The organism is Paenibacillus sp. ACRSA, from assembly GCF_022346845.1.
Taxonomy (GTDB): Bacteria; Bacillota; Bacilli; order Paenibacillales; family Paenibacillaceae; genus Paenibacillus.
The window spans coordinates 1-57,671 of record NZ_JAKRNP010000023.1; the positions used below are offsets into that span (position 1 = coordinate 1).

55 protein-coding genes, 1 tRNA gene, 2 rRNA genes, 1 other RNA gene and 1 riboswitch (1 of these 60 running past the window's edge) are annotated in these 57,671 nt (G+C 44.2%); of the genes, 47 read left to right on the forward strand and 12 right to left on the reverse strand.

What is annotated here, in order from left to right; translation table 11 throughout:
• The 22 genes from MH215_RS28270 to MH215_RS28375 form a co-directional block, all read left to right on the forward strand.
• A 23S ribosomal RNA gene (locus tag MH215_RS28270) occupies nt 1–96 on the forward strand; the annotation flags it as partial.
• An 82-nt stretch (nt 97–178) separates the two neighbouring features.
• Nucleotides 179–295 (forward strand): 5S ribosomal RNA (gene rrf / locus MH215_RS28275).
• A 345-nt stretch (nt 296–640) separates the two neighbouring features.
• Complete coding sequence (guaB, locus tag MH215_RS28280; protein ID WP_056698062.1) at nt 641–2,098, forward strand: IMP dehydrogenase; 1,458 nt, start codon at nt 641–643, stop codon at nt 2,096–2,098.
• 434 nt (nt 2,099–2,532) lie between these two features.
• A complete protein-coding gene (locus MH215_RS28285; protein WP_239294240.1) occupies nt 2,533–3,906 on the forward strand; it encodes a D-alanyl-D-alanine carboxypeptidase family protein in 1,374 nt (457 codons plus the stop codon).
• A gap of 216 nt (nt 3,907–4,122) precedes the next feature.
• Nucleotides 4,123–5,004: a pyridoxal 5'-phosphate synthase lyase subunit PdxS gene (gene pdxS / locus MH215_RS28290; protein WP_056698065.1), complete on the forward strand. Its 882-nt coding sequence runs from the start codon at nt 4,123–4,125 to the stop codon at nt 5,002–5,004.
• 17 nt (nt 5,005–5,021) lie between these two features.
• Nucleotides 5,022–5,612, forward strand: a complete 591-nt coding sequence (gene pdxT, locus MH215_RS28295) for a pyridoxal 5'-phosphate synthase glutaminase subunit PdxT (RefSeq protein ID WP_239294211.1) — start codon at nt 5,022–5,024, stop codon at nt 5,610–5,612.
• A gap of 260 nt (nt 5,613–5,872) precedes the next feature.
• Complete coding sequence (gene serS, locus MH215_RS28300) at nt 5,873–7,156, forward strand: serine--tRNA ligase (protein ID WP_239294212.1); 1,284 nt, start codon at nt 5,873–5,875, stop codon at nt 7,154–7,156.
• A 246-nt stretch (nt 7,157–7,402) separates the two neighbouring features.
• Nucleotides 7,403–7,491: transfer RNA gene (locus MH215_RS28305), tRNA-Ser, on the forward strand.
• A 133-nt stretch (nt 7,492–7,624) separates the two neighbouring features.
• Nucleotides 7,625–8,677, forward strand: a complete 1,053-nt coding sequence (locus tag MH215_RS28310) for a tyrosine-type recombinase/integrase (protein ID WP_239294213.1) — start codon at nt 7,625–7,627, stop codon at nt 8,675–8,677.
• Nucleotides 8,678–8,908: 231 nt separating this feature from the next.
• Nucleotides 8,909–9,049, forward strand: a complete 141-nt coding sequence (locus MH215_RS28315; RefSeq protein WP_239294214.1) for a hypothetical protein — start codon at nt 8,909–8,911, stop codon at nt 9,047–9,049.
• Between the two features lie 18 nt (nt 9,050–9,067).
• Nucleotides 9,068–9,211 (forward strand): hypothetical protein, encoded by a 144-nt coding sequence (locus MH215_RS28320; RefSeq protein ID WP_239294215.1) that lies wholly within the window; start codon nt 9,068–9,070, stop codon nt 9,209–9,211.
• 43 nt (nt 9,212–9,254) lie between these two features.
• Nucleotides 9,255–9,536, forward strand: coding sequence for a hypothetical protein (locus MH215_RS28325; RefSeq protein ID WP_239294216.1), 282 nt, complete (start codon nt 9,255–9,257; stop codon nt 9,534–9,536).
• 246 nt (nt 9,537–9,782) lie between these two features.
• Entirely contained in the window at nt 9,783–9,974 is a 192-nt protein-coding gene (locus MH215_RS28330; RefSeq protein ID WP_239294217.1) for a helix-turn-helix transcriptional regulator, read from the forward strand.
• Nucleotides 9,971–10,858 carry a hypothetical protein gene (locus MH215_RS28335; RefSeq protein WP_239294218.1) on the forward strand — a complete coding sequence of 296 codons (888 nt, stop codon included), beginning with the start codon at nt 9,971–9,973 and terminating at the stop codon, nt 10,856–10,858. Before MH215_RS28330 ends, MH215_RS28335 begins: the two co-directional genes overlap by 4 nt.
• Before the next feature lie 995 nt (nt 10,859–11,853).
• Nucleotides 11,854–13,089 carry an ABC-three component system protein gene (locus tag MH215_RS28340; protein ID WP_239294219.1) on the forward strand — a complete coding sequence of 412 codons (1,236 nt, stop codon included), beginning with the start codon at nt 11,854–11,856 and terminating at the stop codon, nt 13,087–13,089.
• Nucleotides 13,082–13,585 carry an ABC-three component system middle component 4 gene (locus MH215_RS28345; protein ID WP_239294220.1) on the forward strand — a complete coding sequence of 168 codons (504 nt, stop codon included), beginning with the start codon at nt 13,082–13,084 and terminating at the stop codon, nt 13,583–13,585. Before MH215_RS28340 ends, MH215_RS28345 begins: the two co-directional genes overlap by 8 nt.
• A 4-nt stretch (nt 13,586–13,589) precedes the next feature.
• Nucleotides 13,590–15,569, forward strand: coding sequence for a coiled-coil domain-containing protein (locus MH215_RS28350; RefSeq protein WP_239294221.1), 1,980 nt, complete (start codon nt 13,590–13,592; stop codon nt 15,567–15,569).
• Nucleotides 15,570–16,148: 579 nt separating this feature from the next.
• Nucleotides 16,149–16,490: a hypothetical protein gene (locus MH215_RS28355; protein WP_239294222.1), complete on the forward strand. Its 342-nt coding sequence runs from the start codon at nt 16,149–16,151 to the stop codon at nt 16,488–16,490.
• Between the two features lie 26 nt (nt 16,491–16,516).
• Nucleotides 16,517–16,693, forward strand: coding sequence for a hypothetical protein (locus MH215_RS28360; protein WP_186381086.1), 177 nt, complete (start codon nt 16,517–16,519; stop codon nt 16,691–16,693).
• A 24-nt stretch (nt 16,694–16,717) separates the two neighbouring features.
• Nucleotides 16,718–16,870: a small acid-soluble spore protein P gene (locus MH215_RS28365; RefSeq protein WP_056698079.1), complete on the forward strand. Its 153-nt coding sequence runs from the start codon at nt 16,718–16,720 to the stop codon at nt 16,868–16,870.
• Nucleotides 16,871–17,136: 266 nt separating this feature from the next.
• Nucleotides 17,137–18,231, forward strand: a complete 1,095-nt coding sequence (locus MH215_RS28370; RefSeq protein ID WP_239294223.1) for a hypothetical protein — start codon at nt 17,137–17,139, stop codon at nt 18,229–18,231.
• Nucleotides 18,232–18,359: 128 nt separating this feature from the next.
• Nucleotides 18,360–18,587 (forward strand): hypothetical protein, encoded by a 228-nt coding sequence (locus MH215_RS28375; protein ID WP_239294224.1) that lies wholly within the window; start codon nt 18,360–18,362, stop codon nt 18,585–18,587.
• Between the two features lie 4 nt (nt 18,588–18,591).
• On the opposite strand, the gene MH215_RS28380 is transcribed toward MH215_RS28375, so the two are convergent.
• Both MH215_RS28380 and tadA read right to left on the reverse strand, forming a co-directional pair.
• Entirely contained in the window at nt 18,592–19,164 is a 573-nt protein-coding gene (locus MH215_RS28380; RefSeq protein WP_056698085.1) for a GNAT family N-acetyltransferase, read from the reverse strand.
• Nucleotides 19,165–19,201: 37 nt separating this feature from the next.
• Nucleotides 19,202–19,702 carry a tRNA adenosine(34) deaminase TadA gene (gene tadA / locus MH215_RS28385; protein WP_056698088.1) on the reverse strand — a complete coding sequence of 167 codons (501 nt, stop codon included), beginning with the start codon at nt 19,700–19,702 and terminating at the stop codon, nt 19,202–19,204.
• Nucleotides 19,703–20,036: 334 nt separating this feature from the next.
• Here tadA and MH215_RS28390 point away from each other — a divergent pair, with 334 nt between their 5' ends.
• The gene (locus MH215_RS28390; RefSeq protein ID WP_239294225.1) at nt 20,037–22,376 is read left to right on the forward strand and encodes a PAS domain S-box protein; all 2,340 of its coding nucleotides are present in this window, start codon (nt 20,037–20,039) and stop codon (nt 22,374–22,376) included.
• An 18-nt stretch (nt 22,377–22,394) separates the two neighbouring features.
• Entirely contained in the window at nt 22,395–23,096 is a 702-nt protein-coding gene (gene rluF / locus MH215_RS28395; RefSeq protein WP_239294226.1) for a 23S rRNA pseudouridine(2604) synthase RluF, read from the forward strand.
• A gap of 239 nt (nt 23,097–23,335) precedes the next feature.
• Here rluF and motB read toward each other — a convergent pair whose 3' ends face one another.
• On the reverse strand, nt 23,336–24,154 hold the full coding sequence (motB, locus tag MH215_RS28400; protein WP_056698097.1) for a flagellar motor protein MotB: 819 nt from the start codon (nt 24,152–24,154) through the stop codon (nt 23,336–23,338).
• Nucleotides 24,141–24,941 carry a flagellar motor stator protein MotA gene (gene motA / locus MH215_RS28405; protein ID WP_056698100.1) on the reverse strand — a complete coding sequence of 267 codons (801 nt, stop codon included), beginning with the start codon at nt 24,939–24,941 and terminating at the stop codon, nt 24,141–24,143. Before motA ends, motB begins: the two co-directional genes overlap by 14 nt.
• 234 nt (nt 24,942–25,175) lie before the next feature.
• On the opposite strand from motA, the gene MH215_RS28410 reads away from it, so the two are divergent.
• From MH215_RS28410 to rbsK, 3 genes are all read left to right on the forward strand, one after another.
• A complete protein-coding gene (locus MH215_RS28410; RefSeq protein ID WP_145053396.1) occupies nt 25,176–25,469 on the forward strand; it encodes a hypothetical protein in 294 nt (97 codons plus the stop codon).
• Between the two features lie 259 nt (nt 25,470–25,728).
• The gene (locus MH215_RS28415) at nt 25,729–26,025 is read left to right on the forward strand and encodes a 4a-hydroxytetrahydrobiopterin dehydratase (RefSeq protein WP_056698106.1); all 297 of its coding nucleotides are present in this window, start codon (nt 25,729–25,731) and stop codon (nt 26,023–26,025) included.
• A 40-nt stretch (nt 26,026–26,065) separates the two neighbouring features.
• A complete protein-coding gene (gene rbsK / locus MH215_RS28420; protein WP_239294227.1) occupies nt 26,066–27,049 on the forward strand; it encodes a ribokinase in 984 nt (327 codons plus the stop codon).
• An 80-nt stretch (nt 27,050–27,129) separates the two neighbouring features.
• Here rbsK and MH215_RS28425 read toward each other — a convergent pair whose 3' ends face one another.
• The 5 genes from MH215_RS28425 to MH215_RS28445 all read right to left on the reverse strand — a co-directional run bounded on the left by MH215_RS28425 (nt 27,130) and on the right by MH215_RS28445 (nt 32,177).
• On the reverse strand, nt 27,130–27,486 hold the full coding sequence (locus tag MH215_RS28425) for a c-type cytochrome (protein ID WP_056698111.1): 357 nt from the start codon (nt 27,484–27,486) through the stop codon (nt 27,130–27,132).
• Between the two features lie 154 nt (nt 27,487–27,640).
• Entirely contained in the window at nt 27,641–28,132 is a 492-nt protein-coding gene (locus MH215_RS28430; RefSeq protein ID WP_239294228.1) for a GNAT family N-acetyltransferase, read from the reverse strand.
• Between the two features lie 335 nt (nt 28,133–28,467).
• The gene (locus tag MH215_RS28435) at nt 28,468–28,938 is read right to left on the reverse strand and encodes a C40 family peptidase (protein WP_056698118.1); all 471 of its coding nucleotides are present in this window, start codon (nt 28,936–28,938) and stop codon (nt 28,468–28,470) included.
• Between the two features lie 3 nt (nt 28,939–28,941).
• Nucleotides 28,942–29,079, reverse strand: a riboswitch (cyclic di-AMP (ydaO/yuaA leader).
• Nucleotides 29,080–29,332: 253 nt separating this feature from the next.
• Entirely contained in the window at nt 29,333–30,175 is an 843-nt protein-coding gene (locus tag MH215_RS28440; RefSeq protein ID WP_239294229.1) for a hypothetical protein, read from the reverse strand.
• A gap of 10 nt (nt 30,176–30,185) precedes the next feature.
• Entirely contained in the window at nt 30,186–32,177 is a 1,992-nt protein-coding gene (locus MH215_RS28445) for a M1 family metallopeptidase (RefSeq protein ID WP_239294230.1), read from the reverse strand.
• Nucleotides 32,178–32,278: 101 nt separating this feature from the next.
• Here MH215_RS28445 and MH215_RS28450 point away from each other — a divergent pair, with 101 nt between their 5' ends.
• Nucleotides 32,279–32,782, forward strand: a complete 504-nt coding sequence (locus MH215_RS28450; protein WP_056698127.1) for a YwhD family protein — start codon at nt 32,279–32,281, stop codon at nt 32,780–32,782.
• 299 nt (nt 32,783–33,081) lie between these two features.
• On the opposite strand, the gene MH215_RS28455 is transcribed toward MH215_RS28450, so the two are convergent.
• A complete protein-coding gene (locus MH215_RS28455; RefSeq protein ID WP_239294231.1) occupies nt 33,082–35,160 on the reverse strand; it encodes a transglycosylase domain-containing protein in 2,079 nt (692 codons plus the stop codon).
• Nucleotides 35,161–35,570: 410 nt separating this feature from the next.
• Here MH215_RS28455 and speE point away from each other — a divergent pair, with 410 nt between their 5' ends.
• Nucleotides 35,571–36,398: a polyamine aminopropyltransferase gene (gene speE, locus MH215_RS28460; protein WP_239294232.1), complete on the forward strand. Its 828-nt coding sequence runs from the start codon at nt 35,571–35,573 to the stop codon at nt 36,396–36,398.
• A 15-nt stretch (nt 36,399–36,413) separates the two neighbouring features.
• A complete protein-coding gene (speB, locus tag MH215_RS28465) occupies nt 36,414–37,283 on the forward strand; it encodes an agmatinase (protein WP_145326605.1) in 870 nt (289 codons plus the stop codon).
• Nucleotides 37,284–37,708: 425 nt separating this feature from the next.
• Here speB and MH215_RS29170 read toward each other — a convergent pair whose 3' ends face one another.
• A complete protein-coding gene (locus tag MH215_RS29170; RefSeq protein ID WP_275446375.1) occupies nt 37,709–37,840 on the reverse strand; it encodes a hypothetical protein in 132 nt (43 codons plus the stop codon).
• Nucleotides 37,841–38,463: 623 nt separating this feature from the next.
• Between MH215_RS29170 and MH215_RS28470 the strand changes: the two genes are divergently transcribed.
• The 4 genes from MH215_RS28470 (at nt 38,464) to argS (ending at nt 42,686) form a co-directional block, all read left to right on the forward strand.
• Nucleotides 38,464–39,945, forward strand: a complete 1,482-nt coding sequence (locus MH215_RS28470; protein WP_239294233.1) for an alpha-N-arabinofuranosidase — start codon at nt 38,464–38,466, stop codon at nt 39,943–39,945.
• A 4-nt stretch (nt 39,946–39,949) separates the two neighbouring features.
• Nucleotides 39,950–40,249, forward strand: a complete 300-nt coding sequence (locus MH215_RS28475) for a DUF6171 family protein (RefSeq protein ID WP_239294234.1) — start codon at nt 39,950–39,952, stop codon at nt 40,247–40,249.
• 335 nt (nt 40,250–40,584) lie between these two features.
• On the forward strand, nt 40,585–41,007 hold the full coding sequence (locus tag MH215_RS28480) for a YwiB family protein (protein ID WP_239294235.1): 423 nt from the start codon (nt 40,585–40,587) through the stop codon (nt 41,005–41,007).
• Complete coding sequence (argS, locus tag MH215_RS28485; RefSeq protein WP_239294236.1) at nt 41,007–42,686, forward strand: arginine--tRNA ligase; 1,680 nt, start codon at nt 41,007–41,009, stop codon at nt 42,684–42,686. The genes MH215_RS28480 and argS overlap by 1 nt, the downstream gene beginning before the upstream one ends.
• A gap of 257 nt (nt 42,687–42,943) precedes the next feature.
• Here argS and MH215_RS28490 read toward each other — a convergent pair whose 3' ends face one another.
• The gene (locus MH215_RS28490; RefSeq protein WP_239294237.1) at nt 42,944–44,098 is read right to left on the reverse strand and encodes a S8 family peptidase; all 1,155 of its coding nucleotides are present in this window, start codon (nt 44,096–44,098) and stop codon (nt 42,944–42,946) included.
• A 422-nt stretch (nt 44,099–44,520) separates the two neighbouring features.
• On the opposite strand from MH215_RS28490, the gene rpoE reads away from it, so the two are divergent.
• The 13 genes from rpoE to MH215_RS28555 form a co-directional block, all read left to right on the forward strand.
• Complete coding sequence (gene rpoE, locus MH215_RS28495; RefSeq protein ID WP_056698153.1) at nt 44,521–45,096, forward strand: DNA-directed RNA polymerase subunit delta; 576 nt, start codon at nt 44,521–44,523, stop codon at nt 45,094–45,096.
• A gap of 489 nt (nt 45,097–45,585) precedes the next feature.
• Nucleotides 45,586–47,190: a CTP synthase gene (locus MH215_RS28500; RefSeq protein ID WP_239294238.1), complete on the forward strand. Its 1,605-nt coding sequence runs from the start codon at nt 45,586–45,588 to the stop codon at nt 47,188–47,190.
• A gap of 229 nt (nt 47,191–47,419) precedes the next feature.
• Nucleotides 47,420–47,806 carry a response regulator gene (locus MH215_RS28505; RefSeq protein ID WP_056698157.1) on the forward strand — a complete coding sequence of 129 codons (387 nt, stop codon included), beginning with the start codon at nt 47,420–47,422 and terminating at the stop codon, nt 47,804–47,806.
• 260 nt (nt 47,807–48,066) lie between these two features.
• Nucleotides 48,067–48,921 (forward strand): class II fructose-1,6-bisphosphate aldolase, encoded by an 855-nt coding sequence (fba, locus tag MH215_RS28510; RefSeq protein WP_056698160.1) that lies wholly within the window; start codon nt 48,067–48,069, stop codon nt 48,919–48,921.
• Between the two features lie 147 nt (nt 48,922–49,068).
• Complete coding sequence (locus MH215_RS28515) at nt 49,069–50,322, forward strand: UDP-N-acetylglucosamine 1-carboxyvinyltransferase (protein WP_145053427.1); 1,254 nt, start codon at nt 49,069–49,071, stop codon at nt 50,320–50,322.
• A gap of 470 nt (nt 50,323–50,792) precedes the next feature.
• Complete coding sequence (rho, locus tag MH215_RS28520) at nt 50,793–52,118, forward strand: transcription termination factor Rho (RefSeq protein WP_056698164.1); 1,326 nt, start codon at nt 50,793–50,795, stop codon at nt 52,116–52,118.
• Nucleotides 52,119–52,183: 65 nt separating this feature from the next.
• Nucleotides 52,184–53,458 carry a radical SAM family protein gene (locus tag MH215_RS28525; protein WP_128099820.1) on the forward strand — a complete coding sequence of 425 codons (1,275 nt, stop codon included), beginning with the start codon at nt 52,184–52,186 and terminating at the stop codon, nt 53,456–53,458.
• A 103-nt stretch (nt 53,459–53,561) separates the two neighbouring features.
• A complete protein-coding gene (rpmE, locus tag MH215_RS28530; RefSeq protein ID WP_056698168.1) occupies nt 53,562–53,759 on the forward strand; it encodes a 50S ribosomal protein L31 in 198 nt (65 codons plus the stop codon).
• A 263-nt stretch (nt 53,760–54,022) separates the two neighbouring features.
• An RNA gene (gene ffs, locus MH215_RS28535) (signal recognition particle sRNA large type) lies at nt 54,023–54,290 on the forward strand.
• A 175-nt stretch (nt 54,291–54,465) separates the two neighbouring features.
• Nucleotides 54,466–56,223: a DNA polymerase III subunit gamma/tau gene (gene dnaX / locus MH215_RS28540; protein WP_239294239.1), complete on the forward strand. Its 1,758-nt coding sequence runs from the start codon at nt 54,466–54,468 to the stop codon at nt 56,221–56,223.
• Between the two features lie 49 nt (nt 56,224–56,272).
• On the forward strand, nt 56,273–56,584 hold the full coding sequence (locus MH215_RS28545) for a YbaB/EbfC family nucleoid-associated protein (protein ID WP_024628773.1): 312 nt from the start codon (nt 56,273–56,275) through the stop codon (nt 56,582–56,584).
• A 34-nt stretch (nt 56,585–56,618) separates the two neighbouring features.
• Nucleotides 56,619–57,218: a recombination mediator RecR gene (gene recR, locus MH215_RS28550; protein ID WP_145053433.1), complete on the forward strand. Its 600-nt coding sequence runs from the start codon at nt 56,619–56,621 to the stop codon at nt 57,216–57,218.
• Nucleotides 57,219–57,488: 270 nt separating this feature from the next.
• Nucleotides 57,489–57,671, forward strand: the 5' portion of a protein-coding gene (locus MH215_RS28555; RefSeq protein ID WP_082560442.1) for a DUF2508 family protein. Its footprint extends 96 nt past the window's final position; only the first 183 of its 279 coding nucleotides appear in the window; its start codon is at nt 57,489–57,491; the stop codon falls past the right edge of the window.

The window sequence follows — 57,671 nt, forward strand, 5'->3', positions numbered from 1 at the left end:
TAAGACCCCTTGAAGACGACGAGGTAGATAGGCTGGGGGTGGAAGTGCAGTAATGCATGGAGCTGACCAGTACTAATCGGTCGAGGGCTTATCCAATTGCAAGTTCTACATCGCAGACTTTCGTTTCGAATCTAGTTTTCAGAGAACAAACACTCTGAAATGTAAGCTAAGCTATGCGTTTGGTGGCGATAGCGGAGGGGTTCCACACGTACCCATCCCGAACACGACCGTTAAGCCCTCTAGCGCCGATGGTACTTGGACCGCAGGGTTCTGGGAGAGTAGGACGCCGCCAAGCAAAGAACCACTGCCGATGTTATTCGGTGGTGGTTTTTATTTGTTTACAACCCATTAATAAGCATAATGATGTACTCAGATCACGCCTATATTTTCTATGATATCGCCATTTAAGATTGAATGGTCTTTTTGTCATATCTACACTTTGTCCACACAAGAAATACACTTGTATGCATCAGGCAGTACACCTGATATAACCAGTCACTTTCCCTTGACAGGCTAAATATCGCTTTGCTAAGATGGCAATAATAAATTTTTCAGAAAACGCATTTTCGGCGTAAAATACAGCCTAGGATCTTCGGGTTTTGGACCGTAAAGCTGAGCAAACATAAGGAGGAACACCCGCGTGTGGGAAGATAAATTTGGTAAGGAAGGCTTGACCTTCGACGATGTATTGCTGGTGCCACGGAAATCCGAGACACTACCTAAAGAAGTAGATGTATCTGTACGTTTGAGCGATAGTGTAAAACTGAATATTCCATTGATCAGTGCGGGTATGGATACCGTGACAGAAGCAACATTGGCAATCGCTATTGCTCGTGAAGGCGGCATCGGGATTATTCATAAAAATATGTCTGTCGAGCAACAAGCGGAGGAAGTGGATCGTGTTAAACGCTCGGAAAGCGGCGTTATTACGAACCCATTCTCATTGACAGCAGAACACTTGGTATCTGATGCAGAAGCTGTTATGGCGAAGTACCGTATCTCCGGTGTACCTATCGTTGAGGGTGAACAGAAGCTAGTCGGCATTCTGACTAACCGTGACTTACGCTTCATTCACGACTACGGCATTAAAATCAGCGAAGTAATGACTCGTGAGAACCTGGTAACTGCTCCTGTAGGCACGACGCTGCAAGAAGCGGAAGGTATTCTGCAGAAGCATAAAATCGAGAAGCTTCCATTGGTAGATGAGTCCAACACATTGAAGGGTCTCATTACAATTAAAGATATTGAAAAAGCAATTCAATTCCCGAATGCAGCCAAAGATGCACAAGGTCGTCTCTTGGTAGGTGCGGCAATTGGTATTTCAAAAGACACATTTGAACGTGCTGATGCACTCGTACAAGCAGGCGTTGATCTAATCACTGTAGACTCTGCTCACGGTCATCACATCAACATCATTGATGCAGTCCGTCAACTGCGCGAGCGTTTCCCGAACCTTACGATTGTTGCAGGTAACGTAGCAACTGGTGAAGCAACACGTGATCTCATTGAAGCAGGTGCTTCTGTAGTAAAAGTAGGTATCGGACCTGGTTCTATTTGTACAACTCGTGTTATCGCAGGGATCGGCGTTCCTCAGGTAACAGCTGTATACGATTGTGCGACTGTAGCACGTGAGTATGGAATTCCGATTATTGCCGATGGTGGTATTAAGTACTCCGGTGAAATCACGAAGGCTCTTGCAGCAGGCGCTCATGCCGTTATGCTGGGAAGCTTGTTTGCAGGTACAGAAGAAAGCCCAGGCGAATCTGAGATCTATCAGGGACGTCGCTTCAAGGTATACCGTGGTATGGGTTCAATGAGTGCGATGAAACAAGGAAGTAAGGATCGTTACTTCCAAGATGATGATAAGAAACTTGTTCCGGAAGGAATCGAGGGTCGTGTAGCATACAAAGGTCCTTTGTCTGATACAATTCATCAACTGATTGGTGGTCTGCGTTCTGGTATGGGTTACTGTGGAACAAGCAGCTTGGATCATCTTCGTAATGATACACATTTCATCCGCATTACCGGTGCAGGGTTGCGGGAGAGTCACCCACATGATGTACAGATTACAAAAGAAGCACCTAACTACTCGTTGTAATCGGAAGAGAGTTAACTATTTCCAAGACAGGCTTGGCGATTTTCGCCGGGTCTGTCTTTTTTTGCGGATACCCCTGTGATAGAATAGAACAAGCGGTGACGATTCTTTAATGGATTAGGGCGTTGCGGCGATTTTTTGACGTGAATCTATGGAAATGACACCTGATCCGGTTGGTGAGCATACATAGGTTGACCCGCTAAATAGAAGCGCGGACGACCATCTACATAAACATGAGAGTTCATGCTGATGAAATGACAGTCAATATTGAAATTCAGGGCAATTACATGCTCATTCGATATAGCGCATTAAAACAACGTTACACATGGATTTAACACATGACGGGGACTAAGAAAATATCGCAGCTTAAGCTGCACTGAAGCATAAAACGGAAAGCTTCGGATTTGAAGGGAGTATTCATCTTGAAAGTCAAAACAATGAACAAAAAGAAACGCCAAATGCTTAAAAAAAGCGTTGCCTCGGTGATGCTGATTAATATGCTATGCCTGTCTGCGGTAATGCCTGTCATGGCTGCGGCAAACGATTCAGGACAAGTCCTTACGGCAGCAGCAACGACGACAAAAACCGAAAAAACAGTTAAGATCCCGGGCGTCGATGACCTAGGGCTCGAAGTTAAGAATGCTGTACTAATGGAAGCATCAACGGGTCAGGTTCTTCTCTCTGTAAATGCAGATGAAGCAAAACCTCCTGCAAGTATGACTAAGATGATGACAGAGTATATTGTGGCTGAAGAAGTGAAGCAAGGCAGACTTAGTTGGGATGATGTTGTTACTGTTAAAGAGAACGCAGCGAAAAGCATTGGCTCGCGCATCTTTCTGGCAGAAGGGGATCAGCATACTGTCAAAGAGCTCTATATCGCGATGGCAGTTGGATCGGCCAACGATGCTACCGTTGCTTTGGCTGAACACGTTGCCGGCTCCGAAGAAGCATTTGTCAAAATGATGAATGAAGAAGCAAAACGGATGGGCATGAAAGATACCTTTTTCATTAACTCGTCAGGCCTTGACCGTGCCGATATGCCTGCAAAATTCCGCCCGGATGAAGATAAAGAAACCATGATGTCAGCAATTGATGCGGCGATTCTATGTAGATATATAATTATGGATCATCCGGACTACAAAGAATTCACTACAATACAATCCTATAAATTCCGTCCAAATGATAAAGCACCAATTATCAACTATAACTGGATGTTGGAAGAGAATAAAAATATAACCAATTTCAAAAGCTATGCTTATGAAGGTCTGGATGGAATGAAAACAGGCCACACCACAAACGCAGGAAACAACTTCACGGGTACAGCTGAGCGTGATGGTATGCGTCTGATCAGTGTAGTTATGGGTACAACTTCAGAATCTGCACGTTTCAAGGAAACGAAGAAGGTACTGGATTTCGGATTTAACAACTTCGAAGTTAAACAGGCTGTTGCTGCTAAAACAAAAGTGACCGGTTGGGAATCTGTGCCTCTAAAAAAAGGTGCAGAAACAACGGTTCCTGTTGTTACAGACAATGCTGTAAGTTTTGTTGTTCCTAAAGGAACACAAAACCTGGATGTGACGTTTAAAGCGAACATCACCGAAGCAGACAAGCTAGTTGCTCCAATTAAAGCAGGGACTAAAGTCGGAACGGTAACGTATAGCTACAAAGCGGACGGCATTGAACCTCAGGAGAAAACGGTGAATCTCATTACCGCAGAAGAAGCGGAGAAGGGCGGCTGGTTCCGTCTATTCTTCCGTGCTGTGAAGGATTTCTTCGTTGATCTATTCGATGGAATCAAAAACTTGTTCTAGTTTATGCCTGAACTGAAGGTTATCTTCTTAACCATGACAAATTGCAATTAATTCCGACTGGATGCATTGTATATTTACAATTTTTCCGGTAAAATATCAAGTTAGAATTCTACGTATGAATCAGTAAAAAGTCTAAATGTTCTTCTGCCCTAGTATGGTGAATTCACATTCACCATAGGGGTAAGAGCAGCACATACATTACGGGGGGCTTGGAATATGGAAACAGGAACATCGCGCGTTAAAAGAGGTATGGCTGAAATGCAAAAAGGTGGCGTCATCATGGACGTTATGAATGCAGAGCAAGCTAAAATCGCTGAAGCAGCAGGTGCTACGGCGGTTATGGCTTTAGAACGTGTTCCTTCTGATATTCGTGCGGCTGGTGGAGTGGCTCGTATGGCGGATCCAACAATTGTCGAAGAAGTGATGAAAGTTGTAACTATTCCAGTCATGGCAAAAGCTCGGATTGGACACTATGTTGAAGCCAAAGTTCTAGAATCACTCGGGGTAGACTATCTGGATGAGAGTGAAGTGCTAACTCCTGCGGATGAAGTATTCCATATTGATAAGCATGAGTTCACTGTACCGTTTGTATGTGGAGCTAAAGACCTTGGGGAAGCATTGCGCCGTATTGGTGAAGGAGCTTCCATGATTCGTACGAAAGGTGAACCGGGAACAGGAAATATCGTTGAAGCTGTTCGTCATATGCGTTTCATTAACAGCCAGATTCGCAAAGTTACGAATATGTCCAAGGATGAGTTGTATGCTGAAGCGAAAAACCTGGGTGTTGCCTATGAGCTGCTGCTTGACGTACATGAGAATGGTAAGCTGCCTGTAGTTAACTTTGCAGCGGGTGGTGTAGCTACTCCTGCGGATGCAGCGCTTATGATGCACCTGGGAGCTGATGGCGTATTCGTAGGTTCAGGGATTTTTAAATCGGACAGCCCTGAGAAATTCGCTCGTGCCATCGTAGAAGCAACAACGCACTATACGGATTACAAACTGATTGCTGAAGTTTCCAAAAACCTCGGAGCACCAATGAAAGGTATCGAGATTTCCAAGCTTTCGCCTTCTGAGCGTATGCAGGATCGCGGCTGGTAAGAGAAGGGGAATTGCAGATGAAGATCGGCGTTTTAGCACTTCAGGGCGCAGTAACGGAGCATATCCGTAGTGTTGAGCAAGCTGGGGCAGAGGGAGTTGCCATCAAAAACATCGAGCAACTGGATGAGTTGGATGGGTTGATTCTTCCTGGTGGTGAGAGCACTACAATTGGTAAACTGATGCGTAAATATGGCTTTATGGAAGCTATTCGTGATTTTGCTGCAGCAGGTAAACCGGTTTTTGGTACTTGCGCAGGGTTGATTGTAATGGCTAAGTATATTGCAGGTCAGGAAGAGGCTCATTTGGAACTGATGGATATGACTGTATCCCGTAATGCTTTTGGACGGCAGAGAGAAAGCTTTGAGACAGATTTGCCAGTCAAGGGAATTGAAGAAACGGTGAGGGCTGTATTCATTCGGGCTCCTTTAATTGAAAGTGTAGGAGAACAGGTTGAGGTTCTTTCCACATACAAGGATGAAATTGTAACAGCACGTCAGGGTCATTTGCTGGCTTGTTCTTACCATCCTGAATTGACGGACGACTACCGCTTGCATGCTTACTTTGTAGACATGGCTCGGTCATATAAAGCGTCTGTGCAGAATCTATAGCAACGATGAACAACCTATGATTGCCCGGAAACAGATCGCTCCTACAATCACTCCAGAGAGTGGCTGTAGGGGTTGCATCTAATCGGATGCCTGATGTTGCCCGTATCTGCTTCCAAAGCGGGAATCGCAGCATAGGGTGTCTTCCGAGGTTCATGGGTTGTTTTTAGTGTTAACGAATGATGAAAGATACAGGCTCACAAAGGCATGACTGATCTACATATCAGAATCTACATTTGTGGGGCTATTAGGAGGGGTAATCGATGCTTGATGTGAAGATATTGCGGAATGAGTACGCACGTGTAGAAGAAGCATTAACGAATCGCGGCAAGTCACTGGATCTCATTGCTGGATTTACTGAAATGGATACTAAACGCAGAGAGTTGCTGCAAGAGAATGAAACGTTAAAAGGTCGTCGGAATACAGTATCAGGAGAAGTAGCACGCCTGAAGAAAAATCGGGAGAACGCAGACGATCTCATCGTCGAGATGCGTGAGGTTTCCGATCGAATCAAAGCAATGGATGAAGAAGTTCGTGAGTTGGAAGCGAAGATTAATGAGCTGACAATGGCGATCCCAAACATTCCGAATGAGAGTGTACCTGTTGGAGCTTCCGAAGAGGACAATGTTGAGGTTCGCCGCTACGCAGAGCCGAAATCATTTTCTTTCACACCAAAAGCGCACTGGGAAATTGCTCAGGATCTCGATATCCTTGATTTTGAAGCAGCCGCTAAGGTAACAGGTTCCCGTTTTACGTTTTACAAAGGACTTGGTGCTCGTCTGGAACGAGCTCTGATTAACTTCATGATGGATCTGCACAGTGATCAACATGGTTATGAAGAGATTCTGCCTCCTTATATCGTGAACCGGGATAGTCTGTTTGGTACAGGACAACTGCCTAAGTTTGAAGAAGACTTGTTCAAGCTGAAAGATACAGAGTATTACCTGATTCCAACTGCCGAAGTTCCGGTAACGAACTATCATCGCGAAGAGATTCTGAATATGGAGGATCTGCCGAAACATTTTGTGGCATACAGCTCATGTTTCCGTTCAGAAGCAGGTTCAGCTGGGCGCGATACGCGTGGTCTGATTCGCCAGCATCAGTTCAATAAAGTAGAATTGCTAAAACTCTCTTCTCCAGAAACTTCTTATGAGGAATTGGAGAAAATGACACAAAATGCAGAGCGTGTGCTGCAATTGTTGGAACTTCCATACCGTGTTCTTACGCTATGTACAGCCGATATGGGATTCACATCAGCTAAAACTTATGATATTGAAGTATGGTTGCCGGAAAGTGACACATATCGTGAGATTTCTTCATGTTCTAACTGTGAGGATTTCCAAGCACGTCGGGCTAATATTCGTTTTCGTAGAGAACCAAAAGCGAAGCCGGAATTTGTGCACACACTGAACGGTTCAGGTCTTGCTGTTGGACGTACAGTTGCTGCGATCTTGGAAAACTACCAACAGGAAGATGGCACAGTCGTGATTCCAGAGATTCTTCGTCCTTATATGGGTGGAACCAGTGTCATTACACGTCGTGCATAGAACCTGGAATGTTATATATTCTAAAGCGTGGGATCAGATCGAAATCACGAATAATAATGAACCCGTCATCGAGAGGATGGCGGGTTCTATTTTTAAACGAACGAGAGCCTGGCTCTAATTTGAAGCAGATCAAGGATATAAATTGAATTTAAAATAAATTTTAAAAATATTGTTTAAAAAGCTTGCTATAATGCCTAACATTATGGTATGATATCTCTCGTGGCAAGTTTATAAAATATTTTCCCTGGAGAGGTACCGAAGCGGTCATAACGGGGCGGTCTTGAAAACCGTTAGGGGGCAACTCCACGTGGGTTCGAATCCCACCCTCTCCGCCATAACTTAAAATGACACACCGTATAAGGATTTGCGGTGATTATGATTGAAACGCACTAGACTGTTGAACAGCGGTCTGGTGCGTTTTTTTGTGTTCGTGACCGTTAGAGACAATTCTAACGGGAGGTATTAAATATGAGTTCAAGCAATGGAAAAACACCGCATAAGCGCGGACAAAGGAAGAATAATTTAGACATTCCTCAGCGGTTATTAGACCGCCTTACTCCTTCGGTCTTGGAAACGTCCCGCTCTACACTTCAAGAAGACGAGAAACCTCGCCCTGAGACATTGACACTGGACAAGCTATTTAACCGTTACTACTCCGCACGGCAAGCGGCAGGGGCGGCAGAACGTACCTTAGAAGACTACAGGAAGCATATAAACTGGTTTCGGCGTTTCTTGGCCAATGAGTACAGCGGTCTTGATAACTTTGTACCTAATCGTGATGTCATCCGTGTATGGATTTCATCTATGTTGACGGTACAAAAGCTAAAGCCTTCAACAATAAATATTAGATTACGTACAGTTAAGGCAATGTTCAATTGGGCTATAAGTGAAAGAATCATAAAAGAATCTCCATTTGAAAATGTTGAGTTATTGAAGGTACCTGAAGAAGATTTCCAAGTGATTTCAAAGGCACAGGAAAGAAAGCTCTTCAATTGCTGTGAATTGACTACCTTCTTGGGACTGCGTGATGCATTATTGATGTCTTTTCTTCTTGATACTGGGGTGCGTATTGGGGAGTGCATGAGAATATTTGTAGAGGAAGTTGATTTACAGAATCGTTCTGCTTCCGTACGTGCAGAATCAGCTAAAACTAGAAAAGCACGGACAGTATACTTTGGAGTAAGAACCCAAGAGCTATTGGTTATTTACCTTGCTTGGCATGAGATGAACGGACAAGCTCCAAACTTATTTCTAAATGAATATGGTCAGCCATTAGATAAGAATTGGGCAACAAGATGTATTAGCTACATCGGGAAGAAGGCAAAGATTACGGGGGTTCGTATAAGCCCTCACACATTCCGCCATACATTTGCTACTCGTTATATAAAGGCAACAGGTGACCCTTTTTCATTACGACGATTGCTCGGACATTCATCAATGGAAATGGTCAACCGTTATGTTAATCAGGATGTTGCTGATGTTCGTGAGCAATACGAGAAGTTTATGAACAGAGGGGACTGAGCGGTGCTTACGGACTAAGGTATGGCTGGGAAGATGGTGTGATTACCGCCTGAACTTCTGGGCATTTTCAGAAAAGTATGTAAGCGATGCTGTAGATAAGATGATGAGCACTATGTAGGCTAACATTAGCGTTATTTTTGTGATAAAATATGGGAGGGAATACCACTTGTAATACAACTTATAATATAACTTCACTACCCCCCTTACGAAAAATAAGGGGGGTGTTTCGATATGTTTTCAATCAGTATTCTTAACCATATTGATGCTGATTTAGGGAATGGAATTAAAGAATTTCTAAAAACTTATTGGTTTGTAATCGGAATGCTATTTGGTGCCATCCTGTATCTGATTGAGCAAAAGTTTAAGAAATAACTTTGAGGAGGATTACGATTGAAGCAAGTGAGCAAAATCATTGGAATTGAGGAATACAGAAGGATAAAGACTTTAAGGAAATATTCTAAACCAAAACCTATTAAGAAACTGACGGCAGAACAAATGAAGTCGTCAAATGAGAAGAAAAGACGAGAAGATTGAGAAAGTTTCGGAACAACAAACATGATTAATAGGAGTGAGGGTTATGAGTTCTATAAAGCCGTTAGAGCACATTATCAAAGATGAAAAAGCCTTGAGGTTACTGGAGATGGTTGGTGAGTATTTTCAGTATGCTGAAAAGGCTCGTACAAAATTAGACGATTTGACTATCATACTCAAAGATATAATCTTAGAGCCTTACACATGTGAAGGGCGATTTAATGCTGATTACGAATTAGTTAGCAAATTAGATAGTGTAGCACTAGGAACTGGTACAAAAGAAGGGCTCGTTGAATTTATTAAGAATTGTCAGGACAAGCAGGGCTAATATTTATCTTTCTGGCCGATTAAACTTCAGTATGAAATAGAAAATTATACTTCTCCTTAAAATCTAATATTTGATTGTAGAGACGACTTTTCAATGCGGAGGTCGTCTTTTCTTTGTCCCCGCTTCTCTCTCGACTATGTGGGGATTTTGAGAATGTTTTCTTAAATATATAGATGTGTCCGAATAAGGCATATTAGGTCAGAATCAAGGCACTATTATAGTAGTTTAATAAAAGGAGAAGTGGTAATGGAAAGTTTAGTGAGTTCAAATGTAGTGTGTGACAAGTATAGCATTTCAAAGCGTACGCTATGCAGATGGAAACATGAGGGATTACCTTCTGTCAAATTATCATACAACATGGTCAGGTATCAGCTTGCTGAAGTGGCTAAATGGATTGAATCTAACAAAGTTATGGCGACAGGAGTGGGAAAAGAATGAGTATGGCGCATAGGCTTCTTGAAGAAGCAGACAAAAGATTAAAGAGAAGTAGAGTTAATAGAGTAATAGATGGGAATGGGGAAGAACGAACCGATTGCATAGTAATAACCCCTGAAATGCTGGAAGCGGCTAGAAGGAGGGGGAAGCTGGAGACTTACAGGAACAGGACGGAAAATCCATTTACAATGGTGAATATGGAAGGGGCAAGACAAGTAGCGACAATGGGAAGGTTGAGTACAAAGGAGTTGGGGTATTTCTTGGTGCTTCAATCATATATAGGATATGACAACATGTTAAAAATGTCGTTAGATGCAAGAATACCTATGACGGAGAAGGGACTAGCGGAAGTACTAAGGATAAGAGATAAGAGAACATATTCCAACTTGCTCAGAAAGTTCATGGAACTAGGCTTAATACAAAGTCAAAGGATTTCTTTATTTAAGAAAGAATATGAAGCGCTTTACATCAGTAAAGCCTATTGCCTAAGGGGAACAAGCAAAGAGAACAAGCTAGTCAAGATTTTCATTGAAGCTATGCATGAACTGTACTGTCAGCAGGATATAAAGCCCGCTGATATTGGTTTCTTATATCGCATACTCCCATATATGCACTTTGAAAGTAATCACCTTGTAAGGCATCCCTACGAAAAGGATTTATCCAGTGCAGAAGCATTATCTCTAAGGGATGTAGTAGAAATCACTGGTATGGATGAAAAGAATGTCAAGGAACATCTTAGAATTAAGCTGTCTGGCGAGCATGTTTTTGGCTCGTTTAAGGCTGGGAAGAACAGTGTTTACAAAGTCAATCCATCATTATTCTATCGAGGTATTGCATCAGAACTAGTGAAAGCAGACTTTACTTTGACGGAACAGAGCCGTAATTAATGCGCTGTTCCTGTAACATGTACCGGAAAGTGATATTCACAAATTTTATAAGAGGAAAATGCAATCTCAATCGAGGGGTATTTTTGCAGGGATATTGAACAACCGAGGGGTATTTTTGCAAACTTTAAAGTGGTCTCAGCCTTAGAGCCATAAGGGTTTCAGGGATTTCCCAAAAGTAGTATCTCTCTTATCTTAGAAGATATATATAATTATTAAGGCTATAACTATAGGCAAAGGTGATAGGTTGTTTATTACCCAAAATAATCCGTTTACCGCGAAGCAAAGCAAGCAATCGTCAATCAATCTTATTCAAGATGTCCCTGTTGACGATTCAAATTATAGGCATTAGCAAAGAATATATAGCTGAGATAATGATATAACATATATATGATTGAAGTACCCAGTCATCTTAGTTAAATGGTTAGGTACTTGCCGCCTGAACTGGAATGAAATATATTCCGCATGTTTAAAATCAAATATGCATTGGCAGAGGAGTGAACAATATGACGTATTAAAATCAAAATTATACTCTACTTGCCAATGGATAAAATATATAACTTATGCAAGTCGTCGTCCAAATCTAAGCGCTTACGTAATCATTCCTATAGTGGCGGCGCTAAGATTCAGATAAAGGGATGTTATGGGCTTGTCAGAATATTGCCAACCAAAATGTTGCTTAGCAGAATTTTGTCGTTGGAACCGATGGATACATAATCATGACCTATACTTCATCTAACTAAAGTGCGCTTGGTAAACCGGAGTTTTTGTGTGTGACCCTGCGTAGCCCTAACTTCCTCGTTCTGATTCCGTTCCGGCGAATATCCCCCTCCCCCACTTCAGATAAGGTATATTATCAGTAGTAATCGGCATGTTTCTTTCTGAAGATTGTAAATATTACGACAGGTTATGTGTGTTATAATATGGTATAAATGTATTAGTGGTAGCTTGGTTCATATAAAGCTAACAACAGTCAACAGTTACCTTCGGAGGGGTCTATGTTACCGATTAAATACGTACACCAGAATAATAATAAAAACGTGGTTGTGTTTGTGCATGGTTTTACTGGAGATAGTGACACCTGGAAAACTAACTCTTCATCGTTTCCAGAAATGTTGTTGGCCGACAAGGTTATACAAGAAAATTTTGATTTGATGTACTTTAATTATCATTCAGAGTTGGTCGACTTTTATGCCGCAAGAAGTTCTGCAAAGTCATTATTTAGAATGTTTAGTAAGGGTAAGAGCGCTACTGCTAAGAATATAAGCATAACTCAATTGGGCGACCATTTGAAATCTGTAGTAGAGTTTTACTGCTCCCCCTATCAAAATATTATTATTGTTGCACATAGTATGGGAGGGCTTGTATCAAAATCATTTTTGCTTAGTAATACACATGAATCACGTAAAGTAAAAATGTTTCTTTCATTAGCAGTTCCTCATAATGGAGTAGACTGGGCCACTTTCAGTCAATTATTGTTTAAAGAGCATAAACAGCTGATTGATTTGCAGCCCTTAAGTAGTACGCTAAATAGTATTAATCAACAATGGATTAAAAGTCAGTCTGAGTTACCTAAGACTATTTATTTCTACGGACAATTTGATGAAGTTGTGAAGCAAGAAAGTGCAATTGCATATGAAATTACTGAATCTAACAAAGTTGCCTGTAACGACGACCATTTTTCGATTTCGAAACCAGATTCGACAGACAGTCTGATATTTGTTGCAGTAAAAAGACAATTATTGGATTTTATTTCGAATGCGGAGAAGGAATCAAATATGTTAGTTAAGCCTTTTAAGGATGAGGGACAGCTTGACAATGAATTATTTGTTTTGAAATTAATGGTAGCGGATGTACATAAAACATTAATATACAATGCTAAATCTACATTTTTTAACGCTGAATACATGCGGAAACTTTTAGTACATCAATCAATTGGTCTAGAGGAACTTAGTGCATTGTACTCGCAAATTGAATATTTATATTCAATTGAGTTTGGGAAATTGCTTAGCGGAGATTTAAAGGACAGTAATGAGCTTGTTACCAATATTCATCAAAGTATCCTTGAGAAAGACAGAGAGTTCTTAAAGACTACATTACCGCTAATTAACGCTTATCATAAAACTGGCATGTTACACCAGTTGACAAATGACCTTGACAAAGATTTATGGTGGGCGCAAAACAATTCTATCAAAGATATTAAAGCTTTCAGGGAGGCAAAGGCAGATGAATAAACTCCCATTTATTATACCAGAGAGAGATTTGAACTTACGTGTTGCAGTCGTTGTAATGATTCTTGACCGTTTATCTTATACGAAGAGAAAAAAGTTTATTCTTAATTTGGATAAAATAGCTATTTACGAATTTTTAGTCACACAGCCGTTTGTCCTTCATGAGTTAGTTGAGAAAGATTCAAAGTTACCTCGTTTCCATCTACAAGAGAATGAAAAGGGTTCAGTTAGAACCAAGTATATAAACAAAAAGAGTTTAATAGACTATTCATCTATTAAAGAGTTACTTCAAATATTATTAGTTCATCAATTTGTGAAGATTGAAAGAGACAAGAATGAATTTTTTTATGTAATTACAGAAAAAGGTACAGAGTTCATTAGTGCAGTTGAATCAGATTACTTGTATAGAGTGAGAGAATTATGCGATGTTATAAGCAAACTTACATCCATTCCTTCTTCGAATTTAAAAAGATTAATTAATCCTATTCTAGGAGTGTAGATATATGAATACATACACTGATTCTCCTAAACTCGTTATAAATAAATTAATTTTGAAAGGTCATGAAAAAGATTATGTAGTTACTTTTTCGTTAGGTATCAATATTATTTATGGTGATTCTGATTCTGGTAAATCTAGTATATTAAATTTGATTGATTACTTGCTTGGGGCAAAGAAGATTTATATGTATGAGGAAATAGAAAAACATGGAAGATATGCATTGCTTGAAGTAGAACTAAACGGCAAGACTTACACTATAAAGAGAGACATATTTAAACCAGAGGATTTAATTGAAGTGTTCTCAACAGGCATTGAAAACATTAGCGATTTATTTCCGGCTCTATACAGTCCCAATTATAAGAAAGAGGGGCCAGCGGGATACTTCTCAGATTTTCTTCTTAATGCATTGAACATTCCTTTGGTAAAAATCAAGCAATCGCCCACTAAGGCAGATTCAGATTTAACTCGTTTAAGTTTCAGAGATATATTTAAGTATTGTTACCTTGACCAAGATGATGTCGGCAGTCGAAATATACTCGACAGTAACAGCCCAGTGGTTTTCACTAAAAATAAAGAAGTGTTCAAATTTATTTACAATCTATTAGACAGTCAAATTACTGACTTACAAGGGCAAATAAGTGAAAAAACGTCGGAGAAAAATAAATTAATAGAAAAACATGACGTAATAGCCTCTTTTTTTAGAGACACTCAAATTGATTCACTTGATTTACTGAATGAAGAACTAACTATGGTTAGAGACGAATTGGAATTAATCGAGATGGAACTTGCCTCAATTACTCAGCGTATGCGTTCCGATAGTTCATATTTTGATGATTTAAGAAAACTCATTGTTCATTTAGAAAGTGAAAATACAAAGTATAAGACAAATAAATCACTTAAGCTAGGGCAAATGGAACAACATATCCGCTTAAAAAAGGACTACAAGCAAGATATAGAGAAGTTAAGTTCATCGCTAGCGGTAATAAAAAAATTACCTGATAAGCATGAAGAGGTTGATTGTCCAGTCTGTAATAGTAGAATTGGATATGCTAAATTAGCTTTAAATTTTGAATCTAATCCAGTTGAAACTGTTAAAGCAGAAGTTAATAGCCTAAAAAATAGATTGAAAGAAATTGATACACTGATTGAAGAAGAGCGAAACAATATTATTCACCTTGAAAGCGAGGAACAACGCCTTTTAGAGAATCTTGAAAAAGCGAGAGAAATGCTGGATATTAATACTGAGAATTTTGTTGCTCCATTTATTACTCAAAGGGATGAATTTGTAGCTGAGAAAGCTAGGGTTTTGGAACGGATTAATAAAATAGAGCAACTAATAAAAATGAGAAAGCAGTTAAATGAACTAATATCTAATTCTGAAATATTGCAGAATCAAATTGCTATATTATTAGAGAAGTTGGATGCACTAAAAGCATCCGCGCCTTCTATTGACGATGTTCTAACAAACCTAGCAGATTACTTACGTGATTTCTTAATAAATATACCTATAAAAAATCCACATGGTATATCTATAAACAGTAAATCATTTTTGCCAGTGGTTAGAGAGCGTAATTATGCTGAATTAACTTCTGGTGGTTTAAGGACGCTTGTTTCTGTAGGATATTATTTTAGCCTTCTACAACATAGTCTAAGCAATGCTACAAATTATCCATCATTTATAATGATAGATACTATTGGTAAATATTTAGGCAAAACTAAGCGAGATAATGATTTAGAAGTCAGTAACGCAGATGATGCATTAGAAGGTTTGGATGACCCTACAAAATATATTAACTTGTATAAGCATATAGCCAAGATATCTGAAAGTATGCTTAAGAAACAGAAAAGTCACCAGATTATTATTGTAGATAATGACTTACCAGCAGATGCAAAAGGTGAGCTTATGATTCAGCAATACGTTGTTAAACATTTCAACTCAAGCGGCACAGATGGTGCAAGTATTGGTTTCATTGATAATGCTTAGAAATCAGTATGTAGTATGTCTCTATACTTGAAAAATAATGCATAATTCGTAAAAAGACGAGGAGATATTGATTTATACTATATAAACCAATAAAATCAAGCTATCTGACGGTCACATATTCAAAGAAGCTTTTTAACTCAGACCGCTGTAGCGATTCAACAATAAAGTGCCATAAACTCAATCATGCTAAGGCTTGGTGGCTTATCACAACTAGGGGCGGTCTTGAAAACCGTTAGGGGGCAACTCCACGTGGGTTCGAATCCCACCCTCTCCGCCATACTACATTAATAACAAGGATTTGAGCTGATGCTCAAGTCCTTTTTTGATTTTATTAAAGGGAACTGGCTGTACAGATCCGTTAACGTTAAGCATGTCGTAGCTGGTGCAGAATAGGTCGTGTCACTCTGAGTTTCATCTTGAATATGAACTTGTGGGTTGGCCAAATATGCAGTGGTTATAGGCTGTTATTGCTGGTTGAATAGGTTTGCTATGGATTCATGTGGAAATGTGAAATCAAGCAGGAGCGAGATGCATAAAAACATCTTCATCGCCGCACTTTATAGAAGTGGAGGTGGTAAGATGAACCGCGAGTTAAACATCAATCAATCAGAGCTTGTTGGCGCTTGGCAAGAGCGTTTACCCGAAGTCCTGAATGTTGGCGATCAAGCACAAGTTATGGCAGACGAAGCCGATGAGCAGGCCATTCGTATTCACATTGCGACTGCTGGGCACCAAATGTACTCTTTTGACTTCAAATGTGCTTATGTAGATTCCCGGGAGGTCGACGTGCAATTAGTCGATGTCGAACGGGATGGACAGTCAACGGATGAGCGAACAGAGCCGATTCAGGAGCTTGCTCACGACTACACTCGGCACATTCATGAATGCGCTCAATCGTTACAATCTAGAACCAGACCATAACCCTAAATGGGGAAGGAGTGATTCGAGTGAGCAAAGCCAAAGCGGGAGTGGACAAAAATCTACAAAACGTAGCTGCAGACCTTGAGCAAACGGCTGTCAACAGCCACCATGCGCAGCAAATTCAGCAGGACGTGAATGACCGTCGACATCAAGATTCACTGAATCATGATAAAACGGAAGACATGAATCCATCTCATTCCTAATTATAAAAGGGGGAACAGAACACCATGAGCAAACCTAAAGCTGTCCCTGTACCTGAAGCACAACCGTCTAAACAGCATAGACAACCTTCTAAGGGATCTTCCATGCAAGAGCCATTATCGGGTTCCAAAAAGGTGAAAAACCAAAATCATGTTGATCACTTGAACCCTGAGGGTTAAACATGCTGTAAGTAAAATAGAGTCTGTACTACTTGATAAATGAACAGAATACCAAAAAGTCCGGTGGGTAAAGCCGGATTTTTTTGCGTATTCGTACATATATAGACGTTGTGAACCGTTACCATTGAAATCTGACATAGGTCTTTGTAGCCAATTTGCAGAAGAAAGATCACAAATTTCCCAAATCGTGTTTCCGTTTCAGAATAAATGGTATATCATTGATGTTGAATTATTTTTTTGGGGTTATCACGAGAGGAGAGAAACAAATGAAGAAACGCATGGGGGCACTTCTACTTACAATGTTGTTGACCGTGTCTATGGCATTAACAGCATGTGGTACGAAGCAAGAACCAAAAGAGGCTTTGAAGACGGCTGCGTCCAATGCTTCTAAACTAACTTCGTATGAAATGAGTTCCAACTTTACAATTAATGATCTGAGCTATAAACCTGGAGCAGAGTCACAAGGTGATCCAACCATGACCCAGTTTATGAGTATGCTGAAAGACGCTCAGTTGAACGTGACAGGCGTTTACCAAAGTGAGCCTATGCAAACGGAAATGACGCTTGGCATTGAGCTCAAAGGTGATATGGGCATGACGTTCAATATCCCAATGGTTATGACAGCAGAGAAGCTCTATGTTAAGGTACCAAATGTTCCATTCTTCCCTATTCCAGAAACGATCGTTAACAAATTTGTGGAGATCGACCTGAAGGAACTGGCTGAACAAGAAGGAACTGAGTTCAATCCGCAAGCTATGGATGCTGCAAAAACACAGAAGCTCAGCAACGAAGTGATGGATGCGGTATTGGGCGAATATGATCAAGAGAAATTCTTCAAAAACATTGCTGTGAAAGATGCAGCACTTCCTGAAGAAGTAGATGCTAAACAAGTCGTGCAATTCTCAGTTACGAATGACAATGTAAAAGAAGCTGTTACTGTACTGGTAACGAAAGCATTGCCTAAAGTAATGGACATCGTGTCCAAAGAGGAATACCGCGAAATGCTGCAATTGAGCCAAGAAGATATTGATAGAGCGAAGGAAGATCTGAATATCACTGAGGCTGATCAAGCTGAAATGTCCAAAGATCTGGATAAATTGAAAGAAACGCTCACAATCAATAAATTCAACATTGACTTTGCCTTGGATAAACAAGACTTCCCCGTTTATCAAAAAATGGATGCTGATCTGTTGATCAAACAACCGGACACCAAGGATGAAGTTAAATTGGCTTTCACAGGTTCGAATACGTACACTAAAATCAACGAAAAACCAGCGTTTAAAATCAACATTCCAACTGGTGATAACGTGATTACAATGCAAGAGCTCGAAGAACTGATGAATTCTTCTTACGGTTACTAATACCTACGTAATCTCACAAGACCGCTTATAATCAAACGGAAGAACGTTTTCCGCTTTGAATATAGGCGGTTTTTGCATGAAATGAGTGTAACAGTCTATACAGACTATCTCATTTTAGGAACTTCAATATGGAGGATTCATCTCTACCTGCTGTAGCGGATGAGTGGGAGAAAAGCGAAGTATGGAAAGGGCTAAAAGCTGTGAAGAATGGTCATGTCTACAAAATAAAAGTACAAACGATCTGTGATGTAAAGAAAAACCGCACAACTCCCTTTTTTGGGGGTGATGCGGTTTTTTGTTACACGCCTATTTCTCGGGGTGATGTAGTGTTTGGATGGAAACGGACTATACTGTGAGCGACTAGTCGGATAATTGTTCATGCAGATCATCAACGAGAACAGCGTATATCTGATGGTCTTGATATTGCCCATTAATCTTAAGGTATTTACGTGCAATACCTTCTGCTTGAAAGCCGTTCTTCTCAAGCACACGTTGTGATCCTTGATTGGAAGGCAGAATGGCGGCTTGTACACGATTCAGCTTCAGAGCACGAAATGCGTAGGCTACAGCCAATTTCACAGCAGCAGTCATTCGTCCGCCCCCTTGATAGTCGGGGTGGATGAAGTAACCCATATCTGCATAGTTGGCGACACCGTGGACAACATTGTTTAGGCTAACTTGTCCAATGAGAGTGCTGTCCTGGATTGTATAAATCCCGAACTGATACCCGGTTCCTTCTTCAGAAGCCTTCATTCGATCCTGTATGCGTCTAGTCTGGGCTTCCAGCGTATAGAACTCATCCTCTCGTATAGGCTCTACAGATTGATAGGGGATGCGTGTAATCTGAATCAGATCTAGATAGGCCTGTGTATCTTCTGATGTTAATAAACGAAGACTGATACCGTGAGGTGTGTCGTATAGGGTCAGTGCCATAATTACGTTGCACATCCTTTCAAAGTGGATAAAGCCTTTATTTTTTACGTAAACGTCGGAAAAATTGAGTGAGCATGGTGGAGCATTCAGGCTGGAGTACATCCGGGATGACATCTGTTCGATGATTAAACCTCGGCTCCTGCAACAGGTTCATCAATGTTCCTGCACATCCGGCCTTTGGATCAGCCGTGCCGTAGATTACACGTGGAACGCGTGATTGTACGATCGCACCCGCACACATGGGGCAAGGCTCAAGCGTAACATACAGACTGCAATCCAGCAGTCGCCAAGCTCCAATCGTTTCACTGGCCTGACGAATTGCGACCATTTCTGCATGAGCTGTCGAATCCAGCGTTGTTTCTCGCAGGTTATATCCACGTCCGACGATCCGGTTATTCTGCACGATGACAGCCCCAATAGGAACTTCCCCAAGTGCCTCCGCTTTTTGTGCCTCAGCAATGGCTTCCCGCATCCAGTACTCGTGCCTAGCATCTTCCGGAAGGTGGGAAAGATCAATATGGGAGGAAATATCATTCATTACAGTTAAAAGCCCCTTTCAAAAACGGTTTATTCAGCGAACAAATATTCGGTTTGTTAACATGTTGTGTATAAGTCTGTGGATAACTACCGAGTTGCTCACATAGTTATAAACATACTATCCACAACCCTGTGGATTTGTGTATAGTTTTTGTGACTTATTTAATTGTAGACATGGAAAAAGCGAAAAAACAATAAATTTCGAGCTTTTTAGCTAAACGGTAACTTTTGGACTATGGTCAAATATCCTTTTCAAAACCACATACAACCGTTATGATGGATATAGGTTTTGCCATATATCGCCAAAGGGTACAAGCCGAGAGGTGAACAAAAAGTTGTCTATAAAAACGAAATTATCCATGATTATGTCTTGTTCAGTGCTCGTTATTTTGGTGCTGAATATTGCACTGAGTTATTATACTACAGAGGAAAACCTTAGACAGGACAGCGAAAATAAAATGGTGCTGACTGCTAAACAGATCGCGATTTCTGTCGAACAGAATCAGTATAGTTCAGAATATGTAAAACGCCAGATTGGCAGTAATCTGTGGCTTGCTTCGGTTATGGCTGCAGAAGAACTAGATCCGGATATTAATAATATCACAAATGAAGACCTTGTACGTGTGAGCAAAAAGGTCGGCGTGTCCCACATATCGCTCATGGAACAGACCGAGGATGATATCGTGGTAACCCGTTCTTCCGATCCGCGGGAGATTGGACTTTCCACAAAATCCATGACGTATTGGTATCAGGCCTTCAAGCAATTGTTCGAAAAGCATCAGGTCACCATTCCCCAAGGGCAAGCGCTGGATCATTTCTGGTCAGATGGATTCGAGTATTCGACATCCAGTCCGTCAGATATTGATATTTGGGGCTACTACCATGATGGGAAGAGGAACTACATAATCAATCCCTTCTATAATAATGCCGAAGTTGATGACTATGTGAAGATCTCTGGTCCAGATGAGATTTTGAACAAAATTCGCGAAGTTAATCCTTCTATTCTTGAGATTACAGGTATTAATCCTTTAACCTTTGGTAGTCCAAGTATGAACGATGACGGAAGAGATAGTAACTTTAGCAAGTTAAACAGCAAACCAATCAGGTTCGGAACATATCAATATGGCACAACAGAAGAGGATCACCGTGCGGTGGTGAAAGCTATTCGTACGGGACAGAACGTTTCTTTTGTCAGCGAAACACATGATCAAAAAGTGTTAAAGAGTTTTATTCCTATTTTTACTCCTAATCAATCGTCTTATGTAATCGGAATTGTCATGGACTATAAGCAGATATCTTCCATGGTGTCAGAGCAGTTGGTCAGCCATGCCTCGATCTCCCTTGTATTGCTTGAGATTGTAATCTTCGGCAGTTATCTGCTCGCAGGATATATTACACGTCCAATTCAATTGATATTAGGCAAAGTAAATGATGTCGTTGATGGGCATTTCGATTTCCGTCTGAAAGTGAGAAGGAAGGATGAGCTCGGACAGCTCGCCAACCGAATTAATGCCATGATTCGCAATCTTGGTCATTATACGAATCGCCTCAAGCAGATGTATGAAGAGAACCGCGCAGTCAAAGAGCATCTAGAATCGATTATTAATCAGACTGCGGATGCGATTCATATTACGGATCTCGATGGAAATGTGCTTCGGGTAAACCGTGCTTTTGAGCAGCTATACGGCTGGCGTAGCCGTGAAGTAGAAGGGCGCACCTTGAAGATCATCCCTCCAGAGGCAGAAGAGGAACGGCGTGAGCAGCATGCTCAGTTAATTGAGGGTATGTCAATCACCTCTAATGAAACGACTTGGATGAAGAAGGATGGAACTCGTGTAGAAGTCAGTGTAAGTACTGCTCCTGTTCGAGACGAAGAGGGCGAAATCACAGCACTTATCAGTGTATCGCGAGACATCACAAGTCGCAACCGAATGGAAGAGCTGCTGAGACGTTCTGAGAAGTTAACGACTGTAGGACAATTGGCTGCTGGCGTTGCGCACGAAATTCGGAATCCACTAACCACGTTGCGTGGGTTCCTTCAACTTCAACAGCAGACGAACAAGCTCAATCATCGCCATCTAGACTTAATGCTGTCAGAGCTAGATCGGATCAATCTCATCGTTGGTGAGTTCCTGATCTTGGCGAAGCCACAGGCGGTACATTTCCAAGATCGGGATATCCGTTTTATCCTGGGAGATGTGATCTCACTGCTCGATAGCCAAGCGCATCTGCATGGTGTAGAATTTGTGCTAAGTGCCTCTTCCGATTCTGCTATGGTACACTGTGAAGAGAACCAATTGAAGCAGGTGTTTATTAACCTGCTCAAAAATGGTATGGAGGCGATGCCTAATGGAGGAAGTATTCAAATTCGTCTTCACCATGAGGAAGAGCTGAATCGAGTAAGGATTGAGATCAAGGACGAAGGAATTGGTATTCCTGAAGAGATGATGCCGAAGCTAGGCGAACCGTTCTTTACCAACAAAGAGTCGGGAACGGGGCTTGGTCTGATGGTCAGTCAGCGCATCATTCAATCACATAAGGGCATGATGGATATTAGAAGTGTCATGAACAAGGGGACAACGGTTATTATTGATCTTCCGGCTTCGGATAAGTTGCCAGAGCAGGCAGGAGACGATAACAGCACGGAGCAGCCCCCTACAGACGAAGAGAACTAGATGAGGTGAGATGACCTTTTGCGTATCAATAAATTTATTAGTGAGACAGGTTACTGTTCCCGGCGTGAAGCGGACAAGTTAGTCGAGAGTGGGAAAGTAACGATTAATGGTGTCCAGGCAGAGCTAGGTAGTCAGGCTGAAGAAGGCGATGATGTACGCATTAATGGACAGCCGATCCAGGAGAAAAGAAAACATGTGTACATCGCGCTGAACAAGCCGGTGGGTATCACCAGTACGACGGAGCAACATATCAAGGGGAACATTGTAGATTTTGTAGGCCACACAGAGCGGATCTTCCCGATTGGTCGATTAGATAAAGATTCAGAAGGTTTGATTCTTATGACCAATGATGGGGACATTGTGAACCGGGTTTTAAGAGCAGAGGGTCGCCATGAGAAGGAATATATCGTTACCGTGGATCGACCAGTAACTGCAAGCTTCCTACAGGGTATGAGTACAGGGGTCAAAATTCTTGGCGAAATGACGCTTCCTTGCAAAGTGACTCGTATCTCGGATCGAATGTTCCGTATTATACTGACCGAAGGAAAGAACCGCCAGATTCGCCGGATGTGCAGTGCATTTGGTTATGAGGTTCGGAAGCTGAAAAGGATTCGTATCATGAACATTCATCTGGGGGAACAAGCTACGGGCAAGTGGAGAGAGTTAACTGCGGCAGAGAAAGCAGAACTCGGTAGTCTGCTCGACTATTCATTAGAATAATAAGAGAGCATAGCCAGAGTGTAAATAAAGCCAGCGTTCGGGAGTCCCTAAGGGATTACAGGATGCTGGCTTTCTTCATCTGCCCATAGGAGCAGAGCAAGAACCATTAATAGCAACAAAGTAATAATACCGGGATTCCACAGCAGAGTAGGAGGTAAAACAAAAGTGCCACTCCCCTTGGTAAAAGGAAAGCGGCACGTATCGTTTGTTCGGAATAGCTTATGCTATTTATAGGGCTTCTAGTTAGCCGAATCAACAGCTTTTACAGACGAGTTGTTACTTTGATATTTCCGAATGATGGAAACCTCTACACGTCGATTCTGTGCTCGTCCAACATTCGTATCGTTACTAGCGATTGGATGGTACTCTCCGTAGCCGCTAGGTGTGAACTTGGAAGGATCGAGCGATGTATTAAGCAACAGAATTTTGAGGAAGTTGAGGGCACGATCTGCACTCAAATCCCAGTTATCCTTATATTGGTTGTTGGAAATGGGAATATTATCGGTATGACCGGATACAACCACTTCATATTCTGGGAACTCCTGAAGCATACTTGAGATCGCTTTGGCCAAGGAGCGCGATTCTGGTTTCACATCGGCTCGTCCAGAGGAGAACAAGGCATTATCACTGATCGTGATCTTCAGTTCCGACTGATTTAACTTGGTGTTAAGCTGATCGGAAAGTCCATTTTTTGAAATATACTGATCCAGACGTTCTTTGAGCTTCTCCAGATCCTCTTGCTCTTTCTGAGCCATCTGAGCATCGGTGATCTGATTTGGTGATTTTTTCGTAATCTCCTCAGGCTGTTCTTTCTTCTTACCAAGATCAGCACCCGGAGTTTCAGGATTCATGGAGCTATAATCAAGGACACCTGATCCACCATTCAATGCGCTGCTTAGTGCGGAAGCCATTTGCTCAAACTTACCCGCATCAATGGAACTCATGCCGAACAACACAATAAACAGAGCGAGCAACAAGGTCATCAAGTCAGAATAAGGGAGCAACCAACTCTCGTCTATATGCTCTTCATGTGGTTCATGCTTCTTAGCCTTTTTCACCTGATGAACCCTCCTTCTCTTCCAGTTGTTTACGTTCGGAAGGTGTCAGGAATACAGATAATTTCTGATTGATAGCAATGGTGGAAACACCGGATTGAATCGAGAGCAGGCCCTCAACCATCATGAGCTTGATTTCCATCTCTTGCTTGGACATCCGCTTCAACTTGTTGGACATTGGATGCCACAGTACATAACCTGTAAAGATACCCAAGAGGGTAGCGATGAATGCTGCTGCAATCGCTTGTGAGAGCTTATCCATATCGCTAAGGTCGGCAAGGGCTGCGATCAAACCAACTACGGCTCCAAGAACGCCGAGTGTTGGAGCATACATACCTGCTTGGGAGAAGATCAGTGCACCACTGCGGTGACGTTCCTCTGTAGTGTGAATGTTTTCCATTAAAACATCGCTGACGAAATCTTGATCGTTCCCGTCGATAATCATTCGCATGCCGCTGCGGAGGAAATGATCGTCGATTTCTTCAACTTTTGATTCTAGTGCAAGCAAACCTTCACGACGGGTAGTGGAAGCCCAGTCCATAAATGTGCCGATTAGGGATACGCGATCGATCAATTTTTGCTGTTTGAACAAAATTCCGAAGAGCTTCGGAATTCTCTTGACTTCTGACATAGGGAATGCCATAAAAATACTTGCTGCGGTACCAACAAATATAATCATATAGGCTGCTGGGTTGTTGACCAGATTAATTACGGGAGCATGCTTCAACATCATACCGATTACAAGTGAAGCGAGTCCCAAAACAAGTCCAATAATTGTTGAAATGTTCATCATACACCTCATCCATGAGATAAAATTGAATCCTTTCAAGCGGCTATATTCGGGCTTCCGGACGAACGTAGAGCCGCAATTCGTTTCATGCTCAGCACTCTTTTGGATTGCCAAAACAGTTAAAACGATCATGTATAGTATTTATCGACCAATAGGCCTTTTTTTTTAAGGGTTATTTTCAGTTATAATAAGATGAAATCCGCTCCTTAGGAGCCGAATAGGAGTGAAAAGCCAATGGGCGTAAAGCATGGACGGGATTATGAAGGAATATTGACAGATTTAACACAGGCTCTCAGTCGTATACCGGATCGGTATGTTTTCTTTGAAATGGATTCGGAAGAGTGGAGCAGATTAGGCGAAGCGGAGCAGCTTGAAGTCGATGAGGCACTGGCAGAGGATCTGTTCTATGCGCTAGGTGAGGAATCGGTTATTCCAGTTGGCAGCGGGGTTGTCATCCATGATAAGGATCAGCACCGGATTCATATTTTGATTGGAGAAGAAGAGCTCACCTTTGTACCGCTTATTTAGCTTGCAAAGAAGCGTTAATTCAGGGTCAGATATCATGGGAGATAAACCCCTGAAAGCCTTATGGTTATTGGCTCTACCGTCATCTGTTAGATTGGATTTTGAGGCTTGTCCATGGTAAGATGATAGTCATGAAACGGCGAATCGCACTGCGGTGAACCAACCGTTTGGGGCTAGTGGGTAGTGCCAAAGGTTTCGTTGGTAGCATAGATGGATACGGAAGTATGGTGATGTTTCCATCGTATGGGGAGGAAGATAACGTATGGTTTTTTCGCAAGAGGAAGTCGAAGCTCATCTGGGAAGGCTTGAAGGCTGGGAACTAGAGGAGGGACGATGGATTGTCCGCAAATTTGTGTTTTCTAACTACATGAAAGGGATTGCATTTGTAGATGAGGTCGCTGCGATCTCGGAAGCATTTAATCATCATCCTTTCATTACGATTGATTATACAACAGTCACGCTACGTCTCACGTCATGGGATGACGGAGGCATTACATCTGTAGATATTAAAGAAGCGGAGCAATTCAACGAAACATTTGAGAAAATGAGGGCGGAATAACCACTCGGTTAGGCTCGTCTGCTAGAAATGGGTGAACGGCATGTCAGACAACAATCAGAAACATCCGCTTATCGCTGTCGTTGGTAGCCTCAATATGGATCTTGTCGTCAAAACGGATACGATTCCAGAAGAGGGAGAAACGGTCAGCGGGGAAGAGTTGCACTATCTTGCTGGTGGCAAAGGGGCTAACCAGGCAGTGGCCTCTGCTCGTCTCGGTGGGCAGACAACGATGATTGGAGCTGTAGGGACAGATGTGTTTGGCGAACGCCTGCTTCGTAGCCTGCATGAGAGTGGGGTAGATGCATCGCAGGTTCGTGTCATGGATGAGTCAGCGACGGGTACAGCCTCGATCTGGCTCTCCAATGGAGATAACCGAATTGTTGTTATCCCAGGGGCGAATGGAAAGGTAGTACCGGAGATGCTGGAAGAGGCGGATACGGTGAAAAGCCTGACTGCAGCCGCAGCGGTGCTGCTGCAGCTTGAGATTCCGCTGCCAGCGGTCACCCGCGCCGCTACTCTAGCGGCAGAAGGCAGCGCACTGGTGGTGCTCAACCCGGCTCCGGCAGTGCCGGGTCTGCCCCAGGAGCTCCTGCGGTGCGTTGACGTCGTCACGCCGAACCGCAGTGAGCTCGCCGTGCTTACCGGCCGGGATCAACTCCGGCCGGAAGACCTGGATGCGGCGGTCGCAGAGCTCGCCGCATCCCTCGGGGCCGCCGTCGTCACGACGCTCGGCCCCGAGGGGGCTGTGTACGCGGCAGCGCCAGGCGGCCGCGTACAAGCAGGGCGTGCCGGCGCGTGCCGTGCGCCCGGCTACGCCGTAAGCGCCGTCGATACGACCGGCGCTGGCGACTGCTTCAACGGCGCACTGGCAGTAGCCCTTGCGCGCGGCGAGACGCTTGACGCGGCCGTAAGCTTCGCTATGGGCGCGGCTGCGCTATCTGTGACGAAGCTGGGTGCCCAGTCAGGAATGCCGTCTGCAGATGAAGTAGAGGCATTTCTTGCACAGCAGACATCAAGCAACTGATTCTATCATTGATGTGTCCAAGCACAGAGAAGAGGCTGTTACACCCCGGGTAGGGAGGTAATAGCCTCTTCGGTCATCCGTTACTTTTTCTCGGCGAGCCACATCGCAATGTTGGCAATCTCTTCATCTTGCAGTCGATCCTTGAACGCAGGCATACCGCCTTTACCTTTGACGATCGTGGAGTAGATCTTCTCAACGTCATCCTGACTTCCGATGTTCGCAAGAGCTGGACCTACGCCCCCTTGAAGCTGATCACCGTGACAGGAAATACAATTGGCTTTCACCAGTGCTTCAGCCTGTCCGGCATCCATCGTGACTTCCGGCATAGTTGGTTTAGCTTCCTGGGCAACCTCTTCTTTTCCTGGAAGCGTAAACATTAAAATAATAGCAAACGCGCACGCTGCAAAAAATACCCCGCTCATGATCCATTTGTGCATCCCTTATGTCCCCTCCAGAATGAAAGATCACCTAACTGAATCTGTCCATATCATTATAACGGAACTGTCCATGACATCATAGCATTTTGTGGTAATTTTTTGAAACTTATCAACTAAAAGCGGGAATCGTATTAGCTCATAACAATCTTATAAGTTAACGAGCTCCTGTATACACCATACAATAAAAAGGTTGCAAGCCAGTAGGTGTCTGACGTTCGTATGTATCTTGGGTGATAAAACCAACCTTTTCATAGACCCGGATGGCTCTTGTGTTCCAGGTGAGCACTTCTAAATCAATTTCATTTGAGGGATTCCTGCGAATGGCTTCTTGTACAATCGCAGACACAAATTCAACACCTTGGCCGTGACCACATCGTTCGGGATGCATACCTAGTCCAATTCGGGTGACTCCGACCAGCGGGAAGAACTGTGCAAAACCGCAGATTTCATCATTCTCGCCCCAAATGACAGCATATTGGTCTTTCCTTAGCTGCAAATCTCCAAATTCGACTTCAAGTGCCTTCATCTGTTCCCAAGGAAGCCAGCTATAAATATTATAAGGTGGGTTGTATTGCCAACTGCATATCTGCTGAGCGTGTTCTTCTTCCATAGGTTTAACGTGAAACGTCACAGAAGCTTCGTCCATACTTACTGCACGCTCCTCTCATTTGTAGGATAGGTACCTCTTCAAAACCGAACAAGCTCTTGAATGGGGATGGATCCTACAGATCATGTGTCAATGTATAGATATTCCTAACATTACTCTACAGAACGTGGTGTAGTTTTGGCAAGTCTTCGTAAAATAGAAAAAAATTGAAACAAAAGATCAGTTCATTACGTTTATATTACAATAGGATGGGTAAAAACATCATAAGGGCACGGACGAAGAAGCACAAAAAAACCGCCGGATACATTCCTGCGGAGAATGGATCGGGCGGTTCTGTTATGCTTGGTTACAGTATGATGTTGCTCAGCTTGTCCCTAGTCACGTGCGAGTGTTTCATACGCGTCCGTGCTCATAATACGTTTAGCGCCAACATAGCGGTTAGCCCAGTAGTTTTCGCTCAGTGCGCTAATGGTAACGCCTTTGGAAGAAGAGGAGTGTGCAAACTTACCTTCTCCAACGAAAATTCCTACGTGTGATACTCCACTGCCGGAAGTATTAAAGAATACTAGATCGCCAGGTCTCATTTCTGAACGGGAAACGGAATCACCCATGTCGAATTGGGAGCTTGATTGGCGTGCCAAATCAATCCCAAGCTTGTCGAATACATACCGTGTAAATCCAGAGCAGTCAAAGCCGTTAAGCGTTGTTCCCCCGCTTTTGTATGTAGTTCCCATTGCTGAGTCAATTACTTCATCCATTTTTGAATCTGCGAACGCGCTGCCAGCTCCAAGCGATAATGCGAATGTGAGGCTAAGTACAGCTGCGGTTAGTTTCTTCTTGAACAAGAGATATACCCCTTCCAATGCCTGCGAGGTTAGCTTAAGGATTCGGTTGAAGGTCCCCTATGATCCCTCTGTAGCAAGATCAATTCACCCATAACTGGTTCCCCCGCTTCCCAGGTGCTAGGAATTTGGCTATGCTAGTTGTGCACCTGTAAAATCAAGAAATGACGATTAAATTTTAAGTAGTTACAAATATGAAGGTAAATATTACAAAGTTGTTACTAAAAACTCACTGCGATTATTGTACCAGAGGTACATTGATTTGGCAACGTTTAGCAGTAAAATTAGCAAAAAAAACCTCGACCTTTGACGGGGAAAGGTTGAGGTTTCCTTTTGTGAAGCGTTATCATTGCGTTTATGTGACATAGAGATGGTAACAAATTTTAACCTGTTTGAATCAACTTTTAGTCGACTTGGATTGCCATAAGCGGAAATGGGCACATATCTTCCATAGAGACATAAGACAGCGAGCTAGAGGATACGTTTGCTGTAATATAAGGCCAGCTAGCCCTGTTAAGAACCAGGATGCCGAAGTGAAGGCACCGAAGATGAGCAGATGAAGCCCCCCCAGAAGCAAGGCGATGCCAATCACAGGAACGATATGACGAAGCGCAATCCATAGAGCGTATAATGCACCGCGTGCTCGGCCTTCTCCATCTGGAGCTGATGCACCGAACTGCATGTATAACATCACGTGATGAATAATCCAGCCGTACACGATCCAACCGACAACATACGGAATACCCGGCAGTAACAGTTGTAATGAATGGAACCCATCCATTAGAGTGGCGAATAGTGTGGGCACAAGCCAGTAGGCCGGCAACAACATCAACAACGTTCGGATGAAGTGCAGCAGCAACATGGGTTTCCACAACACTTTGATACCACGGACAAAAGGAGTTCGTTCCTCCGATTGATTAAAGTGTTGTAATGAGTACAACAGCCCTGCTTGGATGAGGGGAGTGATTAACATGCGCAGCAGCAGCATAGCTCCAAGAATCCATAGATACCGATGAACCTCGGGATGAGTAGAGAGGCTGAGTTGACTTTCCATTTTGAACAAAAGGGTACTGAGCTCTCCAGCATCCGTGCCAGGATATCGAAGCAACAGCGGGACAACCGCCGACTGCACTAATCGATAGATAAAGTACCCCCATACTAATTGATAGATAAATAGTAGTGCGGCTATGAATATATGCTGACGGACGAGAAACCAGCCTTCACGTATTTTTGCTTTCACTGTCTCCACCTCACCATGACAGACTTCCGAAAATAGCTTCAATAAGTTTGGTTGCGCTCAAACTCCAGCGGAATTTGGATGATTCGTCCAGATTAGCTTTCAGGAAATTGTCCATATGACGAGTCTCTAATACCACAGTGTACAGAGGGTCGGTCATGGCCCAAGAAACCGGAGAAGTATAGGTAAGCTTATATGTGATCCGCTCCTCGTTTCCATTCCATTGTTTATTCACGATATGCCCATCCTCGAACACAATTCGCACAGGAACCTTCATATAATTGCTTCCTTTTTTCTGAATGGTCACAGAGGATTCGTACACCTCTTGATCGCCCTTCTGAATCGGAGTTACGCTGATCTTCTCCACAGCAAAGTCCGCCATCCCATCACCATATACATATTGATCAAAATACGTAGACCATGAAGTGCGAGTAACTTGCTCCACGACCTTTTGAAAATCTGTTGAAGTAGGATGTTTGAAACGATACTTCTTCACATAAGTAGAGAGGATGCGTTCCATTGTTTTGGAGCCGACTTGTTGTTCGATACCGAGCAAGACAAGCTTACCTCGTGTATACACATTCGCTGCATAATGGTTCTGTGAATCAAACTTCCATGCTTCCTGTGTCAACGGGGCTGGAGACGTGATCAAACCCGCTTGAACGGGTAGGTTAGGGATTAGACCATATTCCTGCTCCATTAATTTATCCTCTGCATAAGAGGTGAATCCTTCGTCTAACCAAGCCTCCTCAAATTCATTGCTGGCGAGCATACCATAGAAATACTGATGACCAATTTCATGGACGACGGTTCGTTCCAGATCATACCCGGGTGTTGTATCGTCCGCCCCGAAGGCAGTCACCAACGTTGGATACTCCATGCCTCCTGCACCATTTCCGGTTTTTGGAGGAACGACAATGGAGAGGGTAGAGTAGGGATAAGTGCCAAACCATTTGCTGTAGTTCGCTAGAGCTGCCTTAGCGGCGTAGAAGTAACGTTCTTTTAGATCCTGGTGCGCAGGGTCAAGATAGAGTTTGATCCTTACTCCAGGAACATTGGGGGCGGAGAAGGGTTCTTCGGCATAAACAAAATGAGGTGAGGCCGCCCATGCAAAATCATGGACATCATCGGCATAGAATTGATAGATCTTTTCGTTATTTTTCACAACTGCCTGTTGCGTTGGAAAACCTGTTGCGGCTACCTTGTATGATTCCGGTACTCGAATGCGTACGCTATAGATACCGAAGTCGGCATAAAATTCGGAATTGCCGTGATATTGGTGCAAATTCCAACCCTCGGCTGTGCGTCCACGTCTACCTGTAGGCTCGTATACGCTAATTTTGGGGAACCATTGCCCTGCCATCACAAAATCGTCTGCAGTCCCCATACGGGCAAAAATTTTGGGCAGTTGTACTTCAAATCGAGTGTGCAGCGTTATGCTCTCGCCGCCCTTCACCGGTTTGGGCAATCGGATTTTGATAAGTGTTTTGTCTTTCATATTTCCGTCGTCTGGCTGTACGTATTGCATGCGGTGTAAAAGTGACAGACCGTCTTCTGTTTTCATCTCTGTAATCTTCATGGACCCATAACCATCTGTGGGCATAACATCCCCACGAAGCTTTCCGCCAGACTCCTTCATAAAAGTAGTGTCTGAAGAGGAGAATGCATTGGGATACAGGTGGAAATAAAGCTCGTTGACTGTTTTTTTGCCTGGATGAGTCCAAGTTAGTGTCTGTGTTCCTTGTAACACATTTCCGTCCACCAATTTCACATCGATGTGATATTCCACCACGCGGTCGCTGAACACTTCAGCAGTCGGGGTCTGCACGCTTTCTGGAGGTGCGGAGGTTTGGGGCTTTCCTGGAGGCTTGCCCACTTCTGGGGCGAGCACAGGCAATTCGGATGTTGTGGAGCGAGTGTTTCCCAGCGTTATCCATGCTCCTGCAACAAGCACACACAGGGCGAGGAACGCGGTGAGCCAACTCTTGGCGCGTCGTGGAATCATCGTTAAATACCTCCCGTTGACAAGCATCTACAGCATGTATATGTTTGCAATGGGACGAATATTAGTTAAAATATTTGTATCAACCCTTGGAGGCTATAAACATGGAACAAAACGAGCAAAACGGCAAAAAACAAATTGCCTTGAATATCGTTAGTGCAAAAAGCAAACACAAAGGTTTCGGTTCGGGTTCTATTGATCTGAATAACTTATCCCCGGTCATTATTGATCAAGGCGAAGCCAAGATTGATATTGGTGCGATGCACGCGAAGAGCAAAGTGGAGCGTGGCATCAAGTTTTCGACCAATCGTGAGGACGTACCTAATGGACGCCAAGTATGGCTTGTTTGGGTCGCTGTAGATCGTACAGAGCAGGGACAGTTATATGGTGGTGCGACGGCTTGTGAGATGTGGATTGATACGGAGGCTAAGCGTGGATGGAAATTGCTTGCGGATCATGTGAACCGCATGGATTATGCGTTGAAACGCCGCTTTATGTTGGATGATCTGGGTCCAGAAGAACGTGCAGCACTGAAGACACTTCTGATCTCACATAATGAAGAATGGTGGAATGCTTCACCGGATGTATTGAAGGATGCTTTGTCCTAGGCGCCCTAATTTGTTTCAGTGCGTTTGATTAAACTAAATCATTAGGCTAAAAAAGCCCCGTGACCTCTAGTGAAGGAATGTCACCTGTTTATAACAGGAATCAGTCCTCACATCAGGTGCGGGGCTTCTTAAATGTTGTCCGAGACCAAGATCAGTTTTCCTTTTGAAGTGTCTTATAATCACGTCCATTGTGAGAACGAGCCGGACAGACTTTCACTCAGCTGGCTATTGATTGCAAAGATAGGGAGTCCATCTGTTGAAAAGTGATGATGACGCAACTACGTTATTACGTATTTGCGTCATTCTACCCACCAACGTTTGAAATCTCTCCACCATGAATGTTTTTCTTCCTGTAGCCCCTGTTGCTGCTGTACCTCATGAGTCATACCATCGCTTCCAGATTCCGAGTCTTCTGAAGCACTGCGACATACTTCCGTTGGCTCGGTTCCATCAATAAATACTTCAAGTCGTTTCTCTGGGCATCCATTACCAGCCAGCTTACCGGATTCAGGATCAATGTAGACACTAACAACGTTGTCTGGTACCGAAAATATTTTGGGTGGAACACTGGCGAGTGCTTGTTCCGTGAACTGGGCGAACATGGGGGCCGCACGGCGACCATCAGCGGTGGAGATTGCTTTCCCTTGATCATATCCAACCCAGACGGCGGTTGAGAGCTCAGGGGTGAAACCGACCAGCCAGGCGTCTGTATTGGTTGTTCCTGTTTTGCCTGCAACGGGTCGCTTGATGGCAGCTGAGACACGGTTCCCTGTTCCGCCATTTTCAAATACACTCTCCATTAACCGAGTCAACACGTAGGCAGCGGCGGGCTCAACGACCGTTTCTGCTTGGGTCTGAGGTGCTTCATACAGAACACGACCTGCAGCGTCAGTCACCTGTAAAATAGCCACAGGAGGAGTACGTTGACCGCCAGCGGCAATGACTGAAAAGGCAGATGCCATCTCCAATGGGCTAACGGGTGAGGTTCCGAGTGCAAGGGAAGGGACAGCACTCATATTGCTTGTGATCCCTAAATTTCTGGCCATATTCACAACCTGCTCTGGCCCAATCTGCATGATCGTATTAACCGCATAGATATTGTCTGATGCGGCTATCGCTTTTCTCAGATCGATCTCACCGAGGTATTTGTCACCAAAGTTCCCTGGTTTGTACGTCTTACGATCATTGTCGTAGTGGAACAAGGTAGGCTCGCTATTAAACATAGATGCACTAGTGAGCTGTTTAGACTCCAGTGCGGCCAAGTACATAATGGGTTTGAATGCTGAACCTGGTTGGCGTGTCGTTGCCAGCACGTGGTTAATCTGATTGGTGCGATAATTTTTACCGCCGACCATTGCTTTGATATAGCCTGTGCGAGGGTCAATGGAGACCAGTGCGGTCTCTAGCTCACCTGTAGCATCCATACCCTTGGATACGGCATCTTCTGCCGCCTTTTGCACACGTAGATCTAGTGTGGTGTAGATGTTTAATCCACCATGATCCAGCATCGCTTCACTGATGCCCAGTTCCTTAATGGCTAGATTCCGGATATAATCTCGGAAATATGGAGCTTTTTCCACCGTTTTCCGTTCACTTTCGGGTCTGAATTGGAGCATTTCCTCGTAGGCCTTATCCGCCTCGGTCTGTGTAATTTCTCCGATATCTGCCATAGCATTTAATACAATCTTCTGCCGATCCTTGGCATTCTTCATATGATTGTATGGAGAATAATAGGTTGGGCCTTTCGGGATGCCCGCTAGCATAGCACTCTCAGCGAGATCCAGTTGTTTAGCGCTTTTGCCAAAATACATGCGTGAAGCAGCCTCAATGCCGTAGGCTCCATGACCATAATAGATTTCATTCAGGTACATCTGTAGAATCTCGTCCTTGCTATATTTCATTTCAAGCTGAGCGGTGTACATAGCTTCTTTGGCTTTACGGGTCCATGTTTTCTCGTGGGACAGGTACAGATTACGTGCGAGTTGTTGTGTGAGGGTACTGGCTCCTTGAGACATCTGCATGTGCTCCAGGTTAACGAGCACAGCTCGTCCCATACCCCGAATGTCGAAGCCGTAATGCTCATAGAACTTGCGATCCTCTACAGCCAGTGTGGCATGAACGAGATCTGGCGAGATATCTTGCAGTTGTACAGGTACTGAGTCTTTGCCGCCAGCAGAGAAGGTTGCGATGATGTCGCCCTGGCTGTCCAATAATCTGGAATTGCGATCGGAGTCAGCTAGGGGCAGGCTAGTGGCATATAGATAGACGAGTCCGGCTGCTGTGGCAATCAGACCAAGTACAACCAGCACAGAGATCCCTTTGACGAATTTCCATATACGGAACCCGCGTTTGCGGGTCTTTTGGCGTGTCTGATTCATGGAACGGGCTCCTTTCTTTTCTTTCCAGTATGGGATTAGAGTGGCAGGTATATTCACCGCGCTACATAACGGTTTAATAAGTATCATATTGTGGGAAAACCGTTTTGCAGTATAAACGTCTATCGCGTATAATGCAAAAGGGTAATGAAAAGAACGAGTTCGGCACAATATACAGAAGACACGGAAGGACGAACCACACCAAATGTCACTGATTCGTTGATCTGTCAGTTGCTTTGCGCGTTCTGGTCCATTTTTAATCTATAAATGAAGTGAAACGCGGATCTCTCCCGCAACCAGCAACCATCATGCTGTGTGGCGCCGAACGCTGGACGTGCTTGGGCGAACGTTTAAGCGTGTAGCGCTTAATCGGGTATGGCTGATCAATACTTTACGGAAAGAAGGTAGAGATTATGGAACTATGGTTTACGGAGAAACAGACCCCTGTATTCGGGATCACCGCGAAGATTAAGCAGACTTATGTTACAGAGCAAACAGACTTTCAAGATTTGGCTATGATAGAGACCGAAGAATTCGGTAATATGTTGATCCTTGACGGTATGGTTATGACGACGGTAAAAGACGAGTTCGTGTATCATGAAATGGCAGCTCACCCTGCACTCCATACCCACCCGAATCCGAAAAAGGTATTGGTTGTTGGCGGTGGCGACGGTGGCGTAATCCGTGAAGTCATTAAGCACAGTACAGTAGAAAAAGCTGTTCTCGTTGAAATCGACGGTAAAGTTATTGAATATTCCAAAAAATATTTGCATGAGATCGCCGGTAAGCTGGACGAGCCCAATGTGGAAGTCCTTGTGAACGACGGCTACATGCATATTATTGAACATAAAAATGAATACGATGTGATCATCGTAGACTCCACCGAGCCTGTAGGGCCAGCTGCTCCATTGTTTGAGCGTGGTTTCTACCAAGGCATTTATGAATCACTCAAAGAAGACGGAATCTTCGTTGCCCAGACGGACAACCCTTGGTTCAAGGCAGATCTAATCCAGAAGGTGAACAAAGACGTCAAAGAAATCTTCCCGATCGTACATGTGTACGGCTGTAATATTCCAACATACCCAAGCGGTCTGTGGACATTCACCATGGGCAGCAAGAAGCATGACCCGCTTACGGTGGATGAGACTCAAATTCCGGAGATGGATACGAAATATTACTCTCCGCGTCTGCACAAAGCGGCATTTGTACTTCCTAAATTCGTGGAAGATTTAACGAAATAAAGGGGAAATCAATTAATGAAACTGGATCAAGCTTATTCAGGAAATGTATTTATTTGCAGCTCTGAGGATTATGAAAATTCCAAAGCGGTTATCTACGGTATGCCGATGGATTACACCGTCAGCTTCCGTCCGGGCTCCCGTTTTGGCCCATCTCATATCCGCCAGGCATCGGTTGGACTCGAAGAGTACAGCCCGTACCTCGATAAAAGTATTGTAGACATGACATACTTTGATGCTGGAGACCTGCTCTTGCCTTTCGGTAATGCTGGACGCAGTCTTGAAGTAATTCATGAATACATCGGTAGCCTGCTGGCTGACGACAAATTCCCGATTGGTCTCGGCGGAGAGCATCTGGTTACTTGGCCGGTCATTCAACAAATGTATAAGAAATACCCGGATCTAATCTTGATTCATATTGATGCACACGCAGACCTTCGTGAAAACTATGAAGGAGAGCCATTGTCCCACTCTACACCAGTACGTAAAGCGGCTGAGTTGATGGGCGGCAAAAATATTTATCAATTCGGTATTCGTTCCGGTTCCCGCGAGGAGTTCCAGTATGGACGCGAGAACATTAACTTCTATCCGTTTGAAGTTGCAGCTCCAATGAAGGAAGCTCTTCCGAAAATGGGCAACCGTCCAGTGTATGTGACCATTGATATCGATGTGCTTGATCCTTCTGCGGCACCAGGAACAGGAACGGCAGAAGCGGGTGGCATTACATCTAAAGAACTGCTGGAAGCAATCCACATGATTGCAGGCTCTGATGTGAACGTAGTTGGATGTGACTTGGTCGAAGTTGCGCCAATCTATGATCCAACACAACAGACTCAGATTGTGGCCGCGAAAATGATTCGTGAAATGCTGCTTGGTTTCGTGAAGTAATAGTTAAAATGATCGCCTCTCTGTCTACGCCAGGTGGAATCCTGCGTAGAAGGGGGGCGTTTTTTTTGTTCTCATGGTCCTTATTTGAGAATTTACAACTACTCCTGAGGGAGTGACGAAAAAGAATGATTAAGCCGAACAATATTCCGTCTCTCAGCGGATAACGATTAAGTTAACTTAATTTAACTTCTATCTGGAGCTGTGGTATACTGACTACATAAGTATTCAGTAATATATGGATTAGTTTATTAGTTGGTATATTACAATCACGGAGTATATGTCACTTGGGTTCGACCATACACTAAGAAGAGCCTTCACCGCTACCAACGGTAAAGACTCTTAGGACCCGAGAGGCTGTGGATTGTCACGGCGCATATGAATTAAATACTGCTATTCAAGCGAAACCCACCGTTAGGCCGTCAACCTTATGAGGTGGGTTTTCGCTTGCTACGAAACTTTTTGCGTAACCAACGGTATAGCTTTCGCCCACTCAGCACAATACTGAGGATCGCAGCAATCCATCGAATTACATCAAGCAACGCCACAAATGTGACCATCGACGTCACCCCCTTTCGGGAAGCTGCGCCGTGATCTGAAAACATCCACCGTTTATTAAAAGTCCATAAGGAATATTATAGCACGTCTGTTCGCATGCCTCTACCGTGGGCTGATATGATTGCACTTCGTAACCTAGCAAATAATTGTGGTTTTTCTAGCTAGGTTTAAGATGAATGTAATTATGCTTCCCGTAGTGTACTCCTTATAAAAAAAGTTCCACATGGAACAATATCGATCTGAATAGCCTATCTTTCGTATGTTAATTTCTCATACTTCTATAACGAATGGTTAGGTGTTGAAGCAGTCGGTGATGTGTCCATAACGAGCCACGAAACAATAAAGGTTGTAAGGTAAGAAAACTAGATGCGCTCACAAAAAAAATATGCCGTCTATATGGCAATAAATAAACAATTCTAATGGAATTGTATAGATGTTATTTCAAAAATAAGAAGGATAAATACGCTCTAACGTTGCTCTCGAACTAAATATAAGAATAAGTAGACTCTCTCCGGCTACTATAAGCTAGAAAGGGTCTATTTGCAGTGTAACATTAATAGTTGAAACGGATTCAAAAAAACGATATTGTAAGCGATAACAACATACTTTTTGGGAGGTTGAATTAATGGTTAACGTTACTTTAAAGGCAGATTCTAATCAAGGATTAATAAATCGCAATATCTATGGTCACTTTTCTGAACATCTAGGTCGTTGTATTTATGAAGGAATATGGGTTGGAGAAGACTCACCTATTCCGAATACTGAGGGTATTCGCAATGATGTACTAACAGCACTGCAAAAGCTAAATATTCCGGTGCTCCGCTGGCCTGGTGGCTGTTTTGCTGATGAATATCACTGGAAGGATGGCGTGGGGCCGCTGAGTGAGCGTGCGCGAATGATCAATACGAACTGGGGCGGCGTGGAAGAGAACAATCATTTTGGAACTCATGAATTTCTGAGACTGTGTGAATTGCTTGGAGCGGAACCTTATATTAGCGGAAATGTAGGAAGTGGTTCAGTTCAAGAGATGCAACAATGGGTGGAATACATGACGTTTGATGGCGAATCACCAATGGCAAATTGGCGGAAGAGCAATGGTCGAGAGAAGCCTTGGAAATTGACGTACTTTGGGGTAGGTAACGAGAACTGGGGATGCGGCGGCAATATGCGAGCAGAATATTATGCTGACGAATACCGCCGATATGCCACGTATGTGCGCAACTATTCCGATAACCAGATTTACAAAATTGCATGTGGGCCAAACGAGGATAACTATCATTGGACAGAAGTATTAATGCGTGAAGCCCATCAGCATATGAGTGGACTCAGCCTACATTATTACACTCTCCCAACGGGCGTATGGCAAGATAAAGGTGAAGCGACTGGTTTTAATGAAAGTGATTGGTTCCAGACATTGAAGCGCACACTTCATATGGAAGAGTTGATTGTGAAACATTCCGAGATTATGGATAAGTACGACCCTGAATGTAAAGTTGGTCTGATTATCGACGAGTGGGGCACATGGTACAACGTGGAGCCGGGAACCAATCCAGGATTCCTCTATCAGCAGAATACGATGAGAGATGCTCTGGTAGCAGGCATTAATCTGAATTTATTCAATAAGTATAACAAGCGGGTGCAAATGGCAAACCTTGCACAGATCGTGAATGTGTTGCAAGCACTTGTTCTGACTGAAGGCGAGAAGATGATCCTTACGCCAACTTATCACGTCTTTGATATGTATCAGGTTCATATGGATGCGGAGCGACTGGAGCTGGATTTTGAGAGCCCTGGATACACTTTTGGTGAAGATACAATCCCACAGCTTAGCTTGTCTGCATCACGTGATCAGGAAGGTGTAATTCATGTGACCGCATGTAATCTCAGTCATACAGATGAGCTGGAAGTGGTGTGCCAATTGCAAGCAACCGATTCTTCCGTTGCCTCAGGACGTATTCTACACCACGGGGAGATCGGTGCGTTTAATACGTTTGAGCAACCAGAGAACGTTACTCCATCGGACTGGAAGGATGTTGCACTGGAAAATGGTCAATTGCGGTTCGTATTGCCACCTGCATCTGTTGGAGTCATTGCAATAAAGGCATAGTGCTATGAACAACCGTTTATCTATGGAGGCAGGTCAGAAGTCTGAGCGTTCACTTTGCAAAGGTTGCGATGATCAATATGATGTACAGATTAGTGAAGCCAAGCTAGCGCGTCTTGTGGAGCTAGCCTCACGTTCACGCCCTGTTGTTGCAGATGCCGAATATGAGCAGAGATTATCCTCCTGTTACAGCTGTCCGGCATTACAGTACGGTAGCACTTGTCGGTATTGTGGTTGTTTGGTACAGGTGCGTGCCAAACTGCTAGATTCGACCTGTCCATTCCCGTATGATTCACGATGGGTCTGATAGGACTCCTATTCTTAATTACTATATTAATGAGATGAATGAGAGCAGCACTGAATGAACTGTCCCCGTCAAGAAGGCAGGTGAACAATCAAACCTGTTACTGTAAGGGGCATATCATAGGGTGCTGCTCTCCTTTTTTTGCTGCCCAAGAACAAAAACTCTGAATTTGGATTTGAATTGAGCGAGTGAACTGGATATAGTTATACAGTAGAGTGTAGGATAGAAGGCTATCCGGTAATATGAGTGCGTATAGCGGTACAACGATACGGGAAGCGCTTGTGTAGATCAGCCTCTCGTTTTTGGCGCCGCCTCGAATATAATGGAGGTTAACATTCATGTCGAACATGCGACCGGTTCAGATCCGGCTGCACAGCCGCTATGAAGGTGAAGATGTGCTGCAGGAAATGCAGGGTGAAGCTGTGCTGAGAGGGTCTGTTCTCTATGTTCGTTATCAGGAACCACAGATTGGCCCTGAAGGTGGTATTACCCGAACAACATTGAAAATGAGCGGACAATCCATCAAGATTATACGTCACGGCGAGGTTGAATCGGAGCAGACGTTTGAATTAAACCGGAAGCTTCCGGGCTTTTATCGTTCCCCTTACATGGCTTTTTCCTTGTCCACATATACACAGGAGCTGGAACTTTCCATTCAGGGATTGAACGCACGCGCAGCGTGGAGCTACGACTTTTACCGCTTTGACGAAGAATCCGGACATTTCGCGATTAGTTTGCATATACAGGAGGAACCAATTTAATGACACGTAATCCACTAGATACAATTAATGAACGGGTAAGCACGGCGATTGGTAATGCTATCGTTGCTGCTGGAATCGTTACGCAAGATGAGTTGCCTGCTATCACGCTTGAAGTACCTCGGGACAAATCCCATGGTGATCTAGCAACCAATGCTGCGATGCAGCTCACCAAGATTGCTAAGCGCAATCCTCGTCAGATTGCGGAAGAGATCATCGCTAACCTGAACTTGGCGGATGCTGGCATTGAGACGGCTGAGATTGCTGGACCAGGCTTCATCAACTTCAAATTGGATAAGAGCTACCTCTATCCAGTGCTGGAGCTTGTACAAGAGCAGGGAGAGAATTACGGAAGAATTAATGTCGGTGAAGGACGCAAGGTCGAAATGGAGTTTGTCAGTGCCAATCCAACAGGCAGCCTGCATCTGGGACATGCCCGTGGAGCAGCTGTAGGTGATGCACTGTGCAATATCCTCGATTATGCTGGTTACGATGTAACTCGTGAATACTACATTAATGATGCGGGTAACCAAGTATTTAATTTGGCTCGCTCCATTGAAGCACGTTATTTGCAAGAGCTAGGCCAAGATGCCGAGATGCCAGAAGACGGCTACCATGGTGAAGATATTAAAGGGTTTGCGAAGGAATTGGTTGCCGAGAAGGGAGACAGCTTGCTGTCCATGCATCCAGGAGATCGTGCTGCTTACTTCCGTGACTATGGTCTGGAGAAGGAACTGGATAAGATCAAACGGGACTTGAATCGCTTCCGCGTTAACTTTGACATCTGGTTCAGCGAGACTTCCCTTTACGATAATGGTGAAGTACTTCGCGTGCTGGATGAATTGCGTGACCGTGACGAGATCTATGAGAAAGATGGCGCAACCTGGCTGAAAACGATGCAATATGGGGACGACAAGGAACGTGTATTGATCAAGAATGATGGTACGTACACTTACCTGACACCAGACATCGCTTACCACCGCGATAAATATTCTCGTGGATACGACACGATGATTAACATCTGGGGAGCCGATCACCATGGATATATTCCACGGATGAAAGCTGCTATGCAAGCACTTGGTAACGATCCGGATAAACTGGTCGTGCTGATTGCACAGATGGTTAGCTTGTTCCAGAATGGTGAGAAAGTGAAAATGTCTAAGCGTACGGGTAAAGCCGTAACAATGGAAGATCTGATGGATGAAGTAGGCATTGACGCCATTCGATACTTCTTCACGATGCGCAGCATGGACTCCCATCTGGACTTTGACATGGATCTTGCTATTTCGACGTCTAATGAGAACCCAGTATTCTATGTGCAATACGCACATGCTCGTGTCTGCAGCGTATACCGCCAAGCAGAAGAGCAAGGCATTGAGCTGTTGCCAATTTCACAGATTAACCTGTCTAAGCTGACAACAGAACATGAATTTGATCTTCTTCGCAAAATGGGTGAGCTGCCAGAAGAGATTGCCACTGCTGCTACGGGATATGCGCCACACCGCTTGATCCGTTACGTATATGAACTGGCATCCCTGTTCCATAGCTACTACCGTGCAGAGCGCGTCATTACAGAAGACGCGGAGCAAACGGGGGCGCGTCTGGCGTTGATCGGTGCTGTGCGTACCGTTATCGCAACAGCGCTTCGTCTGGTTGGCGTATCCGCACCAGACAAAATGTAACCCATGCCGCGGCGGCGCTTTGCCGCCTAGGCACAGCAAAAAGTCCCCATGCACCACGCTTGTAATGCAGCGTGGGCATGGGGACTTTTTGCAGTGCAAGCAGACGGACGCATAGCGTGTCGTGCTTGCACCTGAGCCTGCACCGACCACCACCGCCGCTCCCGCATGTACAAGCCTTGAAACCTCTGTATACCGCGAGCATGCGGTATACGGTGCCTTCAAGGCTTGCTCAGCCAATGGCGGTGGTGGTCGGTGCGTTATGCCTCGCCCTCCTGCATGAGCCGGAGGGCGTCGATCTCGCCGCCGCGCACCTTCGTCTTCGCGGCGGTTGTTTTGCGAGCGCGCAGTGGTACGGTGGCGCGCTTGACCAGCGCTTTAATTTCGCTGGGCGAAAGTCCTGGATGCTTGGCAAGTAATAGCGCGATGGCGCCGCTTACGTGGGAAGTAGCCATGGAGGTGCCACTCATCTCGTGGTGCTTGCCTTGTACCCATGAGGATACAATTTTGTCGCCAGGTGCATAGACATCAACATATGCACCACGGTTGCTGAAGGATGCAATGCGCCGGTTTTTGTCCGTTGCACCCACGGATATCGTTTGCGGATACCTTGCTGGATAATCAATGCTACGGCGTTTGCCGTCGTTTCCTGACGAGGCCACAATGACAATGCCGGCATGATATGCCCGATTCACGACATCGAGAAGAGCCTTGCTTCGAGTCTTCATGCCGAAGCTCATATTGATGATATCTACCCGGTTACGCACACACCAGTCAATGCCGAGTACAATATCGGATACATAAGCTGATCCGTTATGATCAAATGCCTTTACTGGATATATCAAAGACCGAGGAGCTACACCGATCATGCCAGCCGTGCTGTTGGCTGCTGCAATCGTTCCGGCAATATGAGTTCCGTGACCGTTATCATCATGGGGCAGTAAGCTGCGATTTAACAGATTAATCCCACGCGCTAGTGAATAACGAAGATCCGGGTGCTGATAATCAGCACCAGTATCAATCACACCGATTTTGATGCGATGTCCTGTGGAGACAGACCATACTTTGGGTGCGCGGATCTGCTTCACTCCCCAGGGCACACCTTGAACGCTGGTTGGTTTATTATGCAGCGCAGTGGCATGGAGCGAGATGGAGTGATCCTCTTCCACTGTAATATCAGCGCCATAACGATTCAATTCTTCTGGGCAGCCTACATTTGCGATAATGGAGCGTGCAAGACGGGATGAACGCACTGCTCTTAGATCGGAGAATTTGCTGCGCATTCTCGAAAGTTCCAAGAGACAGGCTTCATAATGTCTTGGTTGGTTGAACCGGATGAGGTACCGCCCCGCCTGTTCCGGTTCAGGACCTTTCATTCCTTCAACTAAATGATGCAATAAGCCGGTGTAGTCCATTATGGGCAGCCCCCTTCGGGATGAACATGCTGAGGTATTCTATGAATGCGCTCAGCCTGCCGCATGGGGAACTTGCCCTTTTTTTATAAAAAGTCCTTCACTTCGTGTCAAAAAGGGCGCAGGGACATATGATGGATGGAGGGCTAGAGGGCTCTTGCGGGGAACCTTGGTAAGGAGCGATCCTACGAGGGTATACAGTCAGAAGACGGAGGGGACTCCGTCTTTTTCCATTTTTGCTCAGCTTCTGTAGAATGGCGTCGTTGAAGTTGTTTTCCATGTTATTTATCTAATCCACGTACATAAAAACTTGCTTTTTAACGCTAAATAGGTTTTACTTAGTTTTGTTAATGGATATGTTATACGTAACGATCCAGTTCGTAGGGATATAAAGTGAATTAATGTGTGAGAGGAAGTGTCTGTCAGTGAGTACCTCACTCAACTTAAAAATTGATAAAGAAAAGGTAAGAGAGATTCCTTTGGTTGACCTCGCCTTTATGGTGCTGAAAGCGGCAAATACGCCGTATTACTACCGAGATTTGATGAATGAGGTAGCTAAACAGCGCGGAATGACTGACGAAGAAATCAACGATTTTATTGCCCAGCTATATACCGAGATTAATATCGATGGACGTTTTGCTTGTGTCGGTACGAGTCTGTGGGGATTGAAGCGCTGGTATCCGGTTGCTGGAGCGGAAGATTCCATGACGGGTGCGAAACGTCCGCGTATCATCAACGATGAAGATGATGATTTGGAAGATGAGGACTTCGGTGAAGAGGAAGATAGCTACAGCAGTGACGAAGACTTCGACAACACTGATGATGATCAGGACGAAGATGAAGACGATGATGATGATGACGATGATGACATCTTCGATGAAGATGATAGCGATGAAGAAGTTCTAGTTGAAGATGATGATTTGGAAGAAGAAGACCTCGACGAAGACGATGAAGAAGAGTCCGAAGACGAGGATGGTTTTGACGACGATTCCAATAAGTAAACGTCATTTTTAATGTCAATAATTTACCCGTTTCACCCCGATAGACATCCTTGACAAGCAGATGGGGTAGCGGGTAAACTATTGCATGGGCTTATGAATGAGCGACAATATATTTATGTTTTTTATAAAAGTGCCCCGTCCTGCGGGAGTACTTTTTTTTGTATTTTTAGAGGCAGAATTTTGCAAAATGAAATGATTTCCGCACGCTCCCGGTCAACGTCCGGGGTTCGTTTTTGTATATAAAAAACGCCAATCGATGTTTTCTGATTGATGTCAAGTAAGGGGACGAACCCGGATAAGGCTCTCGGAAAATTTGCACCATTTTGTTGTAAAGCAGCGTTGTTCAAACGGTCTTCGTGAGAAAGAGCAGTTCGTAGATGCAGGGAATTTCTACCATTGCTCTTTTTAACGATGATTACCTGGGAAACGGGTTACGATAACACCATATATCGCCTGAATTTCTGTACTTATATTAGGAGGGTAATAACAGTGACAAAGTATATTTTCGTGACGGGCGGAGTTGTGTCCTCCCTGGGCAAAGGAATCACGGCTGCCTCGCTGGGCAGATTGCTGAAAAACAGAGGACTCAAGGTAACAATCCAAAAATTTGACCCATATATCAACATTGACCCGGGAACAATGAGCCCGTATCAGCACGGTGAAGTATTTGTAACAGACGATGGCGCGGAAACGGATTTGGATCTGGGTCACTATGAACGGTTTATTGACATCAATCTTTCCAAAAACAGCAACGTTACAACAGGTAAAGTATACTCTTCCGTGATTAGCAAAGAGCGTCGCGGTGAATATTTAGGTGGTACGGTACAAGTTATCCCGCACATTACGAACGAGATCAAAGAGCGTGTATTCCGCGCTGGTCGTGAAGCTGGTTCGGATGTCGTGATTACGGAAATCGGTGGAACAGTAGGTGACATCGAGAGCTTGCCTTTCCTGGAGGCTATTCGTCAGATCAAGAGTGATGTAGGTCGCGACAATGTAATGTACATCCATGTAACGCTGATTCCATACATCAAGGCTGCGGGTGAAGTGAAAACAAAACCTACACAGCACAGTGTGAAGGAATTGCGCAGCATCGGTATTCAGCCAAACGTTATCGTTTGCCGTACAGAGTACGAGCTGTCCAAAGACATGAAAGCCAAAATCGCGCTCTTCTGTGACATTGATGAGAACGCCGTGGTAGAATGCCGCGATGCGAGCACATTGTATGAAGTGCCACTTAACCTGCGTGAAGAAGGCCTGGATGAGATCGTGGTAAACCACCTGAAGCTGACTACTCCTGCACCGGATATGAGCGAGTGGGAAGGGCTGGTTGACCGGATCAGCAAATTGCAACGCACTGTTGAGATTGCGATTGTTGGTAAATATGTAGCGCTTCATGATGCATATCTGAGTGTTGTTGAATCATTGTCTCACGCTGGATTTGCATCCAACGCAGATGTGAAGATCCGCTGGGTTCATTCCGAAGATCTTACCGATGAGAACGTAGGCGACCTGTTGCACGGCGTGGGTGGTATTCTTGTTCCTGGTGGATTCGGAGATCGTGGGATCGAAGGTAAAGTATCGGCAATCCGTTATGCCCGTGACAAAAATATTCCGTTCTTCGGTATTTGCTTGGGTATGCAGGTTTCCGTTATTGAATATGCACGTTCCATCGTTGGTTTGAACGGTGCTAACAGCTCCGAGATTAATCCAGCTACTGAATTCCCGGTAATCGATCTGTTGCCAGAGCAAAAGGATATCGAAAATCTGGGTGGTACGATGCGTCTTGGTCTGTACCCTTGTAAGCTTCAAGAGGGATCTTTGGCAATGTCTTGTTATGATGACGAACTCGTGTATGAGAGACATCGCCACCGGTATGAGTTCAACAATGAATACCGTGAAGCGATCGAGAAAGCAGGATTGGTTATCTCCGGTACATCTCCAGATGGCCGTTTGGTAGAGATCGTTGAACTTCCGGGACACCCATGGTTCCTGGCAGTGCAATTCCATCCGGAATTCACTTCCCGTCCGAACCGTCCACAACCATTGTTCCGTGAGTTTGTGAAAGCTTCCTTGGAGAACGCTGAGAAGTAAGTTATTTATTTATTATATGGGGATGCCTCTGTTCGCTCGTGATTTACGGGTGGACGGGGCATCCTCTTTTCGTCATGCTCTGAGAAATCATAGATGGGATAAAATGTTTTCGGTCAATTTGAACCTGGAGAAGGATTTTACTGGAAGAGGTAGAATACTTATCATGACGACTATGGGATAGTTATCCAATTCGGACGTTTATGCTTTCCTAAATCCAGGAGGTTACACAGTGGAAAATAAAAAATTGTTGATTGTTGATGACCAAAATGGGATTCGTATCCTCTTAATGGAAGTGTTCAGCAGTGAGGGATATAATACATTTCAAGCGCCTAATGGTAAGGTAGCTCTTGAAATTGTAAATAACGACAAGCCTGATCTGGTGTTGCTCGATATGAAAATTCCCGGCATGGATGGGCTGGAAATTTTGAAGCATATTAAAGAAATAGACCCCAACATCAAAGTCATCATGATGACGGCTTATGGGGAGCTAGATATGATTAAGGAAGCTACCGATCTTGGAGCACTCATGCATTTTACGAAACCGTTTGATATCGATGAGATGCGTGTTGCCGTCAATATGCAATTACGAAATGATACCGCCAATAAATGCAGCTGAATCCTGTGGAAACAGGATTTTTTTGTGTATAAATAACCAAATATAAGGATTGTATTAATCCAAGGTATTCCAGTGAAATTTTCAGGGAATATTGAAATTGATGATGCCGTCATGTGATATCTATGAAAACTGTGCTGCAAAGCACAGCATTTTTGCAAATGCATGTTTAGTATTTGACATGGGATGTGGTATAATAAGCCCGTATGTGATTTCGGCTAAAAACCATAGACATAACCCAAACCCCTAGGAGGATTGAAACCATGCCATTAGTATCTATGACAGACATGTTGAACAAAGCACTCGAAGGAAAATATGCAGTTGGTCAATACAACATCAATAACCTTGAGTGGACTCAAGCAATTCTTACTGCTGCTGAAGAAGAAAAGTCCCCAGTAATCCTGGGTGTTTCCGAAGGCGCAGCACGTCACATGGGTGGCTTTACTACTGTAGTTAAAATGGTAGAAGGACTCTTGATTGACATGAAAATCTCCGTACCAGTTGCTATTCACCTGGATCACGGTTCAAGCTTCGACAAATGTAAAGAAGCGATTGACGCTGGATTTACATCCGTTATGATCGACGGTTCCCATCACTCCATCGATGAGAACATCGAAATGACTAAAAAAGTGGTTGAATATGCACACGCTAAAGGCGTTTCTGTAGAAGCTGAAGTAGGTACTGTAGGCGGACAAGAAGACGACGTTATCGGTGGTATTCAATACGCTGACCTGAACGAGTGTATCCGTATCGTTAAAGAAACAGGTATCGATACTTTGGCACCAGCTCTGGGTTCCGTACACGGTCCTTACCAAGGCGAGCCAAACCTCGGCTTCAAAGAAATGGAAGAAGTTCGTGACGCGGTACAAGTTCCACTCGTATTGCACGGTGGTACAGGTATTCCTAAGCACGATATCGATAAAGCAATCTCCCTGGGTACTTCCAAAATCAACGTGAACACAGAGAACCAAATCTCTTTCACTAAAGCAGTTCGTGAAGTACTTGCAGCTAAACCAAATGCTTACGATCCACGTACATTCATCGTACCAGGCCGTGATGCAATCAAAGAAACAGTTAAAGGTAAAATCCGCGAGTTTGGTTCTAACAACAAAGCGTAATTTATCTCAAACAGTTCCATACTGTGAAATGGAAGAACACCGCCTAGCCGGTGTCTTTCCATTTTCACACCTTATTTCTACATCGTTAGCCATCAGCACGTATTGCCGTTCATCGGCTGCAAAACACGTAGGGGGACATTAAGCTTTATGGAAAAATTGATGATTAGTGGCGGACGTCCGTTACAGGGAACTGTAACCATAAGCGGCGCCAAGAACAGCGCCATTGCGCTTATTCCTGCAGCATTGCTTGCCGAGTCAGAGGTCGTGCTTGACAACCTGCCACTTTTGAGTGATGTGGCCGTATATGCGGAAATTTTGGAGGAACTCGGAGCGCGTGTGACATGGGAAGGCAGTCAGATGAGAATCGATCCTTCCGATATTAAATCCATTCCTATGCCGAATGGGCCTGTGAAGAAACTTCGTGCTTCATACTATATGATGGGTGCGCTGCTTGGGCGTTTCAAAGAAGCGACCATTGGTTTACCTGGAGGTTGTAATTTTGAACCTCGTCCGATTGATCAACATATCAAAGGTTTTGAAGCGCTTGGCGCAACGGTTACAAACGAACATGGTTCCATTCATCTGCATGCCAAAGAGCTTCGCGGAGCTAAGATTTATCTAGATGTAAGTAGCGTAGGTGCAACCATTAACATTATGCTGGCGGCAACTCGTGCCAAAGGCTCTACAATTATCGAAAACGCGGCTAAAGAGCCTGAGATTATAGATGTAGCAACACTTTTGAACTCTATGGGTGCAAGCATTAAGGGTGCAGGTACAGAAACCATTCGTATTGAAGGTGTATCTGAACTAAAAGGCTGTCGTCATTCGATTATCCCGGATCGTATACAGGCGGGTACGTACATGATCGCTGCGGCAGCAACACGTGGAGACGTCCTGATTGATAATGTCATCCCCAAACACCTTGAAGCTTTGACTGCAAAGCTAATTGAGATGGGCGTTGGCATTGAGGAACTAGACGAGAGCATCCGAGTTATCGGACAAGCCTCGTACAATCATGTGGATGTGAAGGCGCTGGTGTACCCTGGCTTCCCTACAGATCTACAGTCCCCGATGACGAGTGTATTAACACAAGCCACGGGTGTTAGTGTCCTCAGTGATTTTGTATATAGCAATCGATTCAAGCATGTTCCTGAGTTAGTGCGAATGGGTGCTAAGATCCGTGTAGAAGGACGGTCTGCAATTATTGAAGGTAGTCCTTTGAATGCGGCTAAGGTAAAAGCATCCGATCTGCGCGCTGGAGCAGCGCTGGTGATCGCAGGTCTCACCGTTAGTGAAGGTGTGACTGAAGTAACGGGTGTTGAATATATTGATCGTGGTTACGATCATCTCGTTACTAATCTGCGCTTGTTAGGTGCAGATGTGTGGCGTGAGACGGAGTAAACGAACGATATATTGCAAGTTTACAGCAATACAGTTATTATTTTTACAGAACTGCATAACCTTTCAACAAATGGGTAAACCTATACTAATAGAGTTCTCAGCCTCTCCGGAACCAGGTGAAATGTACGATTTCCTTGGCCGGAGGGTCTTTTTTTGGATTAGACATCATATGGCTGTAAGAACTGAGATTATTCCCTTTCCTCAAGCCCCCGGTTTGTTTGAACTGCGCTCCTTGGCCGGTTACCCGGATCGAACGCCTCATGACTTTTGTGTTCACTCACTAGCGGACAGTGCTGTGTATATAGCCATCCCGCCCGGAACTTACATCCAAAGACAAGTATTTGCATTATAGCGGTTACATTCCGTACAATGGACAGAAGAGAACGCGGTGTTATGCTGCTCTCCATAGCCGGAACATCTAGCGAAACTATCCATTTCACGGACTTATTAATTGAATAGGTGGTTATTATATGGATCTACAAATTTCCGATTTGGAAGAAATGAAATTAACGGACCTTTACAAACTGGCCAAAAAATATCAAATTCCATATTACGGTCAATTGAAAAAGAAAGAATTAATCTTTGCTATATTACGTGCACAAGCTGAACAAAGTGGTTTGATGTTTATGCAAGGTGTGCTTGAAATTCTCCCTGAGGGATACGGATTCCTACGGCCGATTAACTACTTGCCAAGTACAGAGGATATCTACATTTCGGCTTCGCAGATTCGCAAGTTTGACCTTAGAACGGGTGACCTCGTATCGGGTAAGTGTAGGACGCCAAAAGAAAATGAGCGGTACTTCGGCTTGCTGCAAGTCAATGCTGTAAACGGAGAGAATCCTTCAGCCGCTGCGGAAAGACTTCATTTCCCTGCACTAACTCCATTATATCCGCAGAAAAAACTGGTTCTCGAAACATCCCCCAACCATTTGTCCACTCGCATTATGGATGTGCTTGCTCCAGTAGGTCTGGGACAGCGCGGATTGATCGTAGCACCTCCCAAAGCAGGTAAAACACTTCTCCTTAAAGAAATCGCCAACAGCATCTCAACGAACAATCCTGAAATTGAACTATTTGTCCTGTTGATTGATGAGCGTCCGGAGGAAGTAACGGATATGTCTCGTTCGGTTAAAGGTGAAGTTGTAGCTTCTACGTTTGATGAGCTGCCTGAGAACCATATTAAAGTTGCTGAATTGGTATTGGAGCGTGCACTTCGCCTTGTAGAAGCCAAAAAAGATGTCGTTATCCTACTGGATAGCATCACACGTCTGGCTCGTGCATACAACTTGGTTATTCCGCCATCTGGTCGGACGCTAAGCGGAGGTATTGATCCTGCAGCATTCCATCGTCCTAAACGCTTCTTCGGTTCTGCAAGGAATGTGGAAGAGGGAGGAAGCTTGACTATTCTGGCGACCGCTCTGATTGATACAGGTTCCCGTATGGATGATATTATCTATGAAGAGTTCAAAGGTACGGGTAACATGGAGCTTCATTTGGATCGTCGTTTGGCAGAGCGCCGTATCTTCCCTGCGATTGATATTCGTCGTTCGGGTACTCGTCGTGAAGAAGTGCTTCTTAGCAAAGAAGAGCTGGATACAATCTGGACTATTCGGAAAAATATGAATGACTCACATGATTTTGTGGAGAGCTTCTTGAAGAAGCTGCGTAACAGCAAAACCAATGCAGAGTTCCTTGCTGCATTTGATGCAGCGGCCAATAATCCAACGAGTAATTCCGGCACAACAACAACCCGTCGTTCACCAAGACAAACAGCCACATCAGCAACGACAACCTAGTTGACTATGGGCTGATTGGACACTCGTCGTTTAGGCTTAACCCATATAGATGTGAGGAGAACATCATGTATTTAGTATACGCAGATGAAAAAGGTAATGTATTTGATCACCCGTCCTTGTATGGACTTGCACGAAGTGGTGATATGATTGTTGAAATTATGGAGGATGAGCTTATTCCTCTGCCAGATGGTGCGACATTGGTGGGATTGCCGAGCACTCGTCCAATTGGTATGGATCCCGATACGGGCGAGATGTTGCCAATGCCCAGTGATACACAAGCTGTAGGTGCGTTATTGCCGCAAGGTTTCACCCGGCTGTGCCTGCCAGGTTATGTGAAGACGGATAAAGAGTACAAGTTGCCTTTGTTCGGTTATTCGGCAGTTGTCTGGAAAGATGGCGGTTTCTATGTCACAGCTGCGAAGTCGGATAGTCCAGATAAGTGGAATCCGCTTAACTGTGACCGGGATGATGTGAAGTCAGGTGTGAATCATTTGACGAAAAAATATCCGGAAAATCGTCTTTATACTCATCTATCGAATTGTGCGTTGGGATATGAATGCTTAACTTCATCCAACACGTTCTTGAATCGTTGGGAAGGCGGCGTGCCTGTATCATACTCCTGTAATGCCGGTTGCTTCGGATGTATTTCTGAACAACCCGATGACAGTGGTTTTGTATCTCCGCAGACGCGTATGAACTTCCGCCCACGTGTGGATGAAATTGTTGAAGTTATGTTGGAGCATTTGAAAACGCCGGAATCCATTATCAGTTTTGGACAAGGCTGTGAGGGTGAACCCTCTACGCAGGCTAAACTGATTATTGAGGCTATTCGTGAAGTGCGTTCCATCACAGATATGGGATACATCAACATTAATACGAATGCTGGATTGAATGATCATATTAGAGGTATTGTAGATGCAGGGCTGGATCTTATGCGCGTAAGTACAATTAGTGCTTTGGATGATCATTATAATGCCTATTACAAACCTCGTGGTTATACCTTGGCTAATGTCGAGAAATCCATGAAGTATGCCGCAGAACAAGGTGTATACACCTCCATTAACTATTTGATCTTCCCGGGTGTAACAGATCGTGAGGAAGAGATTGAAGCGATGGTTGAGTTTGCGCGCAGAACCAAACTACGTCTCATTCAGATGCGTAATCTCAATATTGACCCTGAAAGTTATTTGGAGCTAATTCCTCCGGCTCAAGGTGACATACTGGGAATGAAGCAGATGATCGAAATCTTCCAAGAAGAGTTGCCTGACGTCGTGATTGGCTCGTTTACACATGTCCCACCAGCTGGAATGGCACGTCCTAAGCGCCTGATCACCTCTTGATAATTATGGATTGCAACTGGCAATATGCCATGTTATAATCTTCGGAGTTGTGCCATTTACTCTGGGTCCGCTTGAGGCTCAGGGCGGAAAGAGGTGAAAGGTAATGAAAGAAGCAATTCATCCTAAGTACACGATTGGTCAAGTATCCTGCGCATGCGGTAATACTTTTGAGACTGGTTCGGTTAAAGACGGACTTCGTGTAGAGATTTGCTCCGCGTGCCACCCGTTCTTCACTGGTAAACAGAAGTTTATCGATGCTGGCGGTCGTGTGGATCGTTTCAAGAAAAAATACGGAATCTAATTCAGCAATTCTTCGGGAATTGTCTGCTAATTGCATCCAAACCCACCCCTGTCATCTTGACAGGGGTTTTTATATGTTTGTTTGTGTATGGAAGGTGGAGAGTGCTCTACGATAAGATTCCTAGTTTCTGGACCTTTTTAAGACAAGTTTTCTGCATCGCAAGTAGGCCGAGCCGCATTCTAGATCGATTGGTAACAATTATTCAGCTCTCCCCATCTCCCTCTGGTTGCAATTTATACTACCTTACGTTATACTATTTCTTACCGTGCTAGATGGGGAGGTAGCGGTGCCCTGTAACTCGCAATCCGCTACAGCGAGGTTGAATTCCTGCTAGAGGTTTTGTCGATGTGAGGTTTGGTCCCTGAACGTGGTGTTGACGGTTGGGTCCTCCGCAATGAGTACTCATGAACCTGGTCAGGTCCGGAAGGAAGCAGCCATAAGTGAGATCACTCTTGTGCCGGAGGGTTGCCTAGCCTGAGCTATTGTTCAGGGGTGCCACTTGGATCGCAATTATCGATAGCAGGTGCACGGCTTACTATTAGAATTAGAGACCTTTGCAGTTGTATGTATGCAGAGGTCTTTTTGATATGTCTACAAAAAAACCACGCAGAAATGGGTCAGATAAAGTTTGGATTCACCCCGGAATATAGTATAATGGGGGAACGACAAAGGACTCGAATGCGAAGTGGAAGGAAGGTAACGCATCATGGAGCATATCGCGTTATACCGGGCTTGGCGTCCCCAGTCGTTCCAAGATATGGTGGGACAACAGCATATTATTCAAACCTTGCAGAACGCGATTCGTGAACAGCGGACTTCCCATGCCTATTTGTTTAGTGGCCCTAGAGGAACGGGAAAGACAAGTGCTGCCAAGATTTTGGCCAAAGCTGTGAACTGCGAACGTGGACCTGCGCCTGAGCCTTGTAACGAGTGCGAAGCATGCCGGAGGATTACAACTGGTGCGGTAATGGATGTGCAAGAGATTGATGCGGCATCCAACCGAGGTGTTGAAGAGATCCGTGATCTTCGGGAAAAGGTTAAATATGCGCCAACCGAGGTTCGGCAGAAAGTTTATATTATTGATGAAGTACACATGCTTACGACAGAGGCCTTCAATGCGCTGCTTAAAACGTTGGAAGAACCTCCTCCGCATGTTATGTTTATTTTAGCAACAACCGAACCCCATCGTCTACCGGCTACGATTATATCTCGCTGTCAGCGATTTGATTTTCGCCGAGTGTCGTTGGAGGAACAGACAGCACGCTTAGCTCTAATCTGTGAGCAAGAAGGTATGGAAGCTGACCTTGATGCACTTCAATATATTGCCCGTCTATCTGACGGGGGAATGCGGGACGCGCTTAGCGTATTAGATCAGATCTCGTCATTTACGGATGGGAAGGTAACCTATCAGCAGGTCATGGATATGACCGGTGGGATTCCATCTGAACAATTTGCGAAGCTTGCTGCCTCTCTATTGAAGGGTGACGTCGGTCATATCCTGCTGATGATTGAAGGATTTATGCATGAAGGCAAGAGCGCAGACAAATGCATGGAGAATTTGCTTTATTATTTCCGTGATTTGCTTATGATTAAGATGGTGCCGGATGCAGATAAGCTAACGGATCGTGTACTCAACCCGGAGTCATTCCGAGATATGGCTGAATCCTTCACTAAGGAACAGTTGTTCCAAATGATTGATACACTTAATCGGTACCAGAGTGAAATGAAGTATGCAGTCCAACCACAGACACTATTTGAAGTTGCGCTGCTCAAACTGTGCAGTATACCCGCGCAAGGCGCAATGGCTGATCAAGCAGTAGCTTCGTCAAGTACTGGATCTACCGCGCCATCGACCGATAGTGGAGAGATTGGGCGGTTGAAGCAACAACTTGCTGAGCTCGAGAAGAAACTAGATCGCGCACTTAAAAGTGGGTTATCTGGTGGGGAATCTGCCTCAAGCAGCCCTTCTCGTCCGGCGACACGGGCTCCTGTGTCTAGAGGGAACTCACCAGCGAAGTTGCCTGCGCATTTGGATCAGTATGTTGCGCGTAAAGGATCGCCTGATTTTATGGAGATCAGCAAAAAGTGGAGTCAGATTTTGCAACGCGTGAAAGAGGAGAAAGTCACAGTTCATGCTTGGTTTATGGACGGTGAACCAGTATCTCTTTTGGAAGACAACGTATTAGTAGCTTTCAAAAATAACATCCATCGCGAAACGACCGAGAAGCAGGCTAACCGTGAAGTGATTGAACGTGTGCTGTCTGAACAGCTTGGACGTTCAGCGCGTCTGGTGACGATGATGCTCAAGGATTGGACTGGTGCAATGGAAGGAGCTTCTGAAGCGCCAAAGGAGGACTTTAAGCTTGAACCAGAGCATGAAGATGGAGGTTCAAGCAGCAAGCAACCTTGGATAGATGAAGCCATTCAGCTATTTGGTGAGGATCTTGTTGTGATTAAGGAATAGATTTACTACACGCCTGGTGCGATAACTATACCTAAGGAGATGAAAAGTTATGAATAACATGAACCAAATGATGAAACAAGTGAAGAAAATGCAGGAGCAAATGTTGAAAGCACAAGAGGAACTTGCGGACAAAACGGTTCAAGGTACTTCAGGTGGTGGCGTTGTGACAGCAGAGGTTAACGGACATAAGAAATTGCTAGCTATTACGATCAAACCTGAAGCGGTAGATCCAGAAGATGTAGAAATGCTGCAGGATCTTGTAATGACTGCTGTAAATGATGCTATGACCAAAGCCGATGAGATTGCCAATCAAGATATGGGTAAATTCACAGGCGGCATGAAAATTCCGGGACTATTTTAATTTAAATTGATCCTCTAAAAGGAGACGCAATCGATTGTATTATCCCGAACCGATAGCCAAGCTAATTGATGCCTTTACTCGTTTGCCGGGTATTGGGCCTAAGACGGCGGCGAGATTAGCTTTTCATGTGCTTAACATGAAGGAAGATGATGTTATTGATTTTGCCAAAGCACTTGTCAGTGTGAAGCGTAACCTTCATTACTGTTCTGTGTGCTGTAATATCACAGATACAGATCCATGCCGGATCTGTCAGGATAAATCGAGGGATACTTCGGTAATCTGTGTTGTTCAGGATTCTAAAGACCTGGTAGCTATGGAACGTACGAAAGAATTCGATGGATATTATCATGTCTTGCAAGGTGCGATCTCTCCTATGGAGGGTATTGGGCCGGATGACATTCGTCTTAAGGAACTGCTGACTCGGTTGAGTGATGAACGAGTACAGGAGTTAATCCTGGCAACGAACCCGAACATTGAGGGAGAAGCTACAGCAATGTACATTTCCCGTTTGGTTCGTCCATTCGAAATCAAGGTAACTCGTATTGCTCATGGATTGCCTGTTGGTGGAGACTTGGAGTACGCAGATGAAGTAACATTATCCAAAGCGCTGGAAGGTCGTAGAGAGGTGCGTTAAATGCCTAGCTATGATCTGAAGGGCGGTATTCGATTTGTTATTTCGCTACGCCGATGTGTGTAGCAAGGTAAACGAGTTTAATCAGAGAGCCCTTCGGGGTTCTCTTTTTTTGTTTTATTGGATGTGTAGGTCGGTGGTCTTGAGGGGTGGATATAGTGATATTGTGAGTTGAAAGTCTGTGTACAGGAATATTCGTGGAATAAGTTCTAAGTTTGTCCTCTCCTTGATATGTATGAGATATGCTGTTTCAGATCTGGAGGGGGAGAGCTTATGTTGTTTTGGAAAAGTAGCAGGCGCTCATCTAATGATAAACATACCCGAGTATTGAAGGAACGAGAAGCGGAACAGATTTACACCGATATTCAAAAGGCTAAGTTGGAATGGGAGAGAGCTGTGAGGCAGTTCGAAGAGGCACAAGGGGAGGATGAGATTGATTATGCGATCTATGTGTTG

Coding starts and splice junctions, on each gene's coding strand:
- MH215_RS28475 (WP_239294234.1), top strand. CDS start 39,950: ATGAACAACCGTTTATCTATGGAGGCAGGTCAGAAGTCTGAGCGTTCA.
- rho (WP_056698164.1), top strand. CDS start 50,793: ATGGATCTACAAATTTCCGATTTGGAAGAAATGAAATTAACGGACCTT.
- speB (WP_145326605.1), top strand. CDS start 36,414: ATGAAACTGGATCAAGCTTATTCAGGAAATGTATTTATTTGCAGCTCT.
- pdxS (WP_056698065.1), top strand. CDS start 4,123: ATGGAAACAGGAACATCGCGCGTTAAAAGAGGTATGGCTGAAATGCAA.
- rpmE (WP_056698168.1), top strand. CDS start 53,562: ATGAAAGAAGCAATTCATCCTAAGTACACGATTGGTCAAGTATCCTGC.
- MH215_RS28445 (WP_239294230.1), bottom strand. CDS start 32,177: ATGATTCCACGACGCGCCAAGAGTTGGCTCACCGCGTTCCTCGCCCTG.
- MH215_RS28430 (WP_239294228.1), bottom strand. CDS start 28,132: ATGGACGAAGCTTCTGTGACGTTTCACGTTAAACCTATGGAAGAAGAA.
- MH215_RS28335 (WP_239294218.1), top strand. CDS start 9,971: ATGAGTATGGCGCATAGGCTTCTTGAAGAAGCAGACAAAAGATTAAAG.
- MH215_RS28345 (WP_239294220.1), top strand. CDS start 13,082: ATGAATAAACTCCCATTTATTATACCAGAGAGAGATTTGAACTTACGT.
- MH215_RS28415 (WP_056698106.1), top strand. CDS start 25,729: ATGGTTTTTTCGCAAGAGGAAGTCGAAGCTCATCTGGGAAGGCTTGAA.
- MH215_RS28490 (WP_239294237.1), bottom strand. CDS start 44,098: ATGGACTACACCGGCTTATTGCATCATTTAGTTGAAGGAATGAAAGGT.
- MH215_RS28525 (WP_128099820.1), top strand. CDS start 52,184: ATGTATTTAGTATACGCAGATGAAAAAGGTAATGTATTTGATCACCCG.
- MH215_RS28425 (WP_056698111.1), bottom strand. CDS start 27,486: ATGCACAAATGGATCATGAGCGGGGTATTTTTTGCAGCGTGCGCGTTT.
- MH215_RS28375 (WP_239294224.1), top strand. CDS start 18,360: ATGGAGGATTCATCTCTACCTGCTGTAGCGGATGAGTGGGAGAAAAGC.
- MH215_RS28380 (WP_056698085.1), bottom strand. CDS start 19,164: ATGGCACTGACCCTATACGACACACCTCACGGTATCAGTCTTCGTTTA.
- MH215_RS28325 (WP_239294216.1), top strand. CDS start 9,255: ATGAGTTCTATAAAGCCGTTAGAGCACATTATCAAAGATGAAAAAGCC.
- MH215_RS28315 (WP_239294214.1), top strand. CDS start 8,909: ATGTTTTCAATCAGTATTCTTAACCATATTGATGCTGATTTAGGGAAT.
- MH215_RS28450 (WP_056698127.1), top strand. CDS start 32,279: ATGGAACAAAACGAGCAAAACGGCAAAAAACAAATTGCCTTGAATATC.
- MH215_RS28515 (WP_145053427.1), top strand. CDS start 49,069: ATGGAAAAATTGATGATTAGTGGCGGACGTCCGTTACAGGGAACTGTA.
- MH215_RS28480 (WP_239294235.1), top strand. CDS start 40,585: ATGTCGAACATGCGACCGGTTCAGATCCGGCTGCACAGCCGCTATGAA.
- MH215_RS28330 (WP_239294217.1), top strand. CDS start 9,783: ATGGAAAGTTTAGTGAGTTCAAATGTAGTGTGTGACAAGTATAGCATT.
- tadA (WP_056698088.1), bottom strand. CDS start 19,702: ATGAATGATATTTCCTCCCATATTGATCTTTCCCACCTTCCGGAAGAT.
- MH215_RS28340 (WP_239294219.1), top strand. CDS start 11,854: ATGTTACCGATTAAATACGTACACCAGAATAATAATAAAAACGTGGTT.
- MH215_RS28285 (WP_239294240.1), top strand. CDS start 2,533: ATGAACAAAAAGAAACGCCAAATGCTTAAAAAAAGCGTTGCCTCGGTG.
- MH215_RS28470 (WP_239294233.1), top strand. CDS start 38,464: ATGGTTAACGTTACTTTAAAGGCAGATTCTAATCAAGGATTAATAAAT.
- fba (WP_056698160.1), top strand. CDS start 48,067: ATGCCATTAGTATCTATGACAGACATGTTGAACAAAGCACTCGAAGGA.
- MH215_RS28455 (WP_239294231.1), bottom strand. CDS start 35,160: ATGAATCAGACACGCCAAAAGACCCGCAAACGCGGGTTCCGTATATGG.
- MH215_RS28365 (WP_056698079.1), top strand. CDS start 16,718: ATGAGCAAACCTAAAGCTGTCCCTGTACCTGAAGCACAACCGTCTAAA.
- MH215_RS28410 (WP_145053396.1), top strand. CDS start 25,176: ATGGGCGTAAAGCATGGACGGGATTATGAAGGAATATTGACAGATTTA.
- MH215_RS28545 (WP_024628773.1), top strand. CDS start 56,273: ATGAATAACATGAACCAAATGATGAAACAAGTGAAGAAAATGCAGGAG.
- motA (WP_056698100.1), bottom strand. CDS start 24,941: ATGAACATTTCAACAATTATTGGACTTGTTTTGGGACTCGCTTCACTT.
- MH215_RS28310 (WP_239294213.1), top strand. CDS start 7,625: ATGAGTTCAAGCAATGGAAAAACACCGCATAAGCGCGGACAAAGGAAG.
- dnaX (WP_239294239.1), top strand. CDS start 54,466: ATGGAGCATATCGCGTTATACCGGGCTTGGCGTCCCCAGTCGTTCCAA.
- pdxT (WP_239294211.1), top strand. CDS start 5,022: ATGAAGATCGGCGTTTTAGCACTTCAGGGCGCAGTAACGGAGCATATC.
- MH215_RS28350 (WP_239294221.1), top strand. CDS start 13,590: ATGAATACATACACTGATTCTCCTAAACTCGTTATAAATAAATTAATT.
- speE (WP_239294232.1), top strand. CDS start 35,571: ATGGAACTATGGTTTACGGAGAAACAGACCCCTGTATTCGGGATCACC.
- serS (WP_239294212.1), top strand. CDS start 5,873: ATGCTTGATGTGAAGATATTGCGGAATGAGTACGCACGTGTAGAAGAA.
- rbsK (WP_239294227.1), top strand. CDS start 26,066: ATGTCAGACAACAATCAGAAACATCCGCTTATCGCTGTCGTTGGTAGC.
- MH215_RS28370 (WP_239294223.1), top strand. CDS start 17,137: ATGAAGAAACGCATGGGGGCACTTCTACTTACAATGTTGTTGACCGTG.
- argS (WP_239294236.1), top strand. CDS start 41,007: ATGACACGTAATCCACTAGATACAATTAATGAACGGGTAAGCACGGCG.
- MH215_RS29170 (WP_275446375.1), bottom strand. CDS start 37,840: ATGGTCACATTTGTGGCGTTGCTTGATGTAATTCGATGGATTGCTGCG.
- MH215_RS28355 (WP_239294222.1), top strand. CDS start 16,149: ATGAACCGCGAGTTAAACATCAATCAATCAGAGCTTGTTGGCGCTTGG.